This window comes from Mesorhizobium sp. B2-7-2 (assembly GCF_006440775.1).
In the GTDB taxonomy this organism is placed as follows: Bacteria; Pseudomonadota; Alphaproteobacteria; order Rhizobiales; family Rhizobiaceae; genus Mesorhizobium.
Genome location: NZ_VFTZ01000034.1, coordinates 1 through 48,762, shown reverse-complemented (window position 1 = coordinate 48,762; position 48,762 = coordinate 1). Strand labels below are relative to the sequence as shown.

The following is a 48,762-nucleotide window of genomic DNA, read 5'->3' as shown; positions in this document are numbered from 1 at the left end:
CTCGTATGCCCCACGAGGGCTATCTCGTGAGGAAGCGGCTCGCTACATCGGTGTAGGATCGACGCTCTTTGACGAGATGGTTGCCGATGGGCGAATGCCGAAGCCCAAGCGCATCAACAGCCGCGCTGTCTGGGATCGTGTAGCCCTGGATATTGCTTTCACCTCGTTGCCGGACAAAGATAGCCGCCTTCAAGAGCTGTTGGAACGAAGTAGGCGGGAGGTAGAAAAGCGATAGAAAATACGTTTATTGCGTATACGCTGCGGACGTAGTACGATGAAAGCCCGTGTGCGGAAGGCATGACGTGAGCGAGAACGACAAACTTGCGCAAGACGTGAAAGCATGGCGGGCCAAGGAAGGGTTCACTGCCGCAGCCGCGGCCAAGGTGCTTGGAATACCGAAGCGCACCTTTGAAGGCATAGAGCAAGGAAGAGGCTTTCCTTACCCGGTGCTCCTGCGGGTTGCCATCGAAAGCAAAACCCGTTCGGTACGGGCAGATCTGAAAGGGTCCTGAAAGGAGCATTTGATGGCTCGCCCATTTAAGGACCCCAGTTACCCTGGGGTATCTTCGCGCCTCAAGAACGGCAAGCGAATCTATCGCTACCGCGCAAAAGGCGTGCCCGAGATGCACCTTCCTGGCAAACCTGGCGATCCCGAGTTCGAGGCGGCTTACGAGAAGGCCACGCAGGGCCAACACAAGAATGCAGGGATCATCGATTTGCCCGGTCGGGCACTGCCTGAAACTTTTGGCCATGCCGGGCGCCGGCTTGAAACGACAATGGAGTGGCTCGATTTTGATGAAGCGACGCAGCGGAAGAATGCGCGACTGATTGAGCGTTTTCTTAATCTGCGGGTCGATCCAAATTACCCACTCACTTGGCGCGATACTCCGGTGCAACATCTCGACGCGGATCGGCTTCGCGCCATCATCGAAAGCATCTTCAGGAGCAACCGCACAGTCGCCAAACATATGCTGGTTGCCATCAAGAAGCTTTTATGGGTCGCGACCGATGTCGAGAAATGGATAAAGCCGCAGGATGATCCTTCACTGTCAATTCGCGTACGCGTGCCCAAATCGACCAAGAACCCGGCTTGGCCAATTGCGATCCGAGAAAAGTACGAGGAGCGGCATCCGATCGGGACGCCGGCTCGGACGTGCTACGCGCTTGGTTTCTGGCTCGGCAACCGACGAGGCGACATCGCTGACCTTGAATGGGATGATCTCGTGACCGAGGAGATCGAACTGTTCGACGGTTCCTTGGCATTGATCGAGGCGTTCGCCTTCCGACAGAAGAAGAACCGAAACCGTCATGGCGGACGGGAGATGTTTATCCCGGTGGTGGACAAACTGGCGGCTGCGCTAGACCCGCTTGACCGCTCGAAGGGTGGAACCGTCTTGAAGAATGGCTATGGCAACCCGTTTTCAGAAAAGAGCCTGACAGGCATGATGCAGCATTGGGCACGACAGGCCGATATTCCTGACGGCTATACGCTTCACGGCCTGCGCCGTACCTTCGGCACCTACCTCGCTGAATGCAACATCCAGGCCCGGGCCATCATGGACGCCATGGGGCATTCCTCCATGACGGTGACGGATGACTACGTGCGTGAGGCCAACAAGAAGCGGATCGCGGTTGATATTGCTCGCGCGATCAACGAGCGCGAGGCCAAACGCGACGCCATGAAGCGACGGGCAAACCTCCGCATCGTCAGATAATCACACCGAGTCGGAACAAACCGGGACCACGGTCCTTGTTTTGGCCCATAATGGACCCAAAACGTTTTGGGCCGAGGGCACTTTTCCGAAATAAAATCAATGGTCATGGTGGGCCCGGAGGGACTCGAACCCCCAACCAAGCGGTTATGAGCCGCCGGCTCTAACCATTGAGCTACAGGCCCCACGCGGGCTGGCTTAGTGTTTTTCGCTCGTCCGCACAAGGCTTTCGAAAACTCTGGCGCAAAACGCCAAAATCAGCCCATATTCGCGCCGTAGAGCGGCCTGCGCCCATATGGCGCGAGAAAGGTCCAACCCTTGCGCCGCACTGATGCCTTTTGCGGATCGAGGCAGATGCGGCACGGGCGGCGGACCGCAGACTTCGAGGAGTTTTCATGACCAGACATCTTTTGCCCATCGCGCTCGCTGCCGCGGTCGCGTTCCCGGCGCTGGCGAGCGCCGCCGACACCCAGCCTCCGCCCCGCATCATCGTGTCCGGCGAAGGCGAAGCGACCGTGGCGCCGGACATGGCGATCCTTTCGCTCAGCGTTATGCGCGAGGCCAAGAGCGCGCGCGAAGCGCTCGACGCCAACAACGACGCCATGGCGGCGGTGATCGCGGCGATGAAGTCCGCCGGCATCGCCGAACGCGACCTGCAGACCGCCGGCATCCAGATCAACCCACGCTACAACTACACCAACAAGGCCGACGGCAGCCAGGAAGCCGAGCTCGTCGCCTATCAGGTGACCAACACGCTGTCGGTGCGCGTGCGCAACGTCGACAAGACCGGCGAGATTCTGGACAAGGCGGTGTCGCTCGGCGTCAACCAGGGCGGCGGCATCGCTTTTACCAACGATAATCCGAAGGCCACGATCACCGAGGCGCGCAAGAAGGCCGTCGCCGACGCGATGGCCAGGGCAAAGACGCTCGCCGAAGCGGCCGGCGTCAGTCTGGGCAAGGTGCTCGAGATCACCGACCAGAATGTCGCGCCGGCGCCGATGCCGATGGCGGCCAAGTCTTTCGATGCGGCCCGTTCGGCCGTCCCGGTGCAGGCCGGCGAGAATTCCTACAACGTCCAGGTCACGGTCACTTTCGAGCTGAGGTGATATCCAGCCCAGCCGCAGACATGCCGTTAGCAAAACGCCCCGGAGGATCATCCTGCGGGGCGTTTCATAGGCGATCCTCGAAGAGGATCGTCCTTTCAGCCTCAGCGATAGATGATCGGGCAACCGCGCTCGTTGGCGAACACCACCACGACACGGTCGCCATACTGGCGGCCTGCCACCTTCACGGTACGGCGGCTGATGTCGACGATGCGGGCGCGGTGCAGACCCATGCGCTCGGCCTTGTCGAGGGCGCGGTCCGGCGAACAGCCGCGCCAATCGCGGTCGCGGCGCCAGTCGCGGCGATAACCGTCATCGTCGCCGGTGTAGATGCCGAAACGCGGGTCGTGTCTGTCCCCAAAACCGAGATAGAGGCTGTCCGCATGTGCCGGAATGGCGGTCAAAGCGCCAAGCCCGACAAGGGCCGAAAGGGCTGCCGTCCTGATCGTGTTGAACATCGTCTTCTCTCCTTATTTTGGGCTGTCGCCCGTAGAACCGATGATTGGAAAATGCCTTTTTGCGTCTGAACCTTCCGCGAACCGGCCATTCATGTCCGGTTCATATAAGCGCGAACCCGCAGGGTTCGTCGCTCGTGGCCAAAAACGCGAACCCTAGGTCCTAGGCGCGAACCCGCCAGGGTTCGTCGCTCGTGGCCAAAAACGCCAACCACCTCAGGATTCTAAACGCGAACCCGCAGGGTTCGTCGTTCCTCGTCAAAAGCATCCCGTTAGGCTTCGTCATCCAGATGCGAACCGGCTACGGTTCGTCATCCAGGTGCGAACCTGTCAGGGTTCGTCATCCAGACGCGAACTGCTACGGTTCGTCGTCCAGACGCGAACCGGTTACGGTTCGTCGTCCAATATATAATCAAAATAATCGTCCGGCTCGGCCAGATCGGTTTCCTTGGCCTTCACCTGGCCCCGGATCGAGATGCCGGCTTCGTGCACGGTCTCAGCGCTTCCCGAAACAAGCCGGTGCCACCAGTAGAGATCATGGCCCTCGGCGATAAGCCGGTAGGCACAGGTCTTTGGCAGCCAGGTGATGGTGCGCACGTTCTGCGGCGTTAGGCCGACGCAATCGGGCACCCGCGCCAGGCGGTTTGGATAGTCGGAGCAGCGGCAGTTCTCGGCATCGAAAAGCCTGCAGCCGACGCTCGTCCAGAAGATCTCGCCCGTATCCTCGTCCTCGAGCTTCGACAGGCAGCATTTGCCGCAGCCGTCGCATAGCGATTCCCATTCGGCCGGGGTCATCGCCTCAAGCGTCTTGGTTTTCCAGAATGGCGCGGTCATTTGGCTGGATTTGGCCCTCCGCGGCCTTGCGGTCAAGCGCTGTGTGGCGGCGACCCAGTATCAACATTAGAAAAACACGAAATTGCCTTCAAAAGGCCGGCCAGGCATCCTTGGTTGGCGCCAATGCCCGACGGAACCAATTATGGTTGATGAAAGTTTGGGCAGGGATGGGACCCCATTAGGAGAAATCGATATGAAACGCCAACCACGGATTCTGGCGGGCACGGCAATCGGCCTGCTTATGGCATCCGCGCCGTTGGGCGCGTACCCGCTGCAGGGGGGTGTCGCTTCCGGCGGCCTGCACGGAGCGCCGCTCGTGCTGGCTCAGGCCGCCTGCGCCGAAGGGCAGTCGGCCGAAGAATGCGCGCAGGGTGGAGCTGAACAGCCGCGTAAAAAAAAGCGCGAGCAGCAGCAGCAAAGCGAATCGGCGCCGGCCGAACAGGCCGCGCCCGCCGAGTCCGAGCAACAGCCGCGCAAGAAGCGGCACGAGCAGCAGCAGACGGAGGGCGCCCAGTCCGGGGAAGCTGCACCGGCCGAGCAGCAGTTCAAGCCACGCAAGAAGCGCGACCAACAGCAGCAGATCGAGGCGGCACCCGCCGACCAAGGCGGCCAGCCTGCGACCGACGAGCAGCAATTCAAGCCGCGCAAGAAGCGCGACCAGCAGACCGAGGCTGCTCCAGCCGATCAGGGCAGTCAGCCTGCAACCGAAGAGCAGCAGCCACGTAAGAAGAAGCGCAACCAGCAGGCCGAAACGGCGCCGGCTGAGCAACCGGCCGAGCAGACCGCACCGGACCAGCAGCAACAACTGCGCAAGAAGAAGCTCAATCAGCAGCAGCAAAGCGAGACGGCTCCGGCCGAGCAGGCCACGCCCGACCAGCAGCAGCAACTGCGCAAGAAGAAGCTCAATCAGCAGCAGCAGGAAGCCGCACCCGCGGAACAGCCGTCAGAACAGCCGGCAAATGACAACCAGCCCGGCAAGCGGCGCAAGCAGGCCCAGCAACCTGCCGAGCAAAGCCAGACCCCTGCCGAACAGACGCCAGCAGGCCAGGGTTCTCGCAAGCTCAAGCCGTTGCCGGTTCCCGGAACCGCGCAGGCACCTGCCGAGACCGAGCAAGCGCCGGCTCAACAGGAACAGCTTTCGAACCAGAACAAGAGGCAGGCCAAGAAACCGCTGACCGAGCAGCCCGCAACCGGGCAGCAGCAGCCTGCCACTGGTGAACAGCCGGCCAACAATCAGCCTGCCAACAATAACCAGCCCGAAAGCGGCGGCAATGCCGCGCAGGGCGCGGCGCCTGCCAATCCGAACGAGGCACCTGTGCTTGACAGCCAGAAGGATGCCATGCGCAGGCACAAGGGCCGCCAGCCGGCCGGCCAGAACGAGACTGGCCAAGCCGGCGCTGAACAGAGCGGTAATCAAGCCGAGCAGCAGGGCGGCAATCAGGCCGGGCAACAAGCCGGCCAGCAGGCCGAGAAGCAGGCTCCCGTAAATCAGGGCCCGCCGCCCACCGACGACAAGTCGGCGCAGCAGGCGATCAAGCCCGAAAAGATCGTCCCAGTGGACCAGGAGAAGGGCAAGCGGATCGAGCTTACGCCCGAGCAGGTCGTCCGTGAGCGCCGCCGGCCGCAGGGTGCCGACGTGGTGAAGCAGTTCGGCGACCGGGTGATCCTTCAGTTCAACAACCAGACATTCGTGGAAAGCAACGAAGCTCCTCGCATCACCCGCGGCGCCAGGGATGTTTACTACGAGGATCTTTCGGGCGGCCGCACCCGCGAAATCGTGGAGCGCGACAACGGCGTCAGGATCATCACCATCCGCAACCGTAATGGCGACGTCGTCCGGCGATCGCGCGTTACATCGGATGGCCGCGAATATGTGCTGAGCTATGTCGACGAGCGCTACTATAACGACGTCGACGAGTGGCGCGATCCAGGCGACGACCTGCCACCGATGCGGCTCGACATCCCGCGCCGGGACTACATCCTGGATTCGGAGGAAGTCGAGGATCCGGACGAATATTATACCTTCCTCGAGCAGCCACCTGTGGAAAGGGTGCAGCGTCTCTACTCGATCGACGAGGTGAAGCGGTCGGCCCGCGTGCGCGACATCGCCCGGCGTATCGATCTCGACACGCTGAACTTCGATTTCGGCTCGGCCACCATCTCCGACGCCGAGGTGCAGAAGCTCGAAGGCGTCGCCAGTGCCATTGAAAAACTGCTCAAGAAGAACCCGGCCGAGACCTTCCTGATCGAAGGCCACACCGACGCCGTGGGCACGCCGGACGCGAACCTCGCTCTGTCGGACCGGCGCGCCGAGGCGGTGGCCGAGGCGCTTACCAACGCTTTCGGTATCCCGGCCGAGAACCTCACCACGCAGGGCTATGGCGAGGAGTATCTCAAAGTGAACACGCCCGGTCCGAACCGCGAGAACCGGCGTGTCGCCATCCGCCGCATCACCTCGCTGGTGGCGCCGGTGGCGAGCAACAGCGGGCAGTGATCGATGCGTGTCGCCCAAAACTGTGCAGCGGTTTTGGGACAACGACATGCATTGAAAAGCGACGTAAACTGCGACGCGCTGAATCCGTTTCAGCGCGTCGCGGTTTAGCGTTTGATTTCAAGATCCTGTCCGGATTTTCGGAATCAGCGCGCAAGATGAAGGCCCATCCCGCCCGGATGGGCTTTTTTCCTTGCCGGCTCAAGAAGAATTGTCCTGCCTGGCCCGCCCTGCTCATTGAATTGCCGCATTGCGGCACCCAGATTCCAGACAGGGCGTTCCCTGCCCCGTCCCGACTCCAGCGGGACACGTTGAGCCCCGCCGGGCCCCCTCCCCGGCGGGGTTTTTTGCCTTGAAAACCTGTGTCACCGGGCCGAAATACGGCCAGAGCAAATTCCAGGAACAGTGTAAGCGGTTACGCCCGGCGCCTTCGCCGTAGCCTTCCGTCCGGACTTGCGTCAAAACAAAAGATGGAGCGGTTCGCCTTTTCCGTGAAACGGTGAAACGCTCCGACGAATTTGGCCTAGGCTTGTCAGCTTGACGGCGCCTTGATACCATCTATTGGTATTGGAGATGAGAGATGCCCAAAAACACCTCCGTGACCCTTGGCGATCAGTATGATGCCTTCATCCAACGGCAAATAGCGAAAGGCCGCTTCGGCTCGGCAAGTGAAACCGTCCGTGCCGGTCTTCGCCTTCTCGAAGAACAAGAATTGAAACTCGAGCAGCTGCGTGCCGCAATCGACGAAGGAGACATGTCGGGCAACCCCGAGCCGTTCGACATTGAGGCGTTTCTGAAGGCAAAGAAACGCGGATGAAAAGAACGGTCCGGTTTTCGCCGAAAGCGAGGCGGGACCTTGATGGTATCTGGGATTATTCGCTGAGCCAATGGGGCGCGGAGCGGGCAGAAGCCTACATCCGCTCCATCCACTCCATGATCAATCTGATAGACCAGTTTCCGGCGATAGCACGAAACGCGTCGGATGTTCGACCTGGCCTGCTGAAATATTCAGTCGGCTCGCACGTAGTGTATCTGCGGATGAGTGGGCAATCCATTGACGTTGTTCGTATTTTACATCAACAGATGGATTATCCGAGACACCTCTAAAAGGCTCGCGTTATCTTCGTGTTCGAATTGGCGAACACCTCGTCAGGAACAAAGAAATCGCCGGCAAGTGCCCCTTTGGCGCCTGGCGCATAGATCGAAAAGTCCGTCACGCCTTCGGCGCGCAGCACCTCTTCGTCGATATAGAAATTGCCGGTCGCTTCGCGCGACGGGCGCATGAAGATCGCATGCGCGGCGTCGGCCATGATGTCGGGCGAGCGGCTCATCGCGGCCACCGTGGCGCCGCCCAGAAGATTGCGCACGGCAGCGGTATCGATAGTGGAGATCGGCCATAGCGAATTGACCGCGATACCGTCCTTGGCGAATTCGGCGCTCATGCCCAGCGTGCACATCGACATGCCGAACTTGGCCATTGTGTAGGCGACATGATTCTTGAACCACTTGGCCTTCATGTCGAGCGGCGGCGCCAAATTCAGGATGTGAGGGTTCTCGGCCAACCTAAGGTGGGGAATGCACATTTTGGAGACCAGGAAGGTGCCGCGCGTATTGACCTGGTGCATCAGGTCGTAGCGCTTCATGTCGGTCTCCAGCGTGCCGGTGAGCTGGATGGCGCTGGCATTGTTGACGCAGACGTCGATGCCGCCGAACCGCTCGACGGTTCTTGCCACCGCATCGGCGACCTGCGCCTCGTCGCGGATGTCGCAAAGCACCGGCAGCGCCTTGCCGCCGGCCCGCTCGATCTCTTCCGCCGCGCTGTAGATGGTGCCCGGCAGCTTCGGATGCGGCTCGGCGGTCTTGGCCGCGATCGTCACATTGGCGCCGTCGCGCGCCGCGCGCAGCGCGATCGCCAGCCCGATGCCACGCGATCCGCCCGAGATGAACAGCGTCTTTCCGTGGAGCGACATTTTTTGCCTCCCGTCATTCTTCAGTGCGATCCTTGCCCGCACCGACCCGCGGACACAAGGGCGCGCGCATGTGGTCCGTGATGACGCTGCGGAGCCTTGCCGTCTTGCCGAGCTTTGCAGAGCGATATGTATTCTAGACAAGCAGGTAGAATATATAATGGCTCTATCGATCAAGAATTTGGAAGTCGAGCAGTTGGCGCGCGAGCTAGCCCGCCGCCGTCGCGTGTCCGTGACGGAGGCGATCCGCCAGTCCCTCGAGCGCGAAGTTGCACGCGAGCGGCTTGTGCCTCGCGACGAAAGCAGCGACCTTTTTCAACATCTGATGGCGATTTCGGACAGCGGCGCGCGGATCCCGAAGCGGGAAAATGCGATGACTGAGGATGAGATCCTCGGTTACGACGATCTCGGAATCCCGACGCGATGATCATCGATTCATCGGCCCTGGTCGCGATCCTCCGCGCCGAGCCGGATCATGATCGTTTCGTGCGGGCGATTGCGAATGCCACAAGGCGATTGATCGCAGCCCCCACCCTTCTCGAAACGAGCATGGTGCTCGCCGGCGGGTGGCAGGATGAAATCCTGGAGCCGTTCGACGCCTTCCTGCGCACGGCTTCGATCGAGACGATCGCCTTCACCGCCGACCACGCCGCCGTCGCGCTCCACGCTTTCCTGCGCTACGGCAAGGGTCGTCATCCCGCAGCGTTGAACTTTGGCGCCTGCATCGCTTACGCCACTGCCCGGCTCGAGGCGATGCCGCTGCTGTTCAAGGGCGACGATTTTCGCCTCACCGATATCGAACCCGCTGTTTGAGGCATCAAACCAGCACCAGCCCCTGCCGCATGGCGATCGCGATGGCGTCGGTGCGGTTGGCGGCGCCGAGCTTGATCAGGATGGCGGCGACGTGGAACTTCGCCGTGTGCACGGAAATGTTGAGCCGCCGGGCGATGACCTTGTTCGGCGCGCCTTCGGCCAGCAGAGCCAACACCTCCGCCTCGCGCGGCGACAAAGCCGGGCGAGGCTGGTTGTCGTCAGGCGTCTCTTCCTCGACAGGCTCGTCATCGTGGAAATCGCCATGCGCGGCCTCCGACGGCGCCGCCCTGCCGACGCGGTAGCCTGAGGCCGCCAACCGCGCTGCGGCGGCGATCAGCAGGCCGTCCGCGGAGGCAGGCAGCACGGCCAGCACATTGTTTGCCACCTGCTCGCTGCCCGCACGCCGCGAAAGCAGGACGATTGGGGTGGCCGAACTGACGACCCGGTTTTCCAGGCCGGCCCCATCGACGATGGCGACATCCGCCATTTGGCCGACGCCGCTTCCAGCCAAGGCCGGCGCCAGATCGTCGCTCGCGGCCAGCGCATCGGCAAGTTGCTCGGCGCGCTGGACATCGCCGAGCGCGACCAACACCGTCAGCCGGTGAATTGCCGGCTCCGGTCTCGCGATCGCCGGTCTCGCGACTGCTTGTGCTGCGCTGTTTGCCATAGACCCTCTCAGCTCAGCGGCTTCTCGCCGATGGTGATCGAGACGTCGCGCTCAGCGCCGCCGCTCGAGATACCGAGCGCCACGGTTGTGCCGGCGCTATCCGGTCCAAGCTTGCGGATAAGCTCGCGCGGCCCATGCACCGCCTCGCCGTTCCACGCGACGATGATGTCGCCGACATGCAGGCCGGCGGCCTTGGCCGGGCCGTTATCGTCGAGGCTCATCACCATGGCGCCTTTCGTGTCGCCATTGCGGATCGGATGCAGCCCGGCGCCGAGATAGCCGCGCGCGACATGACCCTTCTCGCGCAGCGTCGCCACCGCGCGCTCGATCGTCTCGTAGGGCATCACCAGCGCCCGCCGGCGCGGACCGAACAAGAGCATGCCGATCACGCCGCCCTTGGCGTCGAGCACCGGCCCGCCCTCGAAGCGCCCGCCGGTGTTGATGGCAAGATTGATGCGCCGGTCGATCGTGCCGCCGCGCATCGAGCGCCAGGCCGGCCCGACCTCGCCGACCGTGCCGAGCACCGCAAGCGCGGCGCCGTCGCTGTTGCCGGCCGCAATCGCGATATGGCCGGGCCGCACAGCGCCGGCCTGAGCCAGTTGCGGCAACCCGGCGGCCCCGGAAGCAGGCTTCAACAGGGCAACGCCCGTCGAAGGATCGCGTCCGACGAGCTCGGCCTTGACGGTTTCGCCGGAAGCCAGCGTCAATTCGGTCTCCTCGCCGGCTTCGACCGCTTCCTCGGCGGTGACGAAATAGCCGTCGCGCCAATGGAAGGCGCTCGCGGTGCGGTGATGGTGCGTGACGAAACTCGCCAGCGCGGGGGCGGCGGAAGCCGCGATATCGGCGATCGCGTCGGAAAAGGCACTGAGGTTGAAGTCGCTCATAAGACTGTCTCCTGGGTTCGGTGACCCAGATATCGCTCGGTAACAGCGCCGCGGGTACTCGCCTGACGGCTAGTCGCTGGCCGGACTGGCCATCTGGTCAGGTCGCGGCAGTTGCGGCTGCTCCGCACATATAGTGCGTGTCGCCCAAAAGTGCTGCGCGGTTTTTGGGGCAACGACACGCGCCAAGGAAAACATCATTCCACACGGGAACACGCCGATGGCTTTCGCAGCCGAAAAAGTTCCATCTGACGACAGTCTGCTTGACACCTATTCGGCGACGGTCGCCGACGCCGTCGACCGCATCGGCCCAGCCGTGTGCCGCATCGAGCGCATCGGCGCCGGCGGTCACGGCTCCGGCTTCGTCATCGCGCAGGACGGGCTGGTTGTCACCAATTTCCACGTCGTCGGCGACGCGCGCGCCGTGCGGGTGACCATGCCGGACGGCGCCTCGCGCGAAGGCCACGTGCTTGGCCGCGATCCTGACACCGACATCGCGCTGGTGCGCGCCGACGGCAGCTTCGCCGACATTGCGCCGCTCGGCGATTCCAAGCGCCTTCGCCGCGGCCAGATCGCGATTGCGATCGGCAATCCGCTCGGTTTCGAATGGACCGTTACCGCCGGCGTCGTCTCGGCGCTCGGCCGCTCGATGCGCGCCTCGACCGGCCGGCTGATCGACGACGTCATCCAGACCGATGCCGCGCTCAATCCCGGCAATTCCGGCGGACCGCTGGTGTCGTCGGCAGGCGAGGTGATCGGCGTCAACACCGCCATGATCCATGGCGCGCAGGGCATCGCCTTCGCGGTCGCGTCCAATACCGCCAATTTCGTCATCTCTGAAATCATCCGCTTCGGCCGCGTGCGCCGCGCCTTCATCGGCGTTTCCGCCGACACGACCAACCTGCCGCGCCGTGCGGCACTTCTGTCGCAGGTGACCACGAACACGGCGGTGCGCCTGCGCAGCGTCGAGAAGAACGGCCCCGCCGCCAAGGCCGGCCTGAAGGAAGGCGACATCATCGCAGCTATCGACGGACGGCCGGTCACCGGCGTCGACGACCTCGTGCGCATGCTCGATGCCGAGCGCATCGGCCGCGAGACGCTCTGCACGGTCGTTCGCCGCACCGGCGTTTCCCAGGTTATGGTGACGCCGGTGGCGCGGACGAGCTAAGATCGCCGCGCCGGCCTATCCCCCGGCCACGCCCTCGGCATATTGCGCCAGGAATTCCTCGCTCGGCGGGATCGGCTTGATGACGTCGATCAGCACGCCGTTGGGGTCCCTGGTGATGAAATGGCGCTGGCCGAACGGCTCGTCGCGCAAGCTGCGCAGGATCGGCAGGCCAGCGGCGACAATCCGCTCATAGACCGCGTCGGGATCGCGGACCTCGAAATTGATCAGCAGGCCCGACGTGCGCCCCCGCCCTTCTTGCGGGATCGTCTGATGATCGCCCTGGACGATGCCAAGATTGACGCGCCTGTCCTCGCTGGAGCGCAGATGCACATACCAGTCGCTCGCAAACAGCGGCTCGAAGCGGAAATGCTCGACATAAAAGTCCGCAGTGCCTGCGACATCATCCGTCATCAGCACCGGATAATAGCTTGTCGTCTTCATCTTTCCTTCTCCTCTCATCCAACATACAGTCTGTATGTAAATTCAAATAACATACAGGCTGCATGTATGCAACAAGAGTCCGAACGCCGCTCCAATCGCGACCGCACCGAGGCGACGCGCGCCGATCTGATCCGAGCGGCGCGAAAGCTGTTTACGGAAAATTCCTATGCCGAGACCGGCACGCCGGAGATCGTCGCCGAGGCCGGCGTGACGCGCGGCGCGCTCTATCATCACTTCGCCGACAAGCAGGCGCTGTTCGCGGCGGTCGTCGAGCAGGAAGCAGCGGCCGTGGCGGGCGAGATCGACCATGCCTCGCCGCCCTCGCTATCCGCGCGTGACGCGCTGATCGCAGGCTCGGACGCCTATCTCAAGGCAATGCGAGCGCCCGGCCGCACGCGTCTCCTGCTGCTCGACGGGCCGGCCGTGCTCGGCCGCGCCGCGATGGACGAGATCGACAACCGCCACGGCAACCGCTCGTTGCGCGAAGGCCTGGTCGCCGCGATGCGCGCGCAAGCAATGATCAGATTGCCGGTCGAGGCGCTGACCGCTTTGCTGGCGGCCGCCTTCGATCGGGCCGCTTTAGCCATCGAGGCCGGCGCGTCCGGCGAGGATTACCGCGCGGTACTGATCGCGCTCATGGACGGCTTGTCTCCGGCTCCTCCTCCGTCCAAACGCCCGGCTCCATCTCGTTGAAGCAGCCGAGCTGCCGCTTGAACTCGTCGATCAGCCAGGATGCCGCCGGCTTGGGGCTGCGGTCGGTGCGGTGCATGGCATAAAGCGGCGAGCGCACCTCGCGATACGGCTCCAGTTCGAGCTCGACCAGCCGGCCGCTGGCAAGATCGTCGGCGATCAGCCAGCGCGGCAGACCGCCCCAGCCGAGACCTTCGCGCATCAAGGCATGCTTGGTGCGCACGTCCGTCAATCGCCAGGTCCGATAGGCAAACACGCCGTAGTCGCGCCCGCGCGTCCGCTCCGACTGGTCGGAGACGACGAGCTGGATATGCTCGCGCAGATCCTCGACGGCAACCGGCTTCGGTAGTTTGGCCAATGGGTGATCGGGGGCCGCCGCAGGCACCATCGAAGTGAAGCCTATGCGCAGCAGATTGACGTCGGCATCGCCGTGCAGGCCGCCGAAGCCGAGATCCGACTGGCCGTTGAGGACTTGGTCGACGATCAGGCCGAGCGAGCCGATATAAAGCCTCAGCATCACCGCCGGGAACTGGGCCTCGAAGGCCTTGAGCACGCGCACCAGTGCCGGTGAAGGCAGCGCCACGTCGACCGACACCGTCACTTCCGCCTCCAGCCCTTGCCGGTAGCCGTCGGCGCGCGAGCGGATGCGATGCAGCACGCCGATCATGCGCCGCGCATCCTCGAGCATCGCCTTGCCGACATCGGTCAGTTGCGGCTCGCGCACGCCTTCGCGTTCGAACAGTTTCAGGCCGAGCTGTGCTTCGAGATTGGCGACGCCGTAGCTCACCACCGACTGCGCCCGGTTGAGCTTGCGTCCCGCGGCCGAGAAGCTGCCGGTATCGGCCACCGCTACCAGGATTTGGAGCTGATCCAATGTTGGGTTCGGCTGCATGCGCATCCCATCCATTTTATTGATTGATTGTATGCATATTATACCAGTTATCCAGATGGAGCGGCAATCCCATATTGGCGTGGAAAGTTTCAATCCAACCCCAAGGGGACACCGCCATGTCTATTCTTCTCGTCACCTCCAGCCCGCGCGGCGACGCTTCGCACTCGACCCGCGTCGCCACCGATCTTGCCCGGAAGCTCGCTGCCGCCGATCCGGCCAACACGCTTGTCGTGCGCGATCTTGTCGCCAATCCGCTGCCGCATATCGACCCTGATTACGCCACCGGCATCTACACGCCGGCCGAAGCGCGCACGCCGCGCCAGGCCGAGGTCGTCGGCGTTTCCGACGCCGTGCTCGACGAGCTTTTCGCTGCCGACACCGTGATCCTCGCGACAGGTTTCATCAACTTCAATATCTCCTCGACATTGAAGTCCTGGGTCGACCATGTCGCCCGCTCCGGCAAGACCTTTGCCTATGGCGAAGGCGGCCCGAAGGGCCTCGTCAACGGCAAGAAGGTCTATATCGTGCTCGCTTCCGGCGGCATCTATTCCGAAGGCGCCGCGGTTCAGATGGACCATGCGATTCCCTATCTGCGCAGCGTGCTCGGCTTCCTCGGCATGACCGATGTCGAAGTCATCCGCGTCGAAGGCGTCGGCATGGGCGCCGACGCCGTCGCGGCGGCGCTTGCCAAAGCCACCGCCAAGGTCGACTCGATCGCTGCCGCCAATGCGGATCGGGCTGCAGTCGCGGCCTGATTATATCTGGAAACCAAGAAGGCGGGCGCCGATCAGCGCCCGCCTCTTTTTGCATTTTCGCCCCGCTGCAGCGGCGGCAGCGCCACGGCTGGATGGCGGTCCTCGCGCAGGATCAGCCTCGCGGCGCCGGGCGCGATCCGATATCCTGCTCTGCCGAAAGCGATCCGCCCGCCGCCTGCGCAAACAGCTGGAACGACTCTTTCTTCCCCCTGGTCCTGATCACCTCCGACAATTTGAAGACACTGTCGCAAGGGCTGACCGTGTTCGTCGACGAATTCACCACCGACTGGGGGGTGCTGTTCACCGGGCTGACACTGGCGGCGCTGCCGATTAGCTTGCTCTACATCGTGTTGTCGAAGCAGTTCGTTTCCGGCATCACGCAAGGCGCGGTCAGATAGGCGCAGTCCAACAACGAAGTCAGGACATCAAAGTGGCGAACCAGAACAACATCATCATCACCTGCGCAGTCACAGGCTCGATTCATACGCCGTCAATGTCGCCGCATTTGCCGGTGACGGCTGAGGAGATCGCGACAGCCGCGATCGAGGCGGCCGAAGCGGGTGCCGCGATCGTCCACCTTCACGCCCGCAACCCGGTCGACGGGCGCCCAGACCAGTCGACCGAGGCCTTCGCCCCGTTCCTGCAAGTCATCAAGCAGCGCTCCAACTGCGTCGTCAACATCACCACCGGGGGTGCGGCGACGATGAGCGTGGAGGAGCGCGTCAGGCCGGCCAAGGTGTTCGCGCCCGAAGTCGCGTCGCTCAACATGGGCTCGATGAATTTCGCGCTGTTCCCGATGCTGGAGCGCTTCAAGACATTCGAGCATGACTGGGAGCGGCCCTATCTGGAATCCTCGCGCGACCGCATCTTCCGCAACACCTTCGGCGACATCGAGCACATCTTGCGCACTTGCGCTGACAACGACACGCGCTTCGAGATCGAGTGCTACGACATCGGCCACCTCTACACGCTGGCGCATTTCGTCGAGCGCGGCCTGGTCAAGGCGCCGTTCTTCGTCCAGAGCGTGTTCGGCATCCTGGGCGGCATCGGCACCCACCCGGAAGACGTCGCCCATATGAAGCGCACGGCCGACCGCCTGTTCGGCAACGACTATCACTGGTCGGTGCTGGGCGCCGGCCGCCACCAACTACCGATCGCTACGCAGGCGATTGCGCTGGGCGGCAATGTGCGGGTCGGCCTGGAGGATTCGCTATGGATCGGCAAGGGCAGGCTCGCCCGCTCCAGTGCCGAACAGGTGACCAAGGTGCGCCAGATCATCGAAGGCCTCGGCGCCTCGATCGCCACGCCCGACGAAGCGCGGCAGATCCTCCAGCTCAAGGGCGGCGACAAGGTCGCGTTCTGAGCGCTAATCCAAATTCCATAGTTTCGCCGCCTGGCTTTTTGTTTGGAAATACTGCTGCTCACAGGTACCAACCGGTTTCTTTGCACTTCCCGGAAGGAAGTGGAAATAACTTGGTGGCACCATTGGTTATCCCCTCGGGCTGCGTTATCGCTCGCCAATGTTCCTTTCAATCGCCACCACCCATCATCCGGCTACCGATCTCGGCTTCCTGCTGCACAAGCACCCCGAGCGCCTGCATGAGACCGACCTCTCTTTCGGCAAGGCATGGTTGTTCTATCCCGAGGCCAGCGAGGCGCGGTGCGAAGCCGCACTTCTGCTCGACGTCGACCCCGTTGGATTGGTGAGGGGCAAGGGTCGGGCGGACGGATTGCTGGATCAATATGTGAACGACAGGCCTTACGCGGCGTCTTCCTTTCTATCCGTGGCGCTCAACAAGATGTTCCGAACGGCAATGAGCGGCATCTCCAAGGAACGCCCGCAACTCGCCGAAAGCGACCTGCCGCTGGAAGCTGTCGTGGCGCCCTTGCCGATGCGCGGCGGCGAGGCGATAGTGCGGCAGCTGTTCGAACCGCTGGGCTGGACTCTCGAGCTGACCCCAATCGAAGCCATCGGCTCCAGTTCGGTGGGACCGCGTTACAGCCATCTGAAATTGTCCGGCCTCGGCCGGCTGAGCAATCTGCTCAACCACCTCTACGTCCTAATCCCGGTGATGGACGACGCCAAACATTATTGGGTCGGCGAAGACGAGGTCGACAAGCTGCTGTCCAAGGGCGCGGGATGGCTGGAGCACCACCCCGCCAAGGAGCTGATCGCGCGCCGCTATTTGCGCAACCGATCGGTTTTGGCCCGCGCGGCCCTGGCGCGACTGGTGCCTGAAACCGCGGCAGCGGAGACGCCAGTTGAAACCCGCAGCTCGCCCGAGGAAACGCTCGAGGCGCCCATCCGGCTGCACGACCGGCGCCTGGATGCAGTCGTCGAAGCCATTCGCGCGAGTGGCGGGAAAGTTGTCGCGGATCTGGGCTGCGGTGAAGGTAAGCTGCTCGACCGACTGATGCGCGAGCGGTGGGTCCAAAAACTGTTCGGCTTGGACCCCGCGGTCCGCGAGCTCGAATGGGCGGCAAGGCGGCTGAGACTGAATGAAGCGGGCGGCCCGCCGGAAGGGCGCGTCACGCTGCTGCATGGTTCGTTGACTTACCGGGACAGTCGCTGGGCCGAAGCAGACGTCGCTGTCTTGGTCGAGGTCGTCGAACATCTCGACCAAGACAGGCTGCCTTTAGTCGAGCGGATTGTCTTTGGCGAAACCGCTCCAAAGACCATTATCGTGACCACGCCCAATGCGGATTATAATGCGCTTTTCCGCAGTCTGCCCCCAGGCACTTTCCGTCATCCGGATCATCGCTTCGAGTGGAGCCGCCCCGAATTCAAAACCTGGACGGCTAGAATAGGCGAGACATACGGCTACGCCGCTGAAATCAGTGGCATAGGGGCTGAGGATGCCAAGCTGGGCGCGCCTACACAGATGGCGGTGTTCACGCGATGAGGGAAGTCGACAACACCAATTTGGAAATTCCGGATTTCGCACTGGTCGTGCTGATCGGCTCGACCGGGTCCGGTAAGTCGACTTTCGCCGCCAGGCATTTCCTGCCGACCGAGATCATCTCGTCTGACCGATGCCGTGGACTCGTCTCCGATGACGAAACCAATCAGGATGTTTCGGCCGACGCCTTCGAGCTGATGCGCGACATCATCGGCAAACGGCTAAAGCATCGCAAGCTGGCTGTGGTGGACGCTACCAATGTGAGGCCCGCGGATCGCAAGGCATGGATCGAACTGGCCCGCAAATGGCACGCCTTGCCGGTCGCCATCCTCCTCGACCCCGGTGTCGACATCTGCGTTGCGCGCAACGCGGCGCGCCCGGATCGCCCTTTCGGCGCGGGCGTCCCCCAACGCATGACCAGCGAAATCCGCAAGGGCCTTGGCGGCCTGCAGCGGGAGGGCTTTCGCCAGGTCTGGAAGCTCACCAGCGAAGCCAGTATTGAGGCCGCCAAAATCTCGCGCCAGCCGCTCTGGACCGACAAGCGTCACGATACCGGCCCGTTCGACATCATCGGCGACGTGCATGGTTGCGCCGATGAGTTGCAAGCCTTGCTTGGTCAACTCGGGTATGAGGTCGTCTGGTCGCAGGATCGCGGCGAGCGAACCGTTGCCGTCACTCCCCCAAATGGCCGCAAGCTTGTCTTTGTCGGCGATCTCGTCGACCGCGGTCCCAACACGCCCGATGTGCTGCGCATCGCCATGAGCATGGTCGCCGCCGGCACCGCCTACTGCGTCCAAGGCAATCACGAACGCAAGCTCAGCCGTTGGCTGGAAGGCCGCAAGGTCACGATCGCTCACGGACTCCAGCAAACCATCGACCAGCTGGAGGCTCAGGATCGTGGGCTGAAGGAAGCGCTGCCGGCCTTCCTCGACAATCTGCGCAGTCATGTCTGGCTGGACGGCGGTCGGCTTGCGATCGCCCATGCCGGCCTCAAGGAAGAGATGATCGGGCGAGGCTCGGGCGCCGTGCGCGAATTCGCACTCTATGGGGAGACGACCGGCGAGATCGACGAATTCGGCCTGCCGGTGCGGGCCGACTGGGCAGCCGCCTATCGCGGCAAGACGGCAGTAATCTATGGCCATACGCCGATGCTGATGGCCGAATGGGTCAACAACACCCTGTGCATCGATACCGGCTGTGTGTTCGGCGGTAAGCTGACGGCCCTGCGCTGGCCAGAACGCGAGCTGGTTGAGGTGCCGGCAATCCGAACATGGTCGAAACCCATACGCCCGCTTGGTGCATCGAATATGGAGAAATCGGCACAGGCCGATGCCGATGGTGTGCTCGATATCGAAGATGTTTCCGGCCGCCGTTGGATCGAGACCGAGCTGAAAGGCCGGATCGTCGTGGCCGAGGAAAATGCGGCGGCCGCCCTAGAGGCCATGAGCCGTTTCGCCATAGCGCCCCAGTGGCTGGTGTACCTGCCGCCGACGATGTCGCCGTCCGAGACTAGCGGACACCCCGACTGGCTTGAACGCCCGGAAGAGGCTTTTGCCTATTTTCGCGAGCGCGGCGTAGCCGAGGTCGTGTGCGAACAAAAGCACATGGGTTCGCGGGCGATCGTCGCACTGTGCCGGACCGCGCAGGCGGCGCTGAGCCGCTTCGGCGTTTCGGGCGGCGAGACCGGCGCAATATGGACCCGGACAGGGCGTTCCTTCTTCGGCGACAACGCCATGACGGAAGGCCTGCTCGCTCGGCTTCGCGCAAGCGTCGATGCCGCTGGCCTCTGGGAGGAACTGAAAACCGACTGGCTGCTGCTCGACGCCGAAATCATGCCCTGGTCGGCCAAGGCACGCAGCCTCATCGAAAGTCAGTACGAACCAGTGGCGGCATCGTCCGCGGCCGGTCTGCGGCTCGGTCGCGATGCCTTGGAGAGAGCGAAGGCGCGAGGCGTCGACGTGATGGATCTGAGCGCACGGTTCGCCGATCGGGTCGTGCGCGCGGGCAAATACGCCGGCGCCTGGTCGCCCTATGTCTGGCCGGTTTCGAGCGTCGATGATCTCAGGGCGGCACCTTTCCATCTGCTGGCCAGCGAGGGCCGTGTCTGGTTCGACCACGACCACATCTGGCATATGTCGCTGGCCGATCGCCTCGCCGCGGAAGGCGTCGTCGTGCACACCAGATGGCGCAGCGTCGATCTGGCCGATGCTGGCGCCTGCACGGAGGCCGCCGCCTGGTGGGAGATGCTGATCGCTTCAGGCGGCGAAGGCATGGTGGTCAAGCCGCGGGATTTCATTAGCCGCGGCAAGAAGGGCCTCATCCAGCCGGCGCTCAAGGTACGCGGCCGAGAATATCTGCGCATGATCTACGGCCCCGAATATGACACCCCGGATAACCTTGTCCGGCTGCGGGAACGGCATCTGGGCGGCAAACGGAACCTGGCGCTCAGTGAGTTCGCGCTCGGTCACGAGGCGTTGAAGCGGTTTGTCGCGAGACAGCCGCTGCGGCGAGTCCACGAATGTGTCTTCGCTGTACTGGCTCTGGAGAGCGAACCGATCGATCCGCGGCTCTAATTAGCCGAACATCCGCTCGCCCTGCTCGTCGACCAACTGGATGCCCTTCTTGATCGAGATGTCGACGGCGTCGTCCAATCCGGCGAAGCGGTCGGCGCGGATGAAGCGGTGCTCCTTCATCACGCCGTCCACTTCCTTCGAGACGACGCCGCAGGTCTGGTACTGGCCCTCGGCCTTGTAGGGCGTCGCGCTGATCAGGAACCCCTTGTGCTCGACCTGCTTGGCCGGCTTGGCGGTGCCGGCCTCCGTTGCCTCACCGCCGCCGCCGCCAAACAGCTTTTTCAGAAAAGACATTTTCAAAACTCCCATTCACGCGGGCACCAAGGATTCGCGGCGCCCCTGTTACGCAGGCTTTGTCTCAGCATGCGCGAATGCGCCGCCGTGTTCCAGCCCCTTGACGAAAACGCCGACCAGAAGCTCGATCTGATGCCAGATCTCCTCGGCCTGCCTGCTGTTCGAATTCGCCACATAGCCGCTGGTCACGATGCCGTGCACGCTTGACCACAAGGTCCGCGCCGCAAGCGCGCGGCGGTCGTCGTCGAGGCCGAAATCGCCGGCCTTGAGCACGCCGGCGACGATGTCGAAGAGCGCGTCGAGCAGCGCGTCATAGGCATCGGGGCCCGGCCGCGTCGCGCGGCGGCGGTTGAAGGCAAGCACCGCCGGCCAGCTGCCGGGATGCGCCTCGACGAAGCGCACATAGGCCGCCGCCATCGCCAGGATGCGATGCCGGACATCGGTTACCCCTTGCCTTTCGAGATCGGCCATCGCCGCGATGCCTGTCGCGCCGAGCCGGTCGAGCAGCCGCATGTTGACGGCGCGGTGCACCTCGTCGAGATCGGCAAAGAGGTTATAGACGGATCCGACCGAGATGCCGGCCTGCTCGGCGATGGTGCGTGCCTTCAGATTGTCAGCGCCGCCCTCGTTGAGCAGCACCTCGGCAATGGCGAGCACCTTCTCGCTCATCTCTTCCTTGTCCAGCGCCATGCTTCTTTCCTGTCCTTATGTCCGAAGTCGGCAAGCCCAGCCCGTGATTCATTCCGTTGCCTGCGTTTACCATGTGCGGCGCTTCATGAACAGCGTTCAAAATAGCCCTTGAACAATGTTCATTTCCTGCTATGTTGAGCTTGTGAACAACGTTCACGAAAACAGGGAGAAGAAGACCATGCTTAGCCTGATCAAGACATTGCTGGACGGCGCCAGCGCACGGGCCGAGGACAATCTGAAGGATCGTTTTGCGATCGACCTTCTGGCCCAGCGCATCCGCGACGCAGAGGCCGGCCTTGCCGCCGCCAAGCAGACGCTCGCCTCGCTGATCGTGCGCCAGCGCGCCGAGCAGACCAGCCTCGACCAGCTCGACCGCCGCATCGCCGATCTGGAAACCCGCACGCTCAGCGCGCTTTCCGCCAACAATCAGTCGCTTGCCGAAGGCGGCGCTTCCGCAATCGCCGAACTCGAGAACGAGCGCGAGGTCCGCCGCGCCACGGTCAAGAGCCTCGGCGAGAAGACCTTGCGGATGCGCCTGTCCGTGGAACAGGCGCATCGCCGCATCATCGATCTCAACCAAGGCATGATCTCCGCCCGGGCGATCGATGCCGAACGCAAGGCGCAGTCGCGCCTCAACCGCTCGATCGGCCGCACCGCAAGCATCAACGAAGCGGAGGAATTGCTGGCCCGCATCAAGGACAGCTCCGACCCGTTCGAGGAGGCCGGCATCCTCGACGAGATCGACGGCGAGCTCCGCCACGAGGCGATCCGCGAACGCCTCGTCGAAGCAGGCCATGGACCGGCCACCAAGGTGCGTGCTGAGGATGTTCTGGCGCGCCTCAAATCCCTGAACTGAACCCGCAATTTCCCGTGAGAGATCAAATCCAAGGAATACGACGATGAACGGCAATCAGACCTATATCCTGTTTAACACCATCTCGGTGGGCGCTGCCTATTTCATGCTCGGCCTGTCGCTGTGGCTGGCGCCGGTCGACCTCTCGACCAAAGGCTACTGGGCGATGGGCGTGCTGCTGCTCACCGGCAGCCTGGTGAACCTGGTCAAATACCGCACCGACGAGCGGATCGCGGCCGAGACCACCGCCAAGATCGAGAAGGCGCGCAACGAGAAGCTGATCAGCGAATATGTCGGCAAGGAATAATCCCCTGCTCTTGCCGATCGCTGACTGAATACAAAAGCCCGGAGCGATCCGGGCTTTTGGGGTTTCCCTATGAGAATGTCTTAGCGACGAGCCAAGGCCTCGATCGCCTCTGCGGCGTCTTCCAGGATGCTGATCGCCTCGGCCTGCTTGTCCTCCGGCGCGTCGGCGATGTCGCCGAGCGCGGCGCGCAGCCGGTGTCGCAGCGCGCGGAACCGGTCGCGCGTTTCCGAACGGCCGCGGCGCCCCTCGTCCTTGTCGTCGCCCCAGCCGAACCATTCGCGCGCCGCGGCCATCTTGCGGCCGAAACGCTCGAGATGGTCGAGCACGCTGTCGATCATCTCGCGGTTCTCGTCCAGATGCGCCTTGCCGGCCTCGGTGATCGAAAACACCTTCTTGTTGCCTTCGCTCGAGGATACCGCGTAGCCCGCCTCCTCCAGGAAGGTCAGCGTCGGATAGACCACGCCCGGGCTCGGGCTGTAGATGCCGCTGGTGCGCTCTTCCAGAGCCTTGATGATGTCGTAGCCGTGGCGCGGCGCATCGGCCAGCAGCGACAGCGTGATCAGCTTGAGATCGCCGTCGGCCAGCATGCGCCCAGCGCGGAACATGTCGCCCGGGCCGCCGCGTCCGCCGCCCCTGCCGCCATGGCCGAACGGGCCGAAGCCGCCGCCCCCTCTGCCACCAAATTTGCCGGCCATATGCATGAACATGCGCTCGCCGAAGTGGTTGTGTCTGTGCATGGATTGCTCCTTGAGTTATATCTTACGATACATCGTAAGTAAGACGCGGCGCTTGTTGAGTCAAGATATATCTTAAGATGTATCTTATGCCGTTCCAAGATGGCATATGCTCCTCATACGGCTGGGCCAGACCGCTACCAACGGCCCTTGCGTCGGTTCCAGGCATAGAGCACGTCCGCGAAACGGTCATAGGCAAAGCGCGTCAACGGCAGCGCGATGGGGTTGCCGAACAAGCTCGCCAGCCATCCCTCGCCCGGCGTGATCCGCCAGACCGCGATCGCCACGTCGGCGCCGACCAGCAGCCGCCCGCCGGCGTCGGTCGCATGCAGGCGCCGGCGGATATCCTCCAGCGAGGCGCCGAAGGCGGTGAGCGCCTCAGGTTCGAAATTGATGTCGCGGAATTCGACGCGGCCCGCCTTGACCGCCTCGACCAGCCGCCGCTTCTGCCGGTTGATGCCGGCGTCGCACACCGGACAGCGTGTGTTATACCAGACTGTCAGCAACGGCTCGGGCATGTCGCGAATATCGGGAATGCGGCGCGGCTTCGCAACAGCCGCGCCGAGCCCCGTTAGCCACTTTACCCGAGCGAGCTGATGATCTCGCGATAGGCGAATTCCGGAAACGCCTTCATCGTCCGCGTTTTGACATTACCGCCCGACGACAACATCAGCGCGAAGCGGGCGAGCACTGCATCGTCCGGCGCCTCGACGATGGCGACCATGTCGCATTCGCCCATGGTCAGGTAAAATGCCTTGAACGAACCGCCCATCTCCCCCAGCAGCTTCTTGGCGGCATCGAGCCGCTTCGGCGACTCCCGCACATTCTTGGCGCCGAGCTCGGTCCAGTTGATAAGCACGATATAGGTTGTCATGGCACACCTCCCACCGGGAGCCACGGAGCGCGGCACCTGGCCGCTGCGACCGGCGCCGGGGCGGGCATCCGGCTTGTCGCCCACAAATGCATCCGACGCCCGATTATCCTCCTGTCGGGCAAACCCGACAAGGCGGCATGAGAGGTAGCCGGAAAAGCAAAAAGGGCGCCCGAGGCGCCCTTTCGATTTCGTGTGATTGTATTCCCGCTCAGCTGTCGAGGAAGCTTCTGAGCTTGCGCGACCTGCTCGGATGCTTGAGCTTGCGCAGCGCCTTGGCCTCGATCTGGCGGATGCGCTCGCGCGTTACCGAGAACTGCTGGCCGACTTCTTCCAGCGTATGATCGGTGTTCATGCCGATGCCGAAACGCATTCTGAGCACGCGCTCCTCGCGCGGCGTCAGCGAGGCAAGCACGCGTGTCGTCGTCTCGCGCAGGTTGGCCTGGATCGCCGCGTCGATCGGCAGGATCGCCATCTTGTCCTCGATGAAATCGCCGAGATGCGAATCCTCCTCGTCGCCGACAGGCGTTTCGAGCGAGATCGGCTCCTTGGCGATCTTCAGCACCTTGCGCACTTTTTCCAGCGGCATGGCGAGCTTTTCCGCCAGTTCCTCCGGCGTCGGCTCGCGGCCGATCTCGTGCAGCATCTGGCGCGAGGTGCGCACGATCTTGTTGATCGTCTCGATCATGTGCACCGGAATGCGGATGGTGCGCGCCTGGTCGGCGATCGAGCGGGTGATGGCCTGCCGGATCCACCAGGTGGCGTAGGTCGAGAACTTGTAGCCGCGACGGTACTCGAACTTGTCGACCGCCTTCATCAGGCCGATATTGCCTTCCTGAATGAGATCCAGGAACTGCAGGCCGCGGTTGGTGTATTTCTTGGCGATGGAGATGACCAGGCGAAGATTCGCCTCGACCATTTCCTTCTTGGCGATCGCGGCCTCGCGCTCGCCCTTCTGCACCTGGTTGACGATCTTGCGGAATTCCAGGATCGAGATCGCCGTTTCGGTGGCGAGGTTCTGGATCTCGGCGCGCAGCTCCTTGATCGAATCCTTCTCGTTCTTGGTGAACTCCTTCCAGCCGCGCGAGGTCAGGTTGGCGATCGAGCGCGTCCAGTTCGGATCGAGCTCCGAGCCCTGATACTCCCGCAGGAACTCCTCGCGGCGCACGCCATAACTTTCGGCGAGGCGCAAAAGCTTGCCCTCGTTCTGCACCAGGCGCTTGTTGATGTCGTAGAGCTGCTCGACCAGCGCCTCGATGCGCGCGGCGTTGAGCGACAGCGACTTCACCGCCTTGATCAGCTGGTCCTTCAGCTCCTTCAGGCGGCGGTCCTGGCTGGGCGACAGCGTGCCGGCCGCAGCCAGGCGGTTCTCGACCTGCTGGTCCTGCAGCTTGCGCAGCTTCTTGTAGGTATCGGCGATGACGTCGAGCGTCTCCATCACCTGCGGGCGCAGTTCCGCTTCCATCGCGGCCAGCGACAGGCTCGCCTCGTCCTCGTCGTCTTCCTCTTCCTCCAGCCCGCGCGTGTCGCCGCCGACATTGGTGATGTCGTCTTCTTCCTCGCGTGCCGCCGAGCGGCCGCGCGGCTTCTCCTCGGGCTTGGGCGCCTCCTCGACGCGTTCGACGACGGGCGCCTGCTTGGCTTCGGGGCCGGCATAGGTCGCCTCGAGGTCGATGATCTCGCGCAGCAGGATCTTCGATTCGTTGAGCTCGTCGCGCCAGATGATGATGGCCTGGAAGGTCAGCGGGCTTTCGCACAGCCCCGCAATCATCGTCTCGCGGCCGGCCTCGATGCGCTTGGCGATCGCGATTTCGCCCTCGCGCGACAGAAGCTCGACCGAGCCCATCTCGCGCAGATACATGCGCACCGGGTCGTCGGTGCGATCGGTCGGCTCTTTCTTGGTGGTCGTGGCGGCGACGGCGGTGCCGGTCTGCTCGGCGAGCTCGTTGGCGTCTTCCTCGGCGTCGGCGGCCGGCTCGGCTTCGGTCTCCTCGCCCACCTCGTCGTCCTCGACGACGTTGATGCCCATGTCACTGAGCATCGCATTGATATCTTCGATGCGGTCCGGATCCGTCTCTTCCGAGGGCAGCACCGCGTTGAGCTCGTCGAGCGTGACATAGCCGCGTTTCTTCGCGGCCTTGATCATCTTCTTGACAGCATCGTCGGAAAGGTCGAGCAGGGGGCCATCGGTGGCGCCTTCGCGTTCGGTCTCGACCTCTTCCTTTTCCTTTGTCGCCATTCTTTGTCGTCTCCAAGCGGCCGAATATCGAGGCCGCGTAAACTGCCGTACCGGTTATGCTGGACGCGCTCGCGCCGGAACGCTTTTCACCGGCCCAGCAACCGTGTCATCTCTTTTGTTTTGTGCATGTCTCTGTCCCAAACCGGTTTCCACTTTTGGGCGACATGCATTAAGTCCAGATTAACCCTGATATCTGGAGCGGGCACTTTGCCTGTCCAGTCGCCACCGGTGCCTCACATCGCTCGAATTCCCGTCGATGCCGTGGCACGGTTAACGTTTCGAATCGTCCTGATTCCGCCAATCTGCCAGAAGGTCAAGCGCCTCTGGCATGATTCGCATGAAAAAAGCGAATCAATTACCCGACTTAGAGGCGTCGATTCGACGCGCCGCGCATTTCCACTTCACTTCCAATGGGTGGTGTTCGGCCCTAAACGCGGCCAACCCTGCCCGACGAGACGCCGAATCCTTCGATCAGCGCTTCCGTTGCCTGCACATCGTTGAATTGCGCTTGAATCTCGACGAGATGCCGGAAGTTTTCGTCCGAAGGGTCTGCATCGAGCGCCGCCTGCGCCTGTTTCAGCTCTCTATGTAATGTGCGGGCGCTACGCTGCAAGTGGAGCGCCTGGTTGAAGGCGTCGCGGGCATCGTCAAGCGCCGCCGTTTCCAGCGCCGGCCATTGCCGCGCGCGCTTAATCAACTCGACAGCCCGCTCCCAGATGCCGCCGCAGCCGGCGCGCTCGATGGTGGCGATGACCGCGCCGCGCTCGTCGGCCGCTTCATGCGCCATGGCGTCGAGAATGGCCGCGTGCAGCTTGCGCAAATCCGAATTGGCGAGGTCGAGGAATTCGACATGGGCGAAATTCTCGTCGATCAGCGCCGGGTGGTTGACCAGTGCCACGATGATCGTCGCCTCGCGCACCGACATCCCCTCGCCGGCTCGCTTGACCAGCGCCGAGCGACCCAGGCTCTCGGTGATCGCGGCGCGCCCGCCGGCCGCCCCACCTTTCGCGAACTGCCCGCCGGGCACGGGCGTCTTGCTCTGCCCCGGCTTCCAATCCTGACGGCCTTGCCGAACATTCCGCTGGGCTCCGAAGAAGCTCCGCACCCGTTCGCGCATCACCTGTTGATATTCGTAGCGAACACTCTCGTCCCGGATACGGCTGGCGAGTTCACTCAGCCTTTTTCCCAGCTCGGCGCGTCGCTCTGGCGTCTCGAAGACACCGCCGGCGGTCTCCCGCATCCACAGAAGGTCGACAAGCGGTCGCGCCTCCGCCAGCACCACGCGGAACGCGTCCGGTCCCTCGGCCTTGACCAGGTCGTCGGGGTCCTTGCCTTCCGGCAGCAGCGCAAAACGTGCCGAGCGCCCGGCCTGCACGGAGGGGAGCGCCAAATCCGCGGCACGCCATGCCGCCTTCAGCCCGGCCTGGTCGCCGTCGAAGCACAGCACCGGCTCGGGCGCCATGCGCCACAGAAGCTCGAGCTGGTTTTCGGTCAGCGCCGTGCCGAGCGGCGCCACGGCGTTCTCGAAGCCGGCCTGCGCCAGCGCGATCACGTCCATATAGCCTTCGACGGCGATCACCGTGCCGCCTTTGGCCAACGCCTTGCGGGCGCGCGCGAAATTGTAGAGCACGTTGCCCTTGTGGAAGAGCTCGGTCTCCGGCGAATTCATGTATTTGGCGAGCGCGTCGGGCGCCAGCGCGCGCCCGCCGAAGGCGATGATCTTGCCGCGCGAATCCGGGATTGGAAACATGATGCGGTCGCGGAACCAGTCGTAGGAGACCGGGATGTCGTCGCCGTGCCGCACCAGGCCGCAGGCCTCGATATCGGCCTTCGGCACGCCCTTGGCGGCAAGGTGTTCCTTGAGCGCGTTGCGGCTGTCGGGCGCATAGCCCAGCCGGAAGGATTGCTGCGTCGCCGGCGTCAATCCGCGGTCGCGCAGATACGCGCGGGCTTTGGCACCGTCGGCGCTCTGCAGCCGCTCCTGGAAGAAGGCGGTCGCCATTTCCATGACGTCGGTCAGGCTGGCGCGTTCCTTCTCGCGCCGCTCTTCCTGTTCGTCGCGCACCGGCATCGGCACGCCGGCCATCTCGGCGATCTTCTCGACGGCTTCGGGGAAGCTCATGCCGTCTAGCTCGGTGAGGAACTTGAAATGGTCGCCCGAAACCGAGCAGCCGAAGCAGTGATAGCGGCCCTTCTTGTCCTCGCAATGGAAGGACGGGCTCTTCTCGCCGTGGAAGGGACAGCAGGCCCAGTAGTCGCCGCGCGACGCGTTGGTCTTCTTCCTGTCCCACGCGACGCGCGTGCCGATGACCTGCGAAATCGGCACGCGGTCGCGTATCTCGTCGAGGAAGGCGGGCGGAAAGCGCATCGGGGAACTCGTTTGCCCTCCATATAATCAAGCCGCCCGGGCACGGCGACCCCATCCGGCCCGTCGTACCCGCTTTTCACAGACGAAAGAAGGCAGCCGGGCGGCCGCCTTCCGAACTTCGCGATTGTCGCGGATTACTGAGCGGCGATCGCGCCGAAGACGATGCCGGAGAGGATGCTGACCAGCACGTAGTCGTTGCCGACGCGGATCCACTCCTGGCCGGGACCAGGGCGGCGCAGGCCGTAGCGGTTCCAGTCGCGGAGCGGCTGGTGACGCTTCCAGTTGGAATATCTTTGGCCGCTGCGCCAATGGCTGCGCCTTACCACCTTCTTCTTGACGATGACGCGCTTGTCGATATGCCTGCCGGGCTTCTGCCAGTCGACCTGCATGTAGCTCGACTGCGGCATGCTCGGCTGGGCGAGCGGCGCGGCCTGGCCGGAGAAGGCCGTAGCGGCCAGCATCGAGGCGGTGACGGCGCAAAGTATGAGACGCTTCATGGTCGGTATTCCTTGTTGTCGATACGCAGAGGAATAGCCGCCAATGAATGAACCGAAACTGAACGCCAGAATTACAATTCTGTAATGTTTTCCGAGGCTTGCACCAGCCGCTTCAACAACGCTTCGGATCACGCGGCCGAGCGTTGGGCGATATGAGGCGAAGCGCTGCCGGCAGGCGCATGCAACCAATGCTTCCTACATTCATTTCCGACATGCGCCGCCGAGCCGAGACGATCATCGCATCAGAAGAATCTATTATTCGGCTAATTTTATCTGGTATATTTCGACCCGTTGAAATGACTAAGATTCGTACCCCTCTCCGCACCCCTGATGCCACCTCGCGAGTTTGGCTGTGAGCGGCTCCGTCGTCCTCCTGCACCTTGCCGGCGCGGTGGCGCTGATGCTGTTCGCCACCCGCATGGTGAAGACGGGCGTCGAGCGCGCCTATGGCGACGTGCTGCGCCACCGGCTGCGCGCCACCATGCGCAATCCGGTCATGGCGGTGCTGGCCGGCTGCGGGCTGGCGATCGCGCTGCAGAGCTCGACCGCGGTGACGCTGCTGGTCGGCTCCTTCGCCGGCGCCGGCATCGTTTCGGGCGCCGCCGGGCAATTGGCAGTGCGCGGCGCCGAGATCGGTTCGGCGCTGGTGGCCAAGCTGCTTACCTTCGACCTGACGCTTCTGGTGCCGCTCTGCCTGATCGCCGGCACGGTCATGTTCATGGCCACCGAGCGGCGTGATTGGCGGCAGATGGGCCGTATCCTGATCGGCGTCGGCCTGCTGATCCTGTCGCTGGAGATGATCGGTCAGGCGTCGGAACCGCTGCGCAACAGCCAGTTGATGCCGCTGATCGTCAATTATTTCTCCGGCGACTATGTCACCGCTTACCTGCTCGCCGCGCTGGTTACCTGGCTGTTCCATTCCTCGATCGCCGCCGTGCTGCTCCTGGTGACGCTGGCCGGGCGCGGCTTTATCCCTCCCGAGCTCGGCATCGTGCTGGTGCTCGGCGTCAATCTCGGCTCCTCGATCATCGCGCCCCTGCTTACCCGCAACGCCGATCCGGGGGTCCGCGTCGTACCGATCGGGAACCTTTTGATGCGCGGCGTGGGCTCGCTGGTGATGCTGATCCTGTTCATGACGCTGAAGCCGCCCATCGGCTTCCTCGGCGCCACTGTTCCGGACCAGATCGTCAATGCCCACATCCTGTTCAATGTGATCATCCTGCTCGCCGGACTGCCGCTCGCGGGCCTCGTCTACCGCGTCTCGGAGAAGATCGTTGCGCTCGGTGCCGTGCCGGAGCCGGCCGCCACGCTGGATGTCGTCGAACTGTCGGCGCTCAATGAAAGCGCGTTGGACACGCCGAGCCAGGCGTTGGCCAATGCGACGCGCGAGGTGGTGCGGGTCTGCGAGACGGTCGAGATCATGTTGAAGCGCATCATCGAGCTTTACGAGAGAGCCGACACCGACAAGATCAAGGCGCTGGCCGCGCTCGACGACCGCGTCGACAGGAAGCACGCGGCGATAAAACTCTATCTCGCCAAGATCACCAGGAACCCGCTGACCGAGGATGAGGCGTTGCGGTGCCAGGAGCTGATCGGCGCCTGCGTCAAGCTGGAGCAGGTCGGCGACATCATCGTGCGCAACATGCTGGTGCATGTCAGGAAGAAGCTGGAGCGCGGCCTGGAATTCACGCCTGAAGGCTGGCAGGAGCTCTGCGCCTTCCATTCCTCGGTGCTCGCCAATGCGCGGCTTGCCTTCAACGTGCTGGTCTCGCGCGATCCGGAAACCGCGCGCCAGCTGGTGCTCGAAAAGGATCTCTTGCGCGAACGCGAGAAGGAAACCAGCGCCAGCCATTTTGAGCGCCTGCGCGAAGGCACCGCCAAGAGCGTCGAGACGAGCTCGATCCACCTCGACACCATCCGCGACCTGAAGCAGATCAACTCGCTGCTCGCCTCGATCGCCTATCCGGTGCTCGAGGAGCGCGGCCTGCTCGGCGGTTCGCGGCTGAAGGCCAGCTGAGGCGATCGGGACCTTCCGAAAAAATAAGTCTTTGCTCATCCTCGCTTCCGTCGGCTAAGGAACGCCTGTGGACCTGTTGGGAGGACGATCCGTCGATGGACACGCATTCGCGCAGCTTCGCCAAGGCGCTTTCCTGGCGCGTCACCGGCACGATCGACACGATGATCATCTCCCTGGTGGTCACCGGCAGCATCAAGCTCGCCGCCACGATCGGGCTCACCGAAGTGGTCACCAAGTCGCTGCTTTACTACCTGCACGAACGGGCCTGGCTGAAGATCCCTTACGGGCGCAAAAAGGCAGCGTAGCAGCAAGCGACAGGCCGACTTTGATGCGTCCCGTCAAGAAAAGCTAAAGCGCCATCGCCAATTTCTGCATTGCCGCGCCCGCGCAGGCATGGTTTGAGACGTGCATTCCTCGCCTATGTTTTGAACCATGCTGCCGCTGATTGCCCTTTTCCTTGCCGCCTTCGCCTTCGGCACCACCGAATTCGTCATCGCCGGCGTGCTGCCGGAGGTGGCGCAGGGCCTCGGCGTTTCGGTGCCCACCGCCGGCTATCTCGTCTCCGGCTATGCCTGCGGCATTGCGATCGGCGGCCCGCTGCTGGCTTTGGCCACCGGCAAGGTCTCGCGCAAGACGCTGCTGATTGGGCTCACGATCGCTTTCACCCTTGGCCAGGCGGCTTGCGCGCTGGCGCCCGATTTCGCCTCGATGCTTCTGCTGCGGGTCGCGACTGCCGTGGCGCATGGCTGCTATTTCGGTGTCGCCATGGTGGTTGCGGTCAGCTTGGTGCGCGAGGACCAGCGCGGCCGGGCGGTCGCGGTCATTCTCTCGGGGCTGACGGTTTCCAATATCATCGGCGTGCCGGCCGGCACCGCGATCGGCAGCCTGTGGGGTTGGCGCGCGACCTTCTGGGTGATGGGCGCGCTGGGCCTTGTCGCGATCGTCGCCATGCTGGCGCTGCTGCCACGCACGGCGGGCGCCGCCAACCGGCCAGCCGGGTTGGCGCGCGAAGTTCGCGTGCTCGGCCGCCAGCAGGTCTGGACCTCGCTGATCCTGATGCTGATGCTGATGATCGGCCAGTTTGCGCTGTTCACCTACATCACGCCGATGCTGCTCGAGGTCACGGGCCTCGACGAGGGCCTGATCCCCTTTGTGCTTTTGCTCAACGGCGTCGGGGCCACGATCGGCGTCCTGGTCGGCGGCAAGCTCGCCGACTGGAAGCTGATGCCGTCGCTGGTCGTCATGCTTGCCCTGCAGGCGGTGACGCTTGGCGTCATCTACCTCGTCAGCCCCTATCCGGTGCCGATGGTCGCGGCAATCGTCATCTGGGGCGGTCTCAATTTCGCTATCGGCGCGCCGATCCAGACGCGCATCCTCGCCTGGACGGCCGATGCCTCCAACCTCGCCTCCTCGCTGATCCCGTCCGGCTTCAATGTCGGCATCGCGCTGGCTGCCTCGCTGGGCGCGGCGATGCTCAATGCCGGCCTGGGCTATCGCAGCCTGCCGCTGGCCGGCGTGCTCGCCATGCTGGTGGCGGTCGTGGTGGCTTTTGCCTCGCAGACCTGGGAATGGCGCAGCCGCGCGACGCCGCCGCTGCCGGCGGCCGCGGAATAATTCAATGCATCTCGCCCAGAAGTGTGCAGCGGTTCTGGGACAACGACATGCATCAAAACAAAAATTTAAAGCGCGTCGCCTGAATTCGTCTCAGCGCCAGCGCTTTAAAGATCGATCCGGAACCTCAGGCTCTCTGCGCCGCCATAGGCCGCAATTTTGGCAAACCGCCCGACCAGCCTGCCGCCATTGGCAAGCACCACTTTGTGCGAGGCAGGATTGTCGAGATCACTGGTGATCTCGACATGATCGAGCCCGACCGCCCTCGCCTCGTCCAGCATCAGCCGCAGCGCTTCGGTGGCATAGCCGCGGTTGCGCTTCCACGGCACCACCGCATAGCCGATATGGCCGAGCACATGCGAGGGCAGCTCCGACGTGCCCTTCTGCCAGCGAAAGCCGATCGAGCCGGCGGCCTCGCCGTCCCAGATCCAGCGCCGGAAGCCCGGCAGGCGCGGCACGGTCGTGCCGTCGGGCAACGCGATGGGCGGCCCCTTCGCTTCGGGATCGTCAAGGCCGGCGAGAAATTCAACGGGATCTTTCTCGATCGCCTCGAGTTGCTCGCGCGTCGCTTCGAGGAGCCGCACATTGTGGGCGACCATCCGCGCTCGAGCGCCGCCTTGTAGGACGGCAAATGTTCGAGCGCGGGTTTGACGATTTCGATCATTCTTGGCTTCCCTGTCGAGACCGGCATAGAAGCGATACGGATCGCTCTCAAGTCGCCTGAAACCGGATTTCGCCCTTGTTCAGGAAACAGGCTTTGTCGAACAGCGACAGGTCGAGCGGGTTCGGCAGCCGGATATCGCCGATATCCGGGAATGCTTTCCGGGCGGAATCATATGACCTGTCGACCTGCGAGATGAAGATGAGCACCAGTCCCCGTTCCCGGGCAAACGATTTCAAGGCGCGGATCTGGACCATGAGTTCCGGATTCTCCCGCTTCTGGTCGAGCAGTTGCAGATAGTCGATGACCGCCAGCGTGCCGCGCGGCGCCGCCCGCAACGCCTCGATGATGTAGGCGGCGCTGATGGCGTCGGAATTGTCGAACTCGAACAGGCGGTTGAAATCGGCTGGGTCGACGCCGATGTCACGGAACCGGTCGAGGATATCGGCATGCATGTAGTCCAGGGTGAAGAATACGGCGCGACTGCCTTGCTTCATGGCGGCTACGGCAAGTTCGAGGCTCATCAGCGTCTTGCCCTGCCCCGGCCGCGCCGCCACGAGGACCATGTCGCCGGGGATCAGCCGCGCCAACAAGACGCCGGCTGGCGCAGCCTCGGCGGCCTTGGCCGCAAGCAGGCTCCAACTGCCGAAGCCTTGCTTGGCGGCAACGCGGTCGAGCGCCTGGTGGAGGGGCACATTTTCGCTGCGGGACAGAAGCCTCGCCTGGCGTTTCAGATGATAGACGGGCGCGGAAAACCGCATCGAAAAACCTCCTGCCGCGAGCAGTCTTGACAACCCCTCCTTATGCCTGGCGCTCGAACAGTTGGTTCGGTGATAAACTGCCCTGCATGAACGATGCTTCCCGACGGAGGGAGGAGGCGTGGGCGCGCCGGAATCAGATCATAGCTCAATCGAAGCGGGCCGAAAATCCGACCTCCAAAAGGGCGTCGCTAAACTAGAAGTGTTTCGCCGATGCGTGCGAGACCTTCTATAATCGGCCCAGCTGATTCACGGATACGAGACATTTCGACGGGAGGGGCAAGAGGGTGCGGTTGAGATCTGTCCCGCGGGGCGCGGCCATCTTCTGCCTTGTCGCGATCCTGGCCGCCCTGACGGCATCGGTCAGCTCTTTTGCGGCTTTGCGGCCGTCGACCGTTCCCGACTGGCTGCAGCGCCATGTCGGCGACGGCGAAGGCCAGATCTCTCAGGTCGTGCTGGAGCGGGCGCGCGCGCTCTACCAGAAGAAGGTCAGCGAAGGTTCGGTCAGCAACCCCTGCTACTTCGCCATGGATGCCACGCGTCCCGGGGATTTGGGCAACAGCGTGCCTGGCCAGCGCTACTACATCATTTGTGAAAGCAAGCAGCTCTTCCGCGCGGTTTCCTCGGGCCATGGCGGCGGCCGCAACCTGAAAGGCGTTGCCGATTTCTCCAACGGCAGGCGCTGCGCGAAGAATTTCGGCAATGCCATGGACTCGGCGCTGACGGCCGGCGGCGCCTATATGACGGCAGAGACCAAGACGTCCTTCAAGGGCTACTATCGTGTCGGCGCGCAGAACGCGGTGTTCATGCGCAGCTTCATCCAGTTCGACGGCGAAGGCGAAGCGGCGAACGCCAGGCAGCGCGTGATCGGCGGCCATCCGGCGGCGATCTTGAAGGGCCTGTGCATGCGCAAGAGCCCGCAAAGCTCCTATGCCGACCATGACGGCCTCGTTCCGTTCGGCAAGCTGGTGAACTATGCCGGCGGCCGCAGCAACGGCTGCACCAGTTGGTCGCCCGCCGACGCCGAGCAGATCATCCCCCTCGTGAAGAACAACCCGACGACGCTCTACATCTATCCGGAATCGCGCGACATCGCCGCTGTCGCCCGGGCCAAGGCCGCCGGCCAGGCGCTCTCAAACGCGGGCACCTATTGGAACGCCTCCTGCCTGAAGGAGATCGGCACTCCCAAATTCTGGCCGAAGAAGGTGCTGGAGCCCATCATCGCCCAGTACAAGAAGGATCATCCGGCACCGCCACCGCAGCCGGTGCCGATCTGCAAGGACTGAGACCGTCGTCTATTGCAGCAGCCCCTTGATGATGGCGCTCGCCTTGGCGAAGTCCATCTGGCCGGCATATTTCTGCTTCAGCGCGGCGATCACCTTGCCCATGTCCTTCTGGCTGGCGGCGCCCGTCGCCGCGATCGCCTCGCGCGCCGCAGCCTGGATCGCCGCGTCGTCGAGCTGCGTCGGCAGGAACTCGCGGATGATCTCCATCTCGCCGCGCTCCTGCGCCGCCAGCTCCGGCCGCTTGCCGTCCTCGAAGGCCTTGGCGGATTCCTCGCGCTGCTTCACCATCTTGGCGAGGATCTGCAGGATCTCCTCCTCGCTCGCCGGCGGCTTTCCGGCGCCGCGATTGGCGATGTCGCGGTCGTGGATGGCGGCCTGGATCAGCCGCAGTGTCGGCAGGCGGTGCTTGTCCTGCGCCTTCATCGCGCTCTTCATGGATTCGGCGATTTTCTCGCGCATCGTGCTTCTCCTTCGAATGCGGCGGACAATAGCTTTGCCGAACGGTCAACGCAAATCCCGCCAAGCCGCTGATATTGCTGGACGAAAGCAAATCGGCCGTGGTCCGGGGGGCGCCGCATTGACCGCTCCGGCGCGTTCGCCTATGTACTCGGTCCTGCATGAGACAATGAGTTGACGCGTGGGAGCCGGGCAATCCAGCTTCGCGCCTTGCTGCGCAAATGGTCCTCCCGACCGATTGCCGCGCCTGACAGGAGTGCCGCCATGGCCACGACCACCGCCCCGTGGGCAACCGAAAAGCCGACCGCCCTTCTGGTGCTCGCCGACGGCACGGTGATCGAAGGCCGCGGCCTTGGCGCCACAGGATCGGCGGTTGCGGAAGTGTGCTTCAACACCGCGCTGACCGGTTATGAAGAAATCCTCACCGATCCGTCTTACGCCGGCCAGATCGTCACCTTCACCTTTCCGCATATCGGCAATGTCGGCACCAATGACGAGGACATCGAGGATTTGCATCCAGCCGCCCGCGCGGGTGCTGTCGGCGCCATCTTCAAGGCCAACGTCACCGACCCGTCGAACTATCGCGCCGCCGGCCATCTCGACCAGTGGCTGAAGCGGCGCGGCATCGTCGCGCTGTCCGGCATCGACACCCGCGCGCTGACTGTGCTGATCCGTGAGAAGGGAATGCCCAATGCCGTCATCGCGCATGCGCCCGACGGCGTCTTCGACATCGAGGACCTGAAGCGGCAGGCCGCGGCCTGGTCGGGCCTGGTCGGCCTCGATCTCGCCAAGGAGGTCACGTCGGGCCAGTCTTCGGTCTGGCGCGAGACGCCGTGGATCTGGAACGAAGGCTATGGCGAGCAAGGCGAGCCTTCCATGCACGTCGTGGCCGTCGACTATGGCGTCAAGCGCAACATCCTGCGCCTGCTTGCGGGCCTCGGCGCCAAGGTCACCGTCGTGCCGGCCAAGACCGGCGCCGAGGAGATCATGGCCATGCAGCCGGACGGCATCTTCCTGTCGAATGGCCCCGGCGACCCGGAAGCGACCGGCGAATATGCCGTGCCGGTGATCCAGTATCTCTTGAAGACCGACATCCCGGTGTTCGGCATCTGCCTCGGCCATCAGATGCTGGCGCTGGCGCTCGGCGGCAGGACCGAGAAGATGCACCAGGGCCATCACGGCGCCAACCATCCGGTCAAAGACCATACCACCGGCAAGGTCGAGATCGTCTCGATGAACCACGGTTTCGCCGTCGACGCCGACTCGCTGCCCGAAGGCGTCGAGGAAACCCATGTCTCGCTCTTCGACGGCTCGAATTGCGGCATCGCCCTGACCGGCCGTCCCGTGTTCTCGGTCCAGCATCATCCCGAGGCCTCGCCCGGCCCGCAGGATTCGCATTACCTGTTCCGGCGCTTCGTCAACCTCATCCGCGAACGCCGCGGCGAGGAAGCGCTGGCCGAACGTTGACACATTCCGAATGCACCGCAAATCATCAAAACCTCAACCGGCGAGGAATTGGTCGTGATACCCAAGGCGGACTACGAGGCGTTGCTGCATGCCGCCGAGGAGGCTCTCAAAGATGCTGCGGATGTCGCCATTTATGACGAGCGCAAAGCCGATCTCAAAAACCGAAAGGGCGCTGCCGGCGGACGTGACCATGAATGTCTTGCGCAGCTCCAGTCGACTAAAGGCGCTGCGCAACTGGCGAAAGCTTACCCAAGCCGAACTGGCCGCGGCGATCGGTGTCAGCCAGGGTTTCCTGTCGGACCTCGAATCCAATCGCCGTAAGCCGTCTGAGCAGACCAGCGCAATGCTGGCGAAGGCGCTCGACATTCCCGGAGCATGGATCGAACGCTAGTCGTCCTCAGGCGGTGTCCGTCACCGGCTCCTGCGTGTGCATGCGCTCGACTTCCTTCGGCGTCGGCTTGGCAACTTTCGTCACGAAGACGATCACCGCCAGCGTCAGGAAAATTGCGCCGAGCACATAGGGCGCGCCGCCGAACACGACTGGCGCGGTCGGGCCCGTGAACCAGGAAAATATCGCGGTGTAGAGCAGCGGCGTGATGATCGAGGTGATCGAGAAGATCGAGGTCATCGCGCCCTGCAATTCGCCCTGCGCCGAGGGCGGCACTTTGGCGGCCGCGAGGCTTCTGAGCGGCGGATCGGCCAGCGCCTCCAGGCAGCCGGCCACGATGACCGCATAGATCATCCAGCCTTGCGTTGAAAACGCATAGCCGAAGGCGCTGAGCGCGGTGAAAGTCAGGCCGATCGCCGCCGTCCTCCATTCGCCGAGCTTGGGAATAATCCGCGGCAGCACCGTCGCCATGATGATCGCACCGCACAGTCCGAAGGCGCCGAGCGAGAAGCCGATCTGCTGCTGGTTCCAGCCATAGCGGTAGTTGGAGACGAACGCCCAGACCGCCGGATACATCATATGGCCGAGCGTCATTAGGAAGAACACCAGCCCGATCCAGCCGATGCCCGGATAATTGCGCATCTGCATGAGCGTGCCGACCGGATTGGCGCGCTTCCATTCGAAACGGCGACGATGCTTTTCGTCCAGCGTCTCCGGCAGCAGGAACATCGCGATCAGGAAATTCACGAAAGCAAGTGCTGCGGCGAAATAGAACGGCACGCGCGGCCCGAACGTGCCGAGCAGACCGCCCAGCACCGGGCCGATGACGAAGCCGACGCCGAAGGCGATGCCGAGCAGGCCGAAATTCTTCGCCCGGTTCTCGTCGTTCGAGATGTCGGCGATAAAGGCGGATGTCGTCGAATAGCTGGCGCCGGAAATACCGGCGAGCACGCGGCCGATGAACAGCATCGGATAGGACCAGGCGATGGCGCAGATCAGGTTGTCGACGGAAAAGGTCAGCACCGAGGCAAGCAAGATCGGCCGCCGGCCGAAGCGGTCGCTTAAGCCGCCCATGATCGGCGCGAAGACGAACTGCATCGCCGCATAGACGAAAAACAGCCAGCCGCCCTCGATCGCGGCCTGGCTGACGCTGACGCCGCTCAGTTCCTCCAGATAGGCCGGCAGCACCGGCATGATGATGCCGAAGCCGATGATGTCGAGCAGCAGCGTGGTGAAAACGAGCGCAAGGCCCCGCCTGGCGGTTTTGGGGTCGATCATGATGAATCTCCTCAGGCCGCCCGGGGCAAAGGCGGGAGGCATCTTATAGGCGACGTTGCCGACAGGAACAATACGCGAACGAAGGCAATTGCCTCATCCTGACATCACTTGCCAGCCGCCTTTGATCGCCGATCCTCGCCGCCAAAGAAGCGGCAGGGCCGCGTCAGATCGGACCGCCCATCGTGTTGCAGTCGGACAGCTTGCCGCTCTTTATGCCGCGCGCCAGCCACGTCTGCCGCTGCTGCGAGGTGCCGTGGTTGAAACTTTCCGGCACGACATAGCCCTGCATCTTCTTCTGCAGCGTGTCGTCGCCGATCTGCTTGGCCGCGTTCAGCGCGCTTTCGATATCGCCCTGCTCCAGGATGCCCTTCTGCTGCGTGTAATGTGCCCAGACACCAGCGAAGCAATCGGCCTGAAGCTCGATGCGCACCGACAGCTGGTTGGCGTCGGCCTCGCTCATGCCTTGCCGCATCTGGTTGAACTTGCCCATGATGCCGGTGAGGTTCTGCACATGGTGGCCGACCTCATGCGCCACCACATAGGCACGGGCGAATTCGCCGGACGCGCCGAACTGCTGGTCGAGCTGCTGGAAGAAGGTCATGTCGAGATAGACTTTGCGATCGCCTGGGCAGTAGAACGGCCCGGCCGCCGCCGAGGCGAAGCCACAGGCCGAACGAACCTGGCCGCTGAACAGCACCAGCTTGGGATCCTCGTAAGTCAGGCCCTGGGATTTGAAAATGCCGGTCCAGGTGTCCTCGGTATCGGCAAGCACGGTCGCGACGAACTGCTTCATCTCGTCATTGGCGGGCGCGTTGCCATTGTCCTGTGTGTCGGAGATCTGGCCGCCGCCTCCCGGCACCAGGCCCCCGCTGCCGTCACCCAGGATCTGCGATGGATCGAAGCCGAAATACCATCCTGCGAGCACGACAAGGATAACCAGGATGATGCTGCCGCCGCCACCGGTACGGCCGCCGATGGGGATGCGGAACTGGCCACCGCCGCCCAGTCCGCCGCCAGGCCCGCCGCCGCTGTCGCTGCGTTCGTCTTCGATGTTGTCGCTCTGACGACGGCCTCTCCAAAGCATGGCAACTCCTCGCGACACGAATGTCCTGGAGGGACCGGCATGCCACCGCCCCCTGCAGACAATTATCGCAACGAATACGTCAAGTCAGTATTTTTCGCGAGGTCGGTAGCGACACTTTGCGTCCTGCCGCGCTATTCTCGTATCGAGCCCGAGCTCAACGAGCGGAGGTCATCGCCCGGCGGAAAGCTTCCAGCGTTTCGGCGCTGACATGGTGCTCGATGCCCTCGGCGTCGATGCGCGCCGTCTCGGCGCTGACGCCGAGAGAGCGCAGGAAGGCCTCGACCGTCTGGTGCCGGATGCGGCTTTCCTCTGCGACCTTGCGGCCGGCCTCGGTCAGGAACACACCCCGATAGGGCTTTCGCGACACCAGCCCGTCGGCGCACAGCCTGGTCAGCATCTTTGCCACCGTCGGCTGCGCGACGCCGAGCCTTGCCGCGATGTCCACCTGCCGCGCTTCATTGCCGTCCTCGATCAGGTCGGCGATCAGCTCGACATAGTCCTCGACCAGCGCGCTACGGCGCGCCTCGCGCGTCTGCCGGAAACCCTCCGAATGGATTTCGGCATCGGGAAGCGGCTCTTCGCGTCGAACCGGTTTGTTCCTCAGCGCCAATCCGCGCCCCTCCTTGAATCGGGACCGCATCCATAACACGAACCCCTGATGGTCCGGCCGTTTATTTGCATTCCCGCTCATGCGCAACCGGCGTTTGCGGCAGCCCGCCGCCCTTGTCTCGGCTCATCACGAAAGCATGATCAATGAAATATAGCATATTGCATAATGTTGAGCCATGGCGTAGATAAGAGGCATATTCGACAATTCCAGCGGAAATCCGATGTCCGATGCCGATGCAGCAACCGTAGCCCGACCCGCATGGCGATTCGACAGGCCCGACGACGAGCAGCCGAGCCTGCGCGAGGTGAACGCCTCGATCGCGGTGCCGCGGACCGGCGTCTGGTTCCGCCGCCTGTTCGCCTTCATGGGGCCGGGCTACATGGTCTCGGTCGGCTATATGGACCCAGGCAACTGGGCGACCGACCTCGCCGGTGGCGCCCAGTTCGGCTACACGCTGCTTTTCATCATCATGCTGTCGAACCTGATGGCGATCCTGCTGCAGGCGCTTGCCGCGCGTCTCGGCATCGCCACCGGCCGCGACCTCGCCCAGGCCTGCCGCGCCTATTATCCGCGCCCGGTCAATCTGCTGCTCTGGATCGCCTGCGAGCTGGCCATCATCGCCTGCGACCTCGCCGAGGTGATCGGCACGGCGATCGCGCTGCAGCTTCTGTTCAGCATCCCGCTGATCGGCGGCGCCATCCTCACCGCGCTCGATGCTTTCCTTGTGCTGCTGCTGATGAACAAGGGCTTCCGCTATCTCGAGGCCTTCGTAGTCGCTCTGCTGATCATCATCTTCGGCTGCTTTGCCATCCAGATCTTCGTCGCCGCGCCGCCCGCCGGCACGATCCTGCATTCGATGTTCGTGCCGTCGCCGCAGATCGTCACCAATCCGGCGATGCTCTACATCGCCATTGGCATCATCGGCGCGACAGTCATGCCGCATAATCTCTATCTGCATTCCTCGATCGTGCAGACCCGCGCCTATGAGCGCACCGATGCCGGCAAGCGCGACGCCATCAAATGGGCGACGACGGATTCGACCATCGCGCTGATCCTGGCGCTGTTCGTCAATGCGTCGATCCTGATCGTCGCGGCGGTCGCCTTCCACGATACCGGCCATCACCACGTCGCCGAGATTGGCCAGGCCTTCGAGCTGCTCTCGCCGCTGCTCGGCCTGGGCATTGCCTCGATCCTGTTCGCCGTCGCGCTGCTTGCCTCCGGCCTCAACTCGACCGTCACCGCGACGCTCGCCGGCCAGATCGTGATGGAAGGCTTCCTGCGCCTGCGCATCCCGCAATGGGCGCGGCGCCTGGTGACGCGCGGCATTGCCATCGTCCCCGTGGTGGTCGTCACGGCACTCTATGGCGAGAAGGGAACCGGCCAGCTGCTCGTCTTCAGCCAGGTGATCCTGTCGATGCAGCTGCCTTTCGCGGTGGTGCCGCTGGTGCAGTTCGTGTCGGACAAGAAGAAGATGGGCAATTTCGCCATACCGCGCGGCGTTGCGGCGTTGGCCTGGGTGGTTGCTGCCGTCATCCTCGTTCTCAACTTCAAGCTCCTCTACGACACCGTCGCCGGCTGACCGCGACATTCGTGCCGGCCGCGCTATCTTCGCGCCATGGCCAAACCGGACGAAGCCCGCAGATTCTACGCCAGGCTGATGGCTGCGCACGCCCGGTCGGCCGATCCACGCATCGAGGAGGTGTTCGCTGCGGTGCCGCGCGAGGCCTTCCTGGGTCCGGGACCATGGACCGTCTTTGCCGGCGAAGGCCGGTTCCAGACGCCGAGCGCCGATCCTGGTTATATCTACCAGAATGTCCTCGTCGTGCTCGATGCCGACAAGGGCATCAACAATGGCGAGCCGATGCTGCACGCGATGTGGCTCGGCAAGGTCGAGCCGAAGCCGGGCGAGCACGTCACCCATATCGGCGCCGGCACCGGCTATTATACGGCGCTGCTGGCGAGGCTGGTCGAGCCGGGCGGCGGCGTTACCGCCTTCGAGATCGAGGCCGGCCTTGCCGCGCGCGCCAAGGCGAATCTCGCCCGGTACCGCAACATCGAGGTGATCCATGGCGACGCCGTCGCCAATCCTTTGCCGCCCTCCGATGTCATCTATGTCAATGCCGGCGTCGTCGCGCCGCCCGCCGCTTGGCTGAAAGCGCTGAAGCCCGGCGGCCGCATGATCTTTCCCTGGCGTCCCTCCGAAACCGTCGGCCTCGCGGTCCTCGTAACCCGCCTGAAAAACGGCTTTACCTGCCGGCCCTTCATGGGCTCCTGGTTCATCCCTTGCGTCGGCGCCTCCGTTGCCGAGCCGGGCGCGAAAATACCGACGCGTGAGCGCGCGGCGCGCACGCGCTCGATCTGGCTGAGGGAAGACAAGGCGCCGGACCGGACGGCAACCGCCGTCTCCGGCGATATCTGGTTCTCGTCACGCGCCGTTCGCGTCGACGACACGCGCTAGAAATTCGCGGGGCTGTGTCGGAGAGCAGCCTTGCCGTTCGTCCTTGGAGCAATTCCAGGAAAAGTGCGAAGCGGTTTTCCATCAGGAATTGCGTCGAATGCTTTAGGCAGAAATCCGGCCGCGACGGCGCGGATCGTGAAAGGGAGAAGACAGATGCGCAAGATCATCGCCGCCACATTCGTTAGCCTCGACGGCGTAATGCAGGCGCCGGGCGGGCCGGAAGAGGATCCGGTCGGCGGCTTCAAGTTCGGCGGCTGGACCTTCCATTATTTTGACGAGGTGGCAGGCGCGGCCATGGAGGAGATGTTCTCCAAACCGTTCGACCTGCTGCTCGGCCGCAGAACCTACGATATCTTCGCCGCATACTGGCCGTATCAGAACGATCCGATCGCGGCTGTCTTCAACCCCGCGGTCAAATATGTGGCGACGCACCGGCCGGATACGCTGACCTGGCAGAACACGCAGTCGCTCGGACCGGATGTCGTTGCAAGGCTCAAGGAGCTCAAGCAGGAAGACGGACCCGACCTGCTCATCCAGGGATCGGGCAATCTGATCCAGACCCTGCTCGCCAACCGGCTGATCGACGAGATCCGGCTGATGACCTTCCCGCTGCTGCTGGGCAAGGGCAAGCGGCTGTTCGGCGACGACGCGATGCCGGCGGCGTTCAAGCTGGTCAAATCGCAGGCTTCCACCACCGGCGTCATCATGGCGACCTATGAGCGCGGAGGCGAAATCCGTACGGGCTCGTTTGCCCAGCAGGAGCCTTCCGAAGCCGAGCTCGAACGGCGCAAGAATTGGAAGTAGAATTTGGGGAAGTTGTCGCCGGCTGGAACATCCGTCTCGGCGCGCAGCGCCGAGACGGATACTCCAGCGGAGTGTGAGACTTTCAGGCCGCCTCGCGCCGCCTGACCAGGCCTTTGCGAATATGCGCCGCAAACTCTCGCGCTGCCGGCTGAGTTGCATGTTTCGGCAGATGCAAGTTGACGGAGAAATTCGGCAGCGCCGGAAGGCCGGCATCGGACAGGATGTCGAGATCGGCCGGAACCGTCGAGGCAAGCCAGGCGGTGACCGCGAGGTCCGAGCGCACCGTCGCGGTCGTGGCATCGATGTTGCCGTTCTCGAACACGGTGCGCCAGTCGAGCCCCTGCTCGCCAAGCGCGGCGAGCACCGCCGGCCGGAAGGCGCAGGTGTCGGCGACGATCGAAACCGGCAGCGGCCGCTTCAGGCGTGCCGTCCCGCCTCTGGCGCCGACCCACACCAGCCGGTCGACGAGCAGGCATTCGCCCAGGGTCGGACCGACACGCTCCTCGATGACGGCAAGGTCGATGGTGCCCGCCGCCAGGGCCGCCGCGAGTTCCGGCGAGGACGCGCAGATCAGCGAAATCTCCACCTGCGGATAGGCTTCCACATAGGCCTTCAGCACGGGCGCGAGCAGCGTGCCGACGAGATCGTAAGGCACGCCGATCCGCACCTGCCCGGCAACCGCCCTTCCCCTGATCTCGGCAAGGATCTCGTCATTGAGCTGCAGCAGGCGCCTGGCCCTGTCGAGCAGCCGCTCGCCGGGTCGCGTGAGCCTCAGGCCGCGGCGGTCGCGCTCGAACAGGCTCTCACCGAGCACCTCCTCCAGCCGCTTGACCTGCTGGCTGACGGCGCCTTGCGTCAGGTGAAGCGCATTGGCAGCCGCCGTCATGCTGGCCTTGTCGGCGGTGGTGACGAAGGTACGGATGAGGGTCGTGTCGAGATCGCGGATCATAGCTGGCATTATAATCGCTAATGCAAACCATATCAAACATTGCATTTACTGATACCGCCAAGCGCCTAAGCATGCCAGCTCCTCGATTGGGAAGCCGCATGTCCGATACCATCATCCCGCTTGTCCTGTTCGCGCTGATCTCGACCTCGACGCCCGGCATCGCCACCACATTGTCGACCGCGTCCGGCGCACAATTCGGCTTTCGCCGTTCGGTGCCGCTGATGGCCGGCAGCGCCGCGGGGCTGGCTACCGTCGCGGCAGCGGGCGCGGCAGGCTTGGCTGGCCTGCTCGCCGCCGTGCCATCCCTGCAGCTTGCCATGAAGATCGCGGGCTCGCTCTATCTGATCTGGCTGGCGATCAAGATCGGCCGCAGCGGCCCGCCCAACCTCGACATCAGCATGGCCAGGCCGAACAACTTTTTCGGCGGCGCCGGCATCCAGTGGATGAATCCGAAGGGCTGGGCGATGGGGCTCGGCGCCGCCGCATCCTTCGCGGCACTGGCGGATGGTCCGTTGCAGCTTGCGCTGTTGCTGGGCGCCGTGTTCGGGCTGACCGCGGCCTTCTCGCTGTCGCTGTGGTGCGTGGCGGGAACCCTGCTTGCCCGCCTGCTCAAGACGGAGCGCCAGTGGCGCGCGCTCAACATTGTGCTCGGCCTGTTGCTGGCCGCCTCGATCCTGCAGATGTGGCGACCGGTATAAACGCTGGTTCCTCGCCCCCGCGAAGGTGGCTACGCTCCTGCACATCTTCTGTGACTGGCGTGACTGATCGATCTGAGGCTTGATTGCCAGGTGGTTCCCCCAATCCGTCGCTGCTTCGCAGCGCCACCTTTCCTCCTCCGGAGGGAACGGAAGTGAGCGTTGCTGGACAAGCGTTGACGGCAAAAAGCTTGGCGCCTTTCCTCTACCCCGTCGATCGGGGGAGAGGTGGCTCGGCGAAGCCGAGACGGAGTGGGGGTCGACCTGCGCTACACAAGACAAAGCATGCGGCCGCCGACTTGTCGGAAAACAGACTTTGCCGAGGAAACGATCTCTGGCGCCAGGCCGCCAGTCAGTCTCCATGGGCAGCTTTATTCCGCCGGCATCGCCACGGGGCGGGCCAACATCCGGCCGGCAAGCACGACACCCAGCCCGACGATCGGGAACACCGCCGCGATCAGGCCGAGATCGGCCGGCGCGCCGAAGCGCAGCACCGCGGCGCCGACCACCGCGCCCAGGGCGACGCCCAGATAGAGCGCCGAAGCATTGAGCGACAGCACGATGGGCGCGGCATCCGGCGCGATCTCTATGATGCGGCTCGCCTGCGCCGGCGGGAAGGCCCAGCCGACAATGCCCCACGGCACCATCATACCCATCAGCGCCGGCCCGGCGATCGACTGCGGCAGGAAGGTCGGGATCAGCGAGAAGGTGGCGAGCATCGCGGCGGAGAGCGCCAGCGACCAGGCGACGGTTCGGGTGGCGCCGAAGCGGTCGGCGGCCTGCCCGCCGGCGATGTTGCCGATGACGGCGCCGACGCCGAAGGCGAGCAGCATGCCCGGCAGCGCGATCGCAGAGAGCCCGCCGCCTTCGATGGCCAAGGGCGCGATGAAGGCAAAGACGGTGAAGGCTCCAATCAGCGCCAGCACCGTGGTCAGCAGGATCGGCATCACGCCAGGCCGCACTGCCGCCGCCAGCCGCGCCCTCAGCGGCAGCTTGGTGCCGATGATGCTGCGGGGCAACCGGTACCAGAGGATCGCACCGGCCAGCGCGCCGAGCCCGGCAATGGCAAAGAAAGTGCCGCGCCAGCCGGCAATGGCCGCGATCAGCGCGCCGAGCGGCGCGCCGACGGCAACCGCCACAGTGGTGCCGCCGACGACGACGGCGATGGCGCGTGCCCGGTGGTGGTCGTCGACCAGAGCCACCGCCGTGCCTTGCGCGGTCGCCGCGAACAGGCCGGACGACAGTGCCATCACGATGCGGGCGATCAAAAGCACCTCGAAGGACGAACTGAGCGCGGCAGCAACATTACCAAGGACGAAGAACACCAGCGTCCACAAGATGACGCGCCGCCGGTCCCATTCGCCGGTCAGCGTCGCCAGCACCGGCGCGCCGAACGCATAGGCGAGCGCGAAGGCGGTGATCAGCGAGCCTGCGAGCGGCACGGAGATGCCGGCGTCAGTGGCGATATCCGGAAGAAGGCTGGAGATGACGAAGCCTTCGGTCGAGATCGCAAAGGATCCGAGCGCAAGCCAGAAGATCCGCTTGTCCATGGGGAACTGTCCTTAGTTCAAAAGTTATTGAACAATTGGACATAACAGGGCATGATGTCAACCGAGCCGGGAGAAAATAGCTGAACCCTGCTGACAGCCCTGTGTCAGGACGGGCCGAAAGGGAAGAGGCTAATGTCTGTCGGCAGAAAAGGAAGCCGCGTTGAAGTTCGTGCCGTTTATGCTTAATTCTGGGCCATGAGCCTGCCCCATCCAACCGCCGACCAGATCAGCCTGCCGATCGTGCTCGCCGTGCTCGGCGACCCGACCCGGCTTGCCATTGTCCGCTATCTGGCGCGCAAGGAAGGCGTGCCGATGAACTGCAGCAAGTTCCTCGACCTCGCCTCCAAGACCAATCTCAGCTACCACCTCGCCAAGCTGCGCGAGGCGGGCGTCACCCGCAGCGAGGCGGCAGGCACCAGCCGGCTTATAACGCTGCGCCGCGACGACCTCGACAAGCGCTTTCCCGGCCTGCTCGACAGCGTGATCGCCGCGGCTGACGGCGACAAGGATCTGCCGGCGGTCGGCACCTCCGAGATCGAGGTTTCGGCCTGAACGATCTCCGCGTGCCCTCGGCCTCACAATTCCGCGCAAATTCAGGATGACATCCTGCGGTGTCGCCGACTATAGCCCATCGCCTCGCGGTCGGAGCTCCCTTGGGCCCTAACGCGACTCGGAAAAATGCAGCCAAAGATGAAGCGCAAAACTACGCTCCGACTGACGCTGAAGGCACTCTTCGCCGTTCCCTCGCTGCTTGCGGCCCTGCCGGCCATAGCCCAGGATGCGCCGGGACCGATCGTTTCGATTATCGGCGGCCTGGCGCCGGACGATCTCCTCAACATCCGCGTCACCGCTTCGCCAAGTGGAAAGGTGGCGGCGCGGCTGCCAAACGGCACGGCCGTCAAGAATTTCGGCTGCAACGTCGTCAACGGCTATCCCTGGTGCAAGGTCGAGGATACGCAGGACGCGCATATCGTCGGTTGGGCGCCCGCCCGCTATCTCAGCCCCAACAACCCTGCGCCGGCGCCTGAAGATGCCGGCGCACCGGCGGCCGCGGCGCCTCAACCTTCCGAGGAGCCGCAGCCTGACATAACGGCGCGCCTGGGTGGCGGGGAGCCGGCCGAGCCGCCATCTGCGGCCGAGATCGGCAGGACCGCCATGCAGGACGCGTATGGCCTCGCCTTCGTGGCCTCGACCAGCGCCGGGTCCGACACCCCGGACGCCGGCATCCCCTGCGCCCGCCATGTCGGCCAACCGATGACCCGCTGCGAAATCAGTGTCGCGCATGAGGGCGGCGACAGCGTGGTGACCGTGACCTGGCCGGACGGCGGCACCCGCCTCATCAATTTCCACGACGGCAAGCCCGCCGGCTCCGACTCCCCCGACGAATTCCGCTTCACCCGCGAAGGCAGCCTCAACATGATCCGCATCGGCGTGTCCGAGCGCTTCGAGATCACGGATCAGGTGGCAGTAGGGGAGTAGGGGAGTAGGGGAGTAG

52 protein-coding genes, 1 tRNA gene and 1 pseudogene are annotated in these 48,762 nt (G+C 63.7%); 30 read left to right on the top strand and 24 right to left on the bottom strand.

From position 1 onward, the window contains the following. The 3 genes from FJ425_RS31820 to FJ425_RS29065 all read left to right on the top strand — a co-directional run. Positions 1-235, top strand: a 235-nt coding sequence (locus FJ425_RS31820) for a hypothetical protein (protein ID WP_140727650.1), incomplete at its 5' end; no start/stop codon positions are given. A gap of 67 nt (positions 236-302) precedes the next feature. Continuing rightward, positions 303-512 carry a helix-turn-helix domain-containing protein gene (locus FJ425_RS29070; protein WP_084016009.1) on the top strand — a complete coding sequence of 70 codons (210 nt, stop codon included), beginning with the start codon at positions 303-305 and terminating at the stop codon, positions 510-512. 12 nt (positions 513-524) lie between these two features. Further along, positions 525-1,715 (top strand): site-specific integrase, encoded by a 1,191-nt coding sequence (locus FJ425_RS29065; protein ID WP_064994569.1) that lies wholly within the window; start codon positions 525-527, stop codon positions 1,713-1,715. A 106-nt stretch (positions 1,716-1,821) separates the two neighbouring features. Here FJ425_RS29065 and FJ425_RS29060 read toward each other — a convergent pair. Beyond that, positions 1,822-1,897: transfer RNA gene (locus tag FJ425_RS29060), tRNA-Ile, on the bottom strand. Positions 1,898-2,107: 210 nt separating this feature from the next. On the opposite strand from FJ425_RS29060, the gene FJ425_RS29055 reads away from it, so the two are divergent. Beyond that, entirely contained in the window at positions 2,108-2,818 is a 711-nt protein-coding gene (locus FJ425_RS29055) for an SIMPL domain-containing protein (RefSeq protein WP_140699203.1), read from the top strand. Positions 2,819-2,919: 101 nt separating this feature from the next. Here the strand turns inward: FJ425_RS29055 and FJ425_RS29050 are convergent, their stop codons facing one another. Next, on the bottom strand, positions 2,920-3,273 hold the full coding sequence (locus FJ425_RS29050; RefSeq protein ID WP_140541413.1) for a hypothetical protein: 354 nt from the start codon (positions 3,271-3,273) through the stop codon (positions 2,920-2,922). A gap of 384 nt (positions 3,274-3,657) precedes the next feature. Continuing rightward, the gene (locus tag FJ425_RS29045) at positions 3,658-4,104 is read right to left on the bottom strand and encodes a YcgN family cysteine cluster protein (RefSeq protein WP_140727648.1); all 447 of its coding nucleotides are present in this window, start codon (positions 4,102-4,104) and stop codon (positions 3,658-3,660) included. 193 nt (positions 4,105-4,297) lie between these two features. On the opposite strand from FJ425_RS29045, the gene FJ425_RS29040 reads away from it, so the two are divergent. From FJ425_RS29040 to FJ425_RS29030, 3 genes are all read left to right on the top strand, one after another. After that, positions 4,298-6,598, top strand: coding sequence for an OmpA family protein (locus FJ425_RS29040; RefSeq protein WP_140727647.1), 2,301 nt, complete (start codon positions 4,298-4,300; stop codon positions 6,596-6,598). A 577-nt stretch (positions 6,599-7,175) separates the two neighbouring features. Then, on the top strand, positions 7,176-7,412 hold the full coding sequence (locus tag FJ425_RS29035; RefSeq protein WP_140541416.1) for a type II toxin-antitoxin system ParD family antitoxin: 237 nt from the start codon (positions 7,176-7,178) through the stop codon (positions 7,410-7,412). Continuing rightward, positions 7,409-7,702: a type II toxin-antitoxin system RelE/ParE family toxin gene (locus FJ425_RS29030; RefSeq protein ID WP_140541417.1), complete on the top strand. Its 294-nt coding sequence runs from the start codon at positions 7,409-7,411 to the stop codon at positions 7,700-7,702. Before FJ425_RS29035 ends, FJ425_RS29030 begins: the two co-directional genes overlap by 4 nt. On the opposite strand, the gene FJ425_RS29025 is transcribed toward FJ425_RS29030, so the two are convergent. Then, entirely contained in the window at positions 7,699-8,565 is an 867-nt protein-coding gene (locus FJ425_RS29025) for an NAD(P)-dependent oxidoreductase (protein WP_140727645.1), read from the bottom strand. The genes FJ425_RS29030 and FJ425_RS29025 overlap by 4 nt on opposite strands. A 157-nt stretch (positions 8,566-8,722) precedes the next feature. Between FJ425_RS29025 and FJ425_RS29020 the strand changes: the two genes are divergently transcribed. Together FJ425_RS29020 and FJ425_RS29015 are read left to right on the top strand one after the other, a co-directional pair. Beyond that, the gene (locus tag FJ425_RS29020; RefSeq protein WP_140727643.1) at positions 8,723-8,989 is read left to right on the top strand and encodes a type II toxin-antitoxin system VapB family antitoxin; all 267 of its coding nucleotides are present in this window, start codon (positions 8,723-8,725) and stop codon (positions 8,987-8,989) included. Beyond that, entirely contained in the window at positions 8,986-9,375 is a 390-nt protein-coding gene (locus tag FJ425_RS29015) for a type II toxin-antitoxin system VapC family toxin (RefSeq protein WP_140727642.1), read from the top strand. Before FJ425_RS29020 ends, FJ425_RS29015 begins: the two co-directional genes overlap by 4 nt. Positions 9,376-9,379: 4 nt before the next feature. Here the strand turns inward: FJ425_RS29015 and FJ425_RS29010 are convergent, their stop codons facing one another. Both FJ425_RS29010 and FJ425_RS29005 read right to left on the bottom strand, forming a co-directional pair. Further along, positions 9,380-10,042, bottom strand: coding sequence for a helix-turn-helix transcriptional regulator (locus FJ425_RS29010; protein ID WP_140727640.1), 663 nt, complete (start codon positions 10,040-10,042; stop codon positions 9,380-9,382). A gap of 8 nt (positions 10,043-10,050) precedes the next feature. Next, the gene (locus tag FJ425_RS29005) at positions 10,051-10,926 is read right to left on the bottom strand and encodes a S1C family serine protease (protein WP_140727638.1); all 876 of its coding nucleotides are present in this window, start codon (positions 10,924-10,926) and stop codon (positions 10,051-10,053) included. Between the two features lie 217 nt (positions 10,927-11,143). On the opposite strand from FJ425_RS29005, the gene FJ425_RS29000 reads away from it, so the two are divergent. Beyond that, a complete protein-coding gene (locus FJ425_RS29000) occupies positions 11,144-12,091 on the top strand; it encodes a trypsin-like peptidase domain-containing protein (RefSeq protein WP_140727636.1) in 948 nt (315 codons plus the stop codon). A gap of 15 nt (positions 12,092-12,106) precedes the next feature. On the opposite strand, the gene FJ425_RS28995 is transcribed toward FJ425_RS29000, so the two are convergent. After that, positions 12,107-12,532 carry a VOC family protein gene (locus FJ425_RS28995; RefSeq protein WP_140727635.1) on the bottom strand — a complete coding sequence of 142 codons (426 nt, stop codon included), beginning with the start codon at positions 12,530-12,532 and terminating at the stop codon, positions 12,107-12,109. Positions 12,533-12,598: 66 nt separating this feature from the next. Between FJ425_RS28995 and FJ425_RS28990 the strand changes: the two genes are divergently transcribed. After that, a complete protein-coding gene (locus FJ425_RS28990) occupies positions 12,599-13,225 on the top strand; it encodes a TetR/AcrR family transcriptional regulator (RefSeq protein ID WP_140727633.1) in 627 nt (208 codons plus the stop codon). Here FJ425_RS28990 and FJ425_RS28985 read toward each other — a convergent pair. Then, positions 13,167-14,114, bottom strand: coding sequence for a LysR family transcriptional regulator (locus FJ425_RS28985; RefSeq protein ID WP_140541426.1), 948 nt, complete (start codon positions 14,112-14,114; stop codon positions 13,167-13,169). The two genes, FJ425_RS28990 and FJ425_RS28985, sit on opposite strands and share 59 nt — an antisense overlap. A 116-nt stretch (positions 14,115-14,230) precedes the next feature. On the opposite strand from FJ425_RS28985, the gene FJ425_RS28980 reads away from it, so the two are divergent. From FJ425_RS28980 to FJ425_RS28960, 5 genes are all read left to right on the top strand, one after another. Next, a complete protein-coding gene (locus FJ425_RS28980; RefSeq protein ID WP_140727631.1) occupies positions 14,231-14,869 on the top strand; it encodes an FMN-dependent NADH-azoreductase in 639 nt (212 codons plus the stop codon). Between the two features lie 92 nt (positions 14,870-14,961). Then, positions 14,962-15,267 carry a hypothetical protein gene (locus tag FJ425_RS28975; RefSeq protein ID WP_246678056.1) on the top strand — a complete coding sequence of 102 codons (306 nt, stop codon included), beginning with the start codon at positions 14,962-14,964 and terminating at the stop codon, positions 15,265-15,267. Positions 15,268-15,299: 32 nt separating this feature from the next. Continuing rightward, complete coding sequence (locus FJ425_RS28970; protein ID WP_140727630.1) at positions 15,300-16,232, top strand: 3-keto-5-aminohexanoate cleavage protein; 933 nt, start codon at positions 15,300-15,302, stop codon at positions 16,230-16,232. Positions 16,233-16,389: 157 nt separating this feature from the next. Beyond that, positions 16,390-17,772, top strand: a complete 1,383-nt coding sequence (locus FJ425_RS28965) for a 3' terminal RNA ribose 2'-O-methyltransferase Hen1 (protein WP_140727628.1) — start codon at positions 16,390-16,392, stop codon at positions 17,770-17,772. After that, on the top strand, positions 17,769-20,342 hold the full coding sequence (locus FJ425_RS28960; protein ID WP_140727626.1) for a polynucleotide kinase-phosphatase: 2,574 nt from the start codon (positions 17,769-17,771) through the stop codon (positions 20,340-20,342). The genes FJ425_RS28965 and FJ425_RS28960 overlap by 4 nt, the downstream gene beginning before the upstream one ends. Here the strand turns inward: FJ425_RS28960 and FJ425_RS28955 are convergent, their stop codons facing one another. Then, entirely contained in the window at positions 20,343-20,636 is a 294-nt protein-coding gene (locus FJ425_RS28955) for an HlyU family transcriptional regulator (protein WP_140541431.1), read from the bottom strand. A gap of 48 nt (positions 20,637-20,684) precedes the next feature. Next, entirely contained in the window at positions 20,685-21,326 is a 642-nt protein-coding gene (locus FJ425_RS28950; protein WP_140727624.1) for a TetR/AcrR family transcriptional regulator, read from the bottom strand. Positions 21,327-21,504: 178 nt separating this feature from the next. On the opposite strand from FJ425_RS28950, the gene FJ425_RS28945 reads away from it, so the two are divergent. Then, on the top strand, positions 21,505-22,182 hold the full coding sequence (locus FJ425_RS28945; RefSeq protein ID WP_140727623.1) for a PspA/IM30 family protein: 678 nt from the start codon (positions 21,505-21,507) through the stop codon (positions 22,180-22,182). Between the two features lie 43 nt (positions 22,183-22,225). Beyond that, a complete protein-coding gene (locus tag FJ425_RS28940) occupies positions 22,226-22,486 on the top strand; it encodes a YiaA/YiaB family inner membrane protein (protein ID WP_095766630.1) in 261 nt (86 codons plus the stop codon). A gap of 80 nt (positions 22,487-22,566) precedes the next feature. Here FJ425_RS28940 and FJ425_RS28935 read toward each other — a convergent pair whose 3' ends face one another. The 6 genes from FJ425_RS28935 to FJ425_RS28910 all read right to left on the bottom strand — a co-directional run bounded on the left by FJ425_RS28935 (position 22,567) and on the right by FJ425_RS28910 (position 29,195). Further along, positions 22,567-23,223 carry a PadR family transcriptional regulator gene (locus FJ425_RS28935; RefSeq protein WP_140699150.1) on the bottom strand — a complete coding sequence of 219 codons (657 nt, stop codon included), beginning with the start codon at positions 23,221-23,223 and terminating at the stop codon, positions 22,567-22,569. Positions 23,224-23,357: 134 nt separating this feature from the next. After that, on the bottom strand, positions 23,358-23,738 hold the full coding sequence (locus FJ425_RS28930; RefSeq protein WP_246678055.1) for a DCC1-like thiol-disulfide oxidoreductase family protein: 381 nt from the start codon (positions 23,736-23,738) through the stop codon (positions 23,358-23,360). Positions 23,739-23,800: 62 nt separating this feature from the next. Continuing rightward, positions 23,801-24,094 carry a GYD domain-containing protein gene (locus tag FJ425_RS28925; protein WP_095766734.1) on the bottom strand — a complete coding sequence of 98 codons (294 nt, stop codon included), beginning with the start codon at positions 24,092-24,094 and terminating at the stop codon, positions 23,801-23,803. A gap of 208 nt (positions 24,095-24,302) precedes the next feature. Beyond that, positions 24,303-26,330, bottom strand: coding sequence for an RNA polymerase sigma factor RpoD (rpoD, locus tag FJ425_RS28920; RefSeq protein ID WP_140727621.1), 2,028 nt, complete (start codon positions 26,328-26,330; stop codon positions 24,303-24,305). Between the two features lie 427 nt (positions 26,331-26,757). Next, positions 26,758-28,698, bottom strand: coding sequence for a DNA primase (dnaG, locus tag FJ425_RS28915; RefSeq protein WP_140630009.1), 1,941 nt, complete (start codon positions 28,696-28,698; stop codon positions 26,758-26,760). Between the two features lie 134 nt (positions 28,699-28,832). After that, positions 28,833-29,195 (bottom strand): RcnB family protein, encoded by a 363-nt coding sequence (locus FJ425_RS28910; RefSeq protein WP_140727619.1) that lies wholly within the window; start codon positions 29,193-29,195, stop codon positions 28,833-28,835. A gap of 352 nt (positions 29,196-29,547) precedes the next feature. Between FJ425_RS28910 and FJ425_RS28905 the strand changes: the two genes are divergently transcribed. From FJ425_RS28905 to FJ425_RS28895, 3 genes are all read left to right on the top strand, one after another. Continuing rightward, positions 29,548-31,212 (top strand): Na/Pi cotransporter family protein, encoded by a 1,665-nt coding sequence (locus FJ425_RS28905; RefSeq protein ID WP_140727618.1) that lies wholly within the window; start codon positions 29,548-29,550, stop codon positions 31,210-31,212. A 95-nt stretch (positions 31,213-31,307) separates the two neighbouring features. Continuing rightward, a complete protein-coding gene (locus tag FJ425_RS28900; protein WP_140541439.1) occupies positions 31,308-31,517 on the top strand; it encodes a DUF2061 domain-containing protein in 210 nt (69 codons plus the stop codon). Between the two features lie 127 nt (positions 31,518-31,644). Beyond that, positions 31,645-32,826, top strand: a complete 1,182-nt coding sequence (locus FJ425_RS28895; protein WP_140630001.1) for an MFS transporter — start codon at positions 31,645-31,647, stop codon at positions 32,824-32,826. A gap of 104 nt (positions 32,827-32,930) precedes the next feature. On the opposite strand, the pseudogene FJ425_RS28890 reads toward FJ425_RS28895, so the two are convergent. Next, positions 32,931-33,487, bottom strand: a pseudogene (locus tag FJ425_RS28890) (GNAT family N-acetyltransferase). A gap of 47 nt (positions 33,488-33,534) precedes the next feature. Next, on the bottom strand, positions 33,535-34,245 hold the full coding sequence (locus FJ425_RS28885) for a DNA helicase (RefSeq protein WP_140727616.1): 711 nt from the start codon (positions 34,243-34,245) through the stop codon (positions 33,535-33,537). A 284-nt stretch (positions 34,246-34,529) separates the two neighbouring features. Here FJ425_RS28885 and FJ425_RS28880 point away from each other — a divergent pair, with 284 nt between their 5' ends. Then, positions 34,530-35,528, top strand: coding sequence for a hypothetical protein (locus tag FJ425_RS28880; RefSeq protein WP_140629995.1), 999 nt, complete (start codon positions 34,530-34,532; stop codon positions 35,526-35,528). A 9-nt stretch (positions 35,529-35,537) separates the two neighbouring features. On the opposite strand, the gene FJ425_RS28875 is transcribed toward FJ425_RS28880, so the two are convergent. Beyond that, positions 35,538-35,987, bottom strand: a complete 450-nt coding sequence (locus tag FJ425_RS28875) for a GatB/YqeY domain-containing protein (RefSeq protein WP_140629992.1) — start codon at positions 35,985-35,987, stop codon at positions 35,538-35,540. A gap of 261 nt (positions 35,988-36,248) precedes the next feature. Between FJ425_RS28875 and carA the strand changes: the two genes are divergently transcribed. Both carA and FJ425_RS31745 read left to right on the top strand, forming a co-directional pair. Then, complete coding sequence (carA, locus tag FJ425_RS28870) at positions 36,249-37,451, top strand: glutamine-hydrolyzing carbamoyl-phosphate synthase small subunit (protein ID WP_140629989.1); 1,203 nt, start codon at positions 36,249-36,251, stop codon at positions 37,449-37,451. A gap of 112 nt (positions 37,452-37,563) precedes the next feature. Then, positions 37,564-37,842 carry a helix-turn-helix transcriptional regulator gene (locus tag FJ425_RS31745; RefSeq protein ID WP_246673262.1) on the top strand — a complete coding sequence of 93 codons (279 nt, stop codon included), beginning with the start codon at positions 37,564-37,566 and terminating at the stop codon, positions 37,840-37,842. Positions 37,843-37,848: 6 nt separating this feature from the next. Here FJ425_RS31745 and FJ425_RS28860 read toward each other — a convergent pair whose 3' ends face one another. The 3 genes from FJ425_RS28860 to mntR form a co-directional block, all read right to left on the bottom strand. Then, complete coding sequence (locus tag FJ425_RS28860) at positions 37,849-39,117, bottom strand: TCR/Tet family MFS transporter (protein WP_140629987.1); 1,269 nt, start codon at positions 39,115-39,117, stop codon at positions 37,849-37,851. Between the two features lie 163 nt (positions 39,118-39,280). Beyond that, positions 39,281-40,201, bottom strand: coding sequence for a neutral zinc metallopeptidase (locus FJ425_RS28855; protein ID WP_140629983.1), 921 nt, complete (start codon positions 40,199-40,201; stop codon positions 39,281-39,283). Positions 40,202-40,355: 154 nt separating this feature from the next. Beyond that, the gene (mntR, locus tag FJ425_RS28850; RefSeq protein WP_140541448.1) at positions 40,356-40,811 is read right to left on the bottom strand and encodes a manganese-binding transcriptional regulator MntR; all 456 of its coding nucleotides are present in this window, start codon (positions 40,809-40,811) and stop codon (positions 40,356-40,358) included. A 220-nt stretch (positions 40,812-41,031) separates the two neighbouring features. On the opposite strand from mntR, the gene FJ425_RS28845 reads away from it, so the two are divergent. The 3 genes from FJ425_RS28845 to FJ425_RS28835 all read left to right on the top strand — a co-directional run bounded on the left by FJ425_RS28845 (position 41,032) and on the right by FJ425_RS28835 (position 44,073). Further along, positions 41,032-42,390: an Nramp family divalent metal transporter gene (locus FJ425_RS28845; RefSeq protein ID WP_140727613.1), complete on the top strand. Its 1,359-nt coding sequence runs from the start codon at positions 41,032-41,034 to the stop codon at positions 42,388-42,390. Positions 42,391-42,426: 36 nt separating this feature from the next. Next, the gene (locus tag FJ425_RS28840) at positions 42,427-43,269 is read left to right on the top strand and encodes a protein-L-isoaspartate O-methyltransferase (RefSeq protein ID WP_140727611.1); all 843 of its coding nucleotides are present in this window, start codon (positions 42,427-42,429) and stop codon (positions 43,267-43,269) included. A gap of 153 nt (positions 43,270-43,422) precedes the next feature. Then, positions 43,423-44,073: a dihydrofolate reductase family protein gene (locus tag FJ425_RS28835; protein ID WP_140727609.1), complete on the top strand. Its 651-nt coding sequence runs from the start codon at positions 43,423-43,425 to the stop codon at positions 44,071-44,073. An 82-nt stretch (positions 44,074-44,155) separates the two neighbouring features. On the opposite strand, the gene FJ425_RS28830 is transcribed toward FJ425_RS28835, so the two are convergent. Then, positions 44,156-45,022 (bottom strand): LysR substrate-binding domain-containing protein, encoded by an 867-nt coding sequence (locus FJ425_RS28830; RefSeq protein WP_140727652.1) that lies wholly within the window; start codon positions 45,020-45,022, stop codon positions 44,156-44,158. A gap of 98 nt (positions 45,023-45,120) precedes the next feature. Here FJ425_RS28830 and FJ425_RS28825 point away from each other — a divergent pair, with 98 nt between their 5' ends. Further along, positions 45,121-45,720, top strand: coding sequence for a LysE family translocator (locus FJ425_RS28825; protein ID WP_140727607.1), 600 nt, complete (start codon positions 45,121-45,123; stop codon positions 45,718-45,720). Between the two features lie 368 nt (positions 45,721-46,088). On the opposite strand, the gene FJ425_RS28820 is transcribed toward FJ425_RS28825, so the two are convergent. Beyond that, positions 46,089-47,267: an MFS transporter gene (locus tag FJ425_RS28820; protein ID WP_140629915.1), complete on the bottom strand. Its 1,179-nt coding sequence runs from the start codon at positions 47,265-47,267 to the stop codon at positions 46,089-46,091. 195 nt (positions 47,268-47,462) lie between these two features. Here FJ425_RS28820 and FJ425_RS28815 point away from each other — a divergent pair, with 195 nt between their 5' ends. Further along, entirely contained in the window at positions 47,463-47,819 is a 357-nt protein-coding gene (locus FJ425_RS28815; RefSeq protein ID WP_140541455.1) for a helix-turn-helix transcriptional regulator, read from the top strand. Between the two features lie 138 nt (positions 47,820-47,957). Further along, positions 47,958-48,746 carry an SH3 domain-containing protein gene (locus FJ425_RS28810; RefSeq protein WP_140727605.1) on the top strand — a complete coding sequence of 263 codons (789 nt, stop codon included), beginning with the start codon at positions 47,958-47,960 and terminating at the stop codon, positions 48,744-48,746. Positions 48,747-48,762 lie beyond the last annotated feature (16 nt).

Coding starts and splice junctions, on each gene's coding strand:
- FJ425_RS29065 (WP_064994569.1), top strand. CDS start 525: ATGGCTCGCCCATTTAAGGACCCCAGTTACCCTGGGGTATCTTCGCGC.
- FJ425_RS29055 (WP_140699203.1), top strand. CDS start 2,108: ATGACCAGACATCTTTTGCCCATCGCGCTCGCTGCCGCGGTCGCGTTC.
- FJ425_RS29050 (WP_140541413.1), bottom strand. CDS start 3,273: ATGTTCAACACGATCAGGACGGCAGCCCTTTCGGCCCTTGTCGGGCTT.
- FJ425_RS29045 (WP_140727648.1), bottom strand. CDS start 4,104: ATGACCGCGCCATTCTGGAAAACCAAGACGCTTGAGGCGATGACCCCG.
- FJ425_RS29040 (WP_140727647.1), top strand. CDS start 4,298: ATGAAACGCCAACCACGGATTCTGGCGGGCACGGCAATCGGCCTGCTT.
- FJ425_RS29035 (WP_140541416.1), top strand. CDS start 7,176: ATGCCCAAAAACACCTCCGTGACCCTTGGCGATCAGTATGATGCCTTC.
- FJ425_RS29030 (WP_140541417.1), top strand. CDS start 7,409: ATGAAAAGAACGGTCCGGTTTTCGCCGAAAGCGAGGCGGGACCTTGAT.
- FJ425_RS29025 (WP_140727645.1), bottom strand. CDS start 8,565: ATGTCGCTCCACGGAAAGACGCTGTTCATCTCGGGCGGATCGCGTGGC.
- FJ425_RS29020 (WP_140727643.1), top strand. CDS start 8,723: ATGGCTCTATCGATCAAGAATTTGGAAGTCGAGCAGTTGGCGCGCGAG.
- FJ425_RS29015 (WP_140727642.1), top strand. CDS start 8,986: ATGATCATCGATTCATCGGCCCTGGTCGCGATCCTCCGCGCCGAGCCG.
- FJ425_RS29010 (WP_140727640.1), bottom strand. CDS start 10,042: ATGGCAAACAGCGCAGCACAAGCAGTCGCGAGACCGGCGATCGCGAGA.
- FJ425_RS29005 (WP_140727638.1), bottom strand. CDS start 10,926: ATGAGCGACTTCAACCTCAGTGCCTTTTCCGACGCGATCGCCGATATC.
- FJ425_RS29000 (WP_140727636.1), top strand. CDS start 11,144: ATGGCTTTCGCAGCCGAAAAAGTTCCATCTGACGACAGTCTGCTTGAC.
- FJ425_RS28995 (WP_140727635.1), bottom strand. CDS start 12,532: ATGAAGACGACAAGCTATTATCCGGTGCTGATGACGGATGATGTCGCA.
- FJ425_RS28990 (WP_140727633.1), top strand. CDS start 12,599: ATGCAACAAGAGTCCGAACGCCGCTCCAATCGCGACCGCACCGAGGCG.
- FJ425_RS28985 (WP_140541426.1), bottom strand. CDS start 14,114: ATGCAGCCGAACCCAACATTGGATCAGCTCCAAATCCTGGTAGCGGTG.
- FJ425_RS28980 (WP_140727631.1), top strand. CDS start 14,231: ATGTCTATTCTTCTCGTCACCTCCAGCCCGCGCGGCGACGCTTCGCAC.
- FJ425_RS28975 (WP_246678056.1), top strand. CDS start 14,962: ATGGCGGTCCTCGCGCAGGATCAGCCTCGCGGCGCCGGGCGCGATCCG.
- FJ425_RS28965 (WP_140727628.1), top strand. CDS start 16,390: ATGTTCCTTTCAATCGCCACCACCCATCATCCGGCTACCGATCTCGGC.
- FJ425_RS28960 (WP_140727626.1), top strand. CDS start 17,769: ATGAGGGAAGTCGACAACACCAATTTGGAAATTCCGGATTTCGCACTG.
- FJ425_RS28955 (WP_140541431.1), bottom strand. CDS start 20,636: ATGTCTTTTCTGAAAAAGCTGTTTGGCGGCGGCGGCGGTGAGGCAACG.
- FJ425_RS28950 (WP_140727624.1), bottom strand. CDS start 21,326: ATGGCGCTGGACAAGGAAGAGATGAGCGAGAAGGTGCTCGCCATTGCC.
- FJ425_RS28945 (WP_140727623.1), top strand. CDS start 21,505: ATGCTTAGCCTGATCAAGACATTGCTGGACGGCGCCAGCGCACGGGCC.
- FJ425_RS28940 (WP_095766630.1), top strand. CDS start 22,226: ATGAACGGCAATCAGACCTATATCCTGTTTAACACCATCTCGGTGGGC.
- FJ425_RS28935 (WP_140699150.1), bottom strand. CDS start 23,223: ATGCACAGACACAACCACTTCGGCGAGCGCATGTTCATGCATATGGCC.
- FJ425_RS28930 (WP_246678055.1), bottom strand. CDS start 23,738: ATGCCCGAGCCGTTGCTGACAGTCTGGTATAACACACGCTGTCCGGTG.
- FJ425_RS28925 (WP_095766734.1), bottom strand. CDS start 24,094: ATGACAACCTATATCGTGCTTATCAACTGGACCGAGCTCGGCGCCAAG.
- rpoD (WP_140727621.1), bottom strand. CDS start 26,330: ATGGCGACAAAGGAAAAGGAAGAGGTCGAGACCGAACGCGAAGGCGCC.
- dnaG (WP_140630009.1), bottom strand. CDS start 28,698: ATGCGCTTTCCGCCCGCCTTCCTCGACGAGATACGCGACCGCGTGCCG.
- FJ425_RS28910 (WP_140727619.1), bottom strand. CDS start 29,195: ATGAAGCGTCTCATACTTTGCGCCGTCACCGCCTCGATGCTGGCCGCT.
- FJ425_RS28900 (WP_140541439.1), top strand. CDS start 31,308: ATGGACACGCATTCGCGCAGCTTCGCCAAGGCGCTTTCCTGGCGCGTC.
- FJ425_RS28895 (WP_140630001.1), top strand. CDS start 31,645: ATGCTGCCGCTGATTGCCCTTTTCCTTGCCGCCTTCGCCTTCGGCACC.
- FJ425_RS28885 (WP_140727616.1), bottom strand. CDS start 34,245: ATGCGGTTTTCCGCGCCCGTCTATCATCTGAAACGCCAGGCGAGGCTT.
- FJ425_RS28875 (WP_140629992.1), bottom strand. CDS start 35,987: ATGCGCGAGAAAATCGCCGAATCCATGAAGAGCGCGATGAAGGCGCAG.
- carA (WP_140629989.1), top strand. CDS start 36,249: ATGGCCACGACCACCGCCCCGTGGGCAACCGAAAAGCCGACCGCCCTT.
- FJ425_RS31745 (WP_246673262.1), top strand. CDS start 37,564: ATGCTGCGGATGTCGCCATTTATGACGAGCGCAAAGCCGATCTCAAAA.
- FJ425_RS28860 (WP_140629987.1), bottom strand. CDS start 39,117: ATGATCGACCCCAAAACCGCCAGGCGGGGCCTTGCGCTCGTTTTCACC.
- FJ425_RS28855 (WP_140629983.1), bottom strand. CDS start 40,201: ATGCTTTGGAGAGGCCGTCGTCAGAGCGACAACATCGAAGACGAACGC.
- FJ425_RS28845 (WP_140727613.1), top strand. CDS start 41,032: ATGTCCGATGCCGATGCAGCAACCGTAGCCCGACCCGCATGGCGATTC.
- FJ425_RS28840 (WP_140727611.1), top strand. CDS start 42,427: ATGGCCAAACCGGACGAAGCCCGCAGATTCTACGCCAGGCTGATGGCT.
- FJ425_RS28835 (WP_140727609.1), top strand. CDS start 43,423: ATGCGCAAGATCATCGCCGCCACATTCGTTAGCCTCGACGGCGTAATG.
- FJ425_RS28830 (WP_140727652.1), bottom strand. CDS start 45,022: ATGATCCGCGATCTCGACACGACCCTCATCCGTACCTTCGTCACCACC.
- FJ425_RS28825 (WP_140727607.1), top strand. CDS start 45,121: ATGTCCGATACCATCATCCCGCTTGTCCTGTTCGCGCTGATCTCGACC.
- FJ425_RS28820 (WP_140629915.1), bottom strand. CDS start 47,267: ATGGACAAGCGGATCTTCTGGCTTGCGCTCGGATCCTTTGCGATCTCG.
- FJ425_RS28815 (WP_140541455.1), top strand. CDS start 47,463: ATGAGCCTGCCCCATCCAACCGCCGACCAGATCAGCCTGCCGATCGTG.
- FJ425_RS28810 (WP_140727605.1), top strand. CDS start 47,958: ATGAAGCGCAAAACTACGCTCCGACTGACGCTGAAGGCACTCTTCGCC.